At 71.0% G+C, this 55473-nt stretch carries 55 protein-coding genes (1 of these 55 only partly in view); 33 read left to right on the top strand and 22 right to left on the bottom strand.

The annotated features are described in order from the left end of the window. From hslO to GHC57_RS08810, 4 genes are all read right to left on the bottom strand, one after another. Positions 1-832 carry the 5' portion of an Hsp33 family molecular chaperone HslO gene (gene hslO, locus GHC57_RS08825; protein WP_246152219.1) on the bottom strand. It extends 137 nt beyond the left edge of the window, so only the first 832 of its 969 coding nucleotides appear in the window; the start codon lies at positions 830-832; its stop codon lies beyond the left edge, outside the window. 63 nt (positions 833-895) lie between these two features. Next, positions 896-1864 carry an ornithine carbamoyltransferase gene (argF, locus tag GHC57_RS08820; protein ID WP_153343279.1) on the bottom strand — a complete coding sequence of 323 codons (969 nt, stop codon included), beginning with the start codon at positions 1862-1864 and terminating at the stop codon, positions 896-898. Position 1865: 1 nt separating this feature from the next. Continuing rightward, a complete protein-coding gene (locus tag GHC57_RS08815; protein ID WP_153343277.1) occupies positions 1866-3041 on the bottom strand; it encodes an aspartate aminotransferase family protein in 1176 nt (391 codons plus the stop codon). A 369-nt stretch (positions 3042-3410) separates the two neighbouring features. After that, on the bottom strand, positions 3411-4424 hold the full coding sequence (locus GHC57_RS08810) for a complex I NDUFA9 subunit family protein (RefSeq protein ID WP_153343275.1): 1014 nt from the start codon (positions 4422-4424) through the stop codon (positions 3411-3413). Positions 4425-4619: 195 nt separating this feature from the next. Between GHC57_RS08810 and queG the strand changes: the two genes are divergently transcribed. From queG to GHC57_RS08785, 5 genes are all read left to right on the top strand, one after another. After that, complete coding sequence (queG, locus tag GHC57_RS08805) at positions 4620-5780, top strand: tRNA epoxyqueuosine(34) reductase QueG (RefSeq protein WP_170294773.1); 1161 nt, start codon at positions 4620-4622, stop codon at positions 5778-5780. A 181-nt stretch (positions 5781-5961) separates the two neighbouring features. Then, complete coding sequence (locus GHC57_RS08800) at positions 5962-8178, top strand: PAS domain S-box protein (protein WP_153343273.1); 2217 nt, start codon at positions 5962-5964, stop codon at positions 8176-8178. Positions 8179-8293: 115 nt separating this feature from the next. After that, the gene (gene uvrA / locus GHC57_RS08795) at positions 8294-11164 is read left to right on the top strand and encodes an excinuclease ABC subunit UvrA (protein WP_153343271.1); all 2871 of its coding nucleotides are present in this window, start codon (positions 8294-8296) and stop codon (positions 11162-11164) included. A 17-nt stretch (positions 11165-11181) separates the two neighbouring features. Further along, positions 11182-11520 (top strand): nucleotidyltransferase family protein, encoded by a 339-nt coding sequence (locus GHC57_RS08790; protein ID WP_153343269.1) that lies wholly within the window; start codon positions 11182-11184, stop codon positions 11518-11520. Beyond that, on the top strand, positions 11508-11909 hold the full coding sequence (locus GHC57_RS08785; RefSeq protein ID WP_153343267.1) for a nucleotidyltransferase substrate binding protein: 402 nt from the start codon (positions 11508-11510) through the stop codon (positions 11907-11909). The genes GHC57_RS08790 and GHC57_RS08785 overlap by 13 nt, the downstream gene beginning before the upstream one ends. A gap of 15 nt (positions 11910-11924) precedes the next feature. Here GHC57_RS08785 and GHC57_RS08780 read toward each other — a convergent pair whose 3' ends face one another. Together GHC57_RS08780 and GHC57_RS08775 are read right to left on the bottom strand one after the other, a co-directional pair. Then, positions 11925-12521: an HNH endonuclease family protein gene (locus GHC57_RS08780; RefSeq protein WP_246152218.1), complete on the bottom strand. Its 597-nt coding sequence runs from the start codon at positions 12519-12521 to the stop codon at positions 11925-11927. 70 nt (positions 12522-12591) lie between these two features. After that, on the bottom strand, positions 12592-13710 hold the full coding sequence (locus GHC57_RS08775; RefSeq protein ID WP_153343263.1) for a BMP family ABC transporter substrate-binding protein: 1119 nt from the start codon (positions 13708-13710) through the stop codon (positions 12592-12594). 85 nt (positions 13711-13795) lie between these two features. On the opposite strand from GHC57_RS08775, the gene GHC57_RS08770 reads away from it, so the two are divergent. Then, on the top strand, positions 13796-14353 hold the full coding sequence (locus GHC57_RS08770) for a hypothetical protein (protein ID WP_153343261.1): 558 nt from the start codon (positions 13796-13798) through the stop codon (positions 14351-14353). On the opposite strand, the gene GHC57_RS08765 is transcribed toward GHC57_RS08770, so the two are convergent. After that, on the bottom strand, positions 14340-14975 hold the full coding sequence (locus GHC57_RS08765) for a GNAT family N-acetyltransferase (protein ID WP_153343259.1): 636 nt from the start codon (positions 14973-14975) through the stop codon (positions 14340-14342). The two genes, GHC57_RS08770 and GHC57_RS08765, sit on opposite strands and share 14 nt — an antisense overlap. 188 nt (positions 14976-15163) lie before the next feature. Between GHC57_RS08765 and GHC57_RS20440 the strand changes: the two genes are divergently transcribed. Then, positions 15164-15886 carry a phosphatase PAP2 family protein gene (locus GHC57_RS20440; protein ID WP_153343256.1) on the top strand — a complete coding sequence of 241 codons (723 nt, stop codon included), beginning with the start codon at positions 15164-15166 and terminating at the stop codon, positions 15884-15886. 13 nt (positions 15887-15899) lie between these two features. On the opposite strand, the gene GHC57_RS08755 is transcribed toward GHC57_RS20440, so the two are convergent. After that, a complete protein-coding gene (locus GHC57_RS08755; RefSeq protein ID WP_153343254.1) occupies positions 15900-16499 on the bottom strand; it encodes a TlpA family protein disulfide reductase in 600 nt (199 codons plus the stop codon). A gap of 27 nt (positions 16500-16526) precedes the next feature. On the opposite strand from GHC57_RS08755, the gene argH reads away from it, so the two are divergent. From argH to GHC57_RS08725, 6 genes are all read left to right on the top strand, one after another. After that, the gene (gene argH / locus GHC57_RS08750; RefSeq protein ID WP_153343252.1) at positions 16527-17957 is read left to right on the top strand and encodes an argininosuccinate lyase; all 1431 of its coding nucleotides are present in this window, start codon (positions 16527-16529) and stop codon (positions 17955-17957) included. Further along, the gene (locus GHC57_RS08745) at positions 17954-18178 is read left to right on the top strand and encodes a hypothetical protein (RefSeq protein WP_153343250.1); all 225 of its coding nucleotides are present in this window, start codon (positions 17954-17956) and stop codon (positions 18176-18178) included. The genes argH and GHC57_RS08745 overlap by 4 nt, the downstream gene beginning before the upstream one ends. 39 nt (positions 18179-18217) lie before the next feature. After that, entirely contained in the window at positions 18218-19489 is a 1272-nt protein-coding gene (lysA, locus tag GHC57_RS08740) for a diaminopimelate decarboxylase (protein ID WP_153343248.1), read from the top strand. A 127-nt stretch (positions 19490-19616) separates the two neighbouring features. Next, positions 19617-20204, top strand: coding sequence for a hypothetical protein (locus GHC57_RS08735; RefSeq protein WP_153343245.1), 588 nt, complete (start codon positions 19617-19619; stop codon positions 20202-20204). Between the two features lie 286 nt (positions 20205-20490). Further along, positions 20491-20628: a hypothetical protein gene (locus GHC57_RS08730; protein WP_153343242.1), complete on the top strand. Its 138-nt coding sequence runs from the start codon at positions 20491-20493 to the stop codon at positions 20626-20628. 516 nt (positions 20629-21144) lie between these two features. Continuing rightward, entirely contained in the window at positions 21145-21423 is a 279-nt protein-coding gene (locus tag GHC57_RS08725) for a peptidase M50B family protein (protein WP_153343240.1), read from the top strand. A 40-nt stretch (positions 21424-21463) separates the two neighbouring features. On the opposite strand, the gene GHC57_RS08720 is transcribed toward GHC57_RS08725, so the two are convergent. Both GHC57_RS08720 and GHC57_RS08715 read right to left on the bottom strand, forming a co-directional pair. Beyond that, positions 21464-22573, bottom strand: a complete 1110-nt coding sequence (locus GHC57_RS08720; RefSeq protein ID WP_153343238.1) for an S-(hydroxymethyl)glutathione dehydrogenase/class III alcohol dehydrogenase — start codon at positions 22571-22573, stop codon at positions 21464-21466. 128 nt (positions 22574-22701) lie between these two features. Beyond that, complete coding sequence (locus GHC57_RS08715) at positions 22702-24858, bottom strand: transglycosylase domain-containing protein (protein WP_153343236.1); 2157 nt, start codon at positions 24856-24858, stop codon at positions 22702-22704. Between the two features lie 158 nt (positions 24859-25016). Here GHC57_RS08715 and GHC57_RS08710 point away from each other — a divergent pair, with 158 nt between their 5' ends. From GHC57_RS08710 to mlaD (GHC57_RS08695), 4 genes are all read left to right on the top strand, one after another. Further along, on the top strand, positions 25017-25229 hold the full coding sequence (locus tag GHC57_RS08710; RefSeq protein WP_153343234.1) for a ribbon-helix-helix domain-containing protein: 213 nt from the start codon (positions 25017-25019) through the stop codon (positions 25227-25229). A gap of 158 nt (positions 25230-25387) precedes the next feature. Further along, complete coding sequence (locus GHC57_RS08705; protein WP_153343232.1) at positions 25388-25738, top strand: NADH:ubiquinone oxidoreductase subunit NDUFA12; 351 nt, start codon at positions 25388-25390, stop codon at positions 25736-25738. Between the two features lie 25 nt (positions 25739-25763). Beyond that, entirely contained in the window at positions 25764-26261 is a 498-nt protein-coding gene (gene mlaD, locus GHC57_RS08700) for an outer membrane lipid asymmetry maintenance protein MlaD (RefSeq protein ID WP_170294772.1), read from the top strand. A gap of 14 nt (positions 26262-26275) precedes the next feature. Then, complete coding sequence (gene mlaD, locus GHC57_RS08695; protein ID WP_153343227.1) at positions 26276-26743, top strand: outer membrane lipid asymmetry maintenance protein MlaD; 468 nt, start codon at positions 26276-26278, stop codon at positions 26741-26743. Between the two features lie 30 nt (positions 26744-26773). On the opposite strand, the gene GHC57_RS08690 is transcribed toward mlaD (GHC57_RS08695), so the two are convergent. After that, on the bottom strand, positions 26774-29323 hold the full coding sequence (locus GHC57_RS08690) for an ABC transporter permease (RefSeq protein ID WP_153343225.1): 2550 nt from the start codon (positions 29321-29323) through the stop codon (positions 26774-26776). Further along, positions 29320-30030, bottom strand: a complete 711-nt coding sequence (locus GHC57_RS08685; protein ID WP_153343223.1) for an ABC transporter ATP-binding protein — start codon at positions 30028-30030, stop codon at positions 29320-29322. Before GHC57_RS08685 ends, GHC57_RS08690 begins: the two co-directional genes overlap by 4 nt. Before the next feature lie 109 nt (positions 30031-30139). Between GHC57_RS08685 and GHC57_RS08680 the strand changes: the two genes are divergently transcribed. The 5 genes from GHC57_RS08680 (at position 30140) to dut (ending at position 35377) form a co-directional block, all read left to right on the top strand. Further along, positions 30140-30781: an arylesterase gene (locus GHC57_RS08680; protein WP_343031146.1), complete on the top strand. Its 642-nt coding sequence runs from the start codon at positions 30140-30142 to the stop codon at positions 30779-30781. Then, positions 30760-31290 (top strand): RNA 2',3'-cyclic phosphodiesterase, encoded by a 531-nt coding sequence (gene thpR, locus GHC57_RS08675; RefSeq protein ID WP_153343221.1) that lies wholly within the window; start codon positions 30760-30762, stop codon positions 31288-31290. Before GHC57_RS08680 ends, thpR begins: the two co-directional genes overlap by 22 nt. A 303-nt stretch (positions 31291-31593) precedes the next feature. After that, positions 31594-33534, top strand: coding sequence for a polysaccharide biosynthesis protein (locus GHC57_RS08670; protein ID WP_153343219.1), 1941 nt, complete (start codon positions 31594-31596; stop codon positions 33532-33534). A 149-nt stretch (positions 33535-33683) separates the two neighbouring features. Next, positions 33684-34901: a bifunctional phosphopantothenoylcysteine decarboxylase/phosphopantothenate--cysteine ligase CoaBC gene (coaBC, locus tag GHC57_RS08665; RefSeq protein WP_153343217.1), complete on the top strand. Its 1218-nt coding sequence runs from the start codon at positions 33684-33686 to the stop codon at positions 34899-34901. Further along, entirely contained in the window at positions 34898-35377 is a 480-nt protein-coding gene (dut, locus tag GHC57_RS08660) for a dUTP diphosphatase (protein WP_153343215.1), read from the top strand. The genes coaBC and dut overlap by 4 nt, the downstream gene beginning before the upstream one ends. On the opposite strand, the gene GHC57_RS08655 is transcribed toward dut, so the two are convergent. Then, complete coding sequence (locus tag GHC57_RS08655; protein WP_153343213.1) at positions 35374-36540, bottom strand: GSCFA domain-containing protein; 1167 nt, start codon at positions 36538-36540, stop codon at positions 35374-35376. The two genes, dut and GHC57_RS08655, sit on opposite strands and share 4 nt — an antisense overlap. A 123-nt stretch (positions 36541-36663) precedes the next feature. Then, positions 36664-37179 (bottom strand): RecX family transcriptional regulator, encoded by a 516-nt coding sequence (locus GHC57_RS08650; RefSeq protein ID WP_343031145.1) that lies wholly within the window; start codon positions 37177-37179, stop codon positions 36664-36666. Positions 37180-37426: 247 nt separating this feature from the next. Between GHC57_RS08650 and GHC57_RS08645 the strand changes: the two genes are divergently transcribed. From GHC57_RS08645 to GHC57_RS08620, 6 genes are all read left to right on the top strand, one after another. Next, positions 37427-38251, top strand: a complete 825-nt coding sequence (locus GHC57_RS08645; protein ID WP_343031144.1) for an ABC transporter permease — start codon at positions 37427-37429, stop codon at positions 38249-38251. Between the two features lie 45 nt (positions 38252-38296). Next, positions 38297-39088, top strand: a complete 792-nt coding sequence (gene lgt, locus GHC57_RS08640) for a prolipoprotein diacylglyceryl transferase (RefSeq protein ID WP_153343287.1) — start codon at positions 38297-38299, stop codon at positions 39086-39088. Further along, on the top strand, positions 39085-40176 hold the full coding sequence (locus GHC57_RS08635; protein ID WP_153343207.1) for a class I SAM-dependent methyltransferase: 1092 nt from the start codon (positions 39085-39087) through the stop codon (positions 40174-40176). Before lgt ends, GHC57_RS08635 begins: the two co-directional genes overlap by 4 nt. 3 nt (positions 40177-40179) lie before the next feature. Continuing rightward, entirely contained in the window at positions 40180-40947 is a 768-nt protein-coding gene (pgeF, locus tag GHC57_RS08630; protein ID WP_153343205.1) for a peptidoglycan editing factor PgeF, read from the top strand. An 11-nt stretch (positions 40948-40958) separates the two neighbouring features. Then, on the top strand, positions 40959-42050 hold the full coding sequence (locus GHC57_RS08625) for a hypothetical protein (protein ID WP_153343203.1): 1092 nt from the start codon (positions 40959-40961) through the stop codon (positions 42048-42050). 253 nt (positions 42051-42303) lie between these two features. Further along, the gene (locus GHC57_RS08620; RefSeq protein ID WP_153343201.1) at positions 42304-43236 is read left to right on the top strand and encodes a ribose-phosphate pyrophosphokinase; all 933 of its coding nucleotides are present in this window, start codon (positions 42304-42306) and stop codon (positions 43234-43236) included. Between the two features lie 188 nt (positions 43237-43424). Here GHC57_RS08620 and GHC57_RS08615 read toward each other — a convergent pair whose 3' ends face one another. Together GHC57_RS08615 and GHC57_RS08610 are read right to left on the bottom strand one after the other, a co-directional pair. Beyond that, positions 43425-44168: an SDR family oxidoreductase gene (locus GHC57_RS08615; protein WP_153343199.1), complete on the bottom strand. Its 744-nt coding sequence runs from the start codon at positions 44166-44168 to the stop codon at positions 43425-43427. Beyond that, entirely contained in the window at positions 44165-45220 is a 1056-nt protein-coding gene (locus GHC57_RS08610; RefSeq protein ID WP_153343197.1) for an alpha/beta fold hydrolase, read from the bottom strand. Before GHC57_RS08610 ends, GHC57_RS08615 begins: the two co-directional genes overlap by 4 nt. A gap of 207 nt (positions 45221-45427) precedes the next feature. On the opposite strand from GHC57_RS08610, the gene GHC57_RS08605 reads away from it, so the two are divergent. The 4 genes from GHC57_RS08605 (at position 45428) to GHC57_RS08590 (ending at position 47709) form a co-directional block, all read left to right on the top strand. Continuing rightward, a complete protein-coding gene (locus tag GHC57_RS08605; protein ID WP_153343195.1) occupies positions 45428-45697 on the top strand; it encodes a DUF2312 domain-containing protein in 270 nt (89 codons plus the stop codon). A 10-nt stretch (positions 45698-45707) separates the two neighbouring features. Then, entirely contained in the window at positions 45708-46580 is an 873-nt protein-coding gene (locus GHC57_RS08600) for an ion transporter (RefSeq protein ID WP_153343194.1), read from the top strand. A 166-nt stretch (positions 46581-46746) separates the two neighbouring features. Beyond that, complete coding sequence (locus tag GHC57_RS08595) at positions 46747-47439, top strand: Crp/Fnr family transcriptional regulator (RefSeq protein ID WP_153343192.1); 693 nt, start codon at positions 46747-46749, stop codon at positions 47437-47439. A gap of 69 nt (positions 47440-47508) precedes the next feature. Beyond that, on the top strand, positions 47509-47709 hold the full coding sequence (locus GHC57_RS08590; RefSeq protein WP_153343190.1) for a YgaP family membrane protein: 201 nt from the start codon (positions 47509-47511) through the stop codon (positions 47707-47709). An 85-nt stretch (positions 47710-47794) separates the two neighbouring features. Here GHC57_RS08590 and pip read toward each other — a convergent pair whose 3' ends face one another. Genes pip through GHC57_RS08575 form a run of 3 tightly spaced genes read right to left on the bottom strand, consistent with a single transcriptional unit; the run spans position 47795 to position 50362 of the window. Continuing rightward, entirely contained in the window at positions 47795-48754 is a 960-nt protein-coding gene (gene pip, locus GHC57_RS08585; RefSeq protein ID WP_170294771.1) for a prolyl aminopeptidase, read from the bottom strand. Positions 48755-48809: 55 nt separating this feature from the next. Continuing rightward, a complete protein-coding gene (locus GHC57_RS08580) occupies positions 48810-49472 on the bottom strand; it encodes a nucleotidyltransferase family protein (protein WP_153343188.1) in 663 nt (220 codons plus the stop codon). Beyond that, a complete protein-coding gene (locus GHC57_RS08575; protein ID WP_153343186.1) occupies positions 49469-50362 on the bottom strand; it encodes an SDR family oxidoreductase in 894 nt (297 codons plus the stop codon). The genes GHC57_RS08580 and GHC57_RS08575 overlap by 4 nt, the downstream gene beginning before the upstream one ends. 146 nt (positions 50363-50508) lie before the next feature. On the opposite strand from GHC57_RS08575, the gene GHC57_RS08570 reads away from it, so the two are divergent. Next, positions 50509-51306 carry a tetratricopeptide repeat protein gene (locus tag GHC57_RS08570; protein ID WP_153343184.1) on the top strand — a complete coding sequence of 266 codons (798 nt, stop codon included), beginning with the start codon at positions 50509-50511 and terminating at the stop codon, positions 51304-51306. A gap of 13 nt (positions 51307-51319) precedes the next feature. Here the strand turns inward: GHC57_RS08570 and GHC57_RS08565 are convergent, their stop codons facing one another. The 3 genes from GHC57_RS08565 to GHC57_RS08555 are packed head-to-tail and all read right to left on the bottom strand — an operon-like array spanning position 51320 to position 55206. Then, positions 51320-51733 (bottom strand): VOC family protein, encoded by a 414-nt coding sequence (locus tag GHC57_RS08565; protein ID WP_153343182.1) that lies wholly within the window; start codon positions 51731-51733, stop codon positions 51320-51322. A 39-nt stretch (positions 51734-51772) separates the two neighbouring features. After that, on the bottom strand, positions 51773-52843 hold the full coding sequence (locus GHC57_RS08560; RefSeq protein ID WP_153343180.1) for a phosphotransferase family protein: 1071 nt from the start codon (positions 52841-52843) through the stop codon (positions 51773-51775). After that, positions 52840-55206, bottom strand: coding sequence for a tetratricopeptide repeat protein (locus GHC57_RS08555; protein ID WP_153343178.1), 2367 nt, complete (start codon positions 55204-55206; stop codon positions 52840-52842). Before GHC57_RS08555 ends, GHC57_RS08560 begins: the two co-directional genes overlap by 4 nt. Positions 55207-55473 lie beyond the last annotated feature (267 nt).

The raw sequence follows: 55473 nt of genomic DNA, 5'->3' as shown, positions 1-55473 counted from the left end.
GTTCGGCGCGCGGAAACCGGCGCAGCGCGGACTCGATCTTCTCGCGCGAACACCGGCACCCGAACCGCAGGGGCCGGGTCTCGCCCGGGACCAGATCCTCGCCGTGGAACAGGCGGTGGACGATCCGATCCGGTGACAGCGCCGGGCTCAGCAGTTCGTCGGGTCCCAGCGTGCGCAGCAGGACATCCGCCGTCTCCCACGAATCCGCTGCGTCCGAGCCGTCGCGACCGCCGGCCTCGGGCGGCATCCGCTGGACCAGAAGGCAGCCCGCCTGCCAGCCGGCGCCGGGCGCGGCCGCCGGGTCCCGGCGCGCGGCCGACAGCACCAGAGTCGGCAACTGCTCGGACTGGCGGAAGTAATGCTCCACCGCCTGCGCCAGCGTGGTCCCTGTCAGGTCGGTGATGCCCTGGTAGCGCTCGGTGCGCGGCCCCTGGTCTACGGTGAAGGCCATGTGCCCGCGTCCCAGCAGCGCGGTCATCGGGGCGTCCCCGTCCGGCGCGTCCTTCAGCAGGTTGTCCAGGCGCTCCTGATCGACGCGGGCGACCGCGCGCACGTCGCCGGTGCTGGTGACGTCGGCCATGAGGGTCGGAACGGCCCCGTCCGAACTGGTCTGCAGCGTGAACACGCCCTCGTATTTCAGGCCGCCGGCCAAAGCGGCGGCCAGCACCGTGGTTTCGGCCAGCAGGGCCTGGACCGCCGGGGGATGGTCGTGCCGCCCCAGCAGGTCGTCCAGGGCCCCTCCCAGCCGCACCAGGCGGCCGCGCATCAGGCCCCGCGCCAGGTGGAAGCCGTACAGGCTGTCGTCCCAGGGGGTCGGGTCGCTCGCGTTCAAGACATGCTCCCGCGTCGGCTCTTCAGGTCGTCAGGGGGGCGTCGGGCGATCGGGTCGGCCGGGTCAGCCCAGCAGGCTCCAGGCCAGGACACCCTTCTGCGCGTGCAGGCGGTTCTCGGCCTCGTCCCAGACCACGGAGCGGGGTCCGTCGATGACCCCGTCCGTCACCTCCTCGCCCCGGTGCGCCGGCAGGCAGTGCATGAACACCGCATCCGGTTTGGCCCGCGACATCAGGTCCTCGTTCACCTGATAGGGGCGCAGCAGGTTGTGACGGTTGGCCGCGTCCTTGTCACCCATGGACACCCAGGTGTCCGTCACCACGCAGTCCGCCCCGCTCGCCAGTTGCTCGGGGTCCGCCCCCTCGACGATGCGGCCGCCGTTGGCCAGCGCCCAGTCCACCACGGTCCGGTCGGCGCGCAGCACGTCGGGCGAGGCCACGCGCATCTCGAATCCGAACCGCGCCGCCGCCTTGATCCAGGACTGCGCGACGTTGTTGCCGTCGCCGCTCCAGGTCACGACGCGGTTGCGCAGGTCGGCGCCCTTGTGTTCGCGCAGGGTCATCACATCCGCCATGAGCTGGCAGGGATGGGCCGCGTCGGTCAGGCCGTTGATGACCGGCACGGTGGCGTGCTTCGCCATCTCCGCCAGTTTCTCCGGCGCGCTGGTGCGGATCATGATGGCGTCGGCGTAGCGCGACAGCACGCGGGCGGTGTCGGCGATGGTCTCGCCCCGGCCGAGTTGGCTCTTGTCGCCCTCCAGCACGATCACGTCGCCGCCGAGCTGGCGCATGGCCACTTCGAACGACACCCGCGTGCGGGTCGAGTTCTTTTCGAAGATCAGCACCAGGGTGCGGCCGGCGAGCGGACGGTCCGTGCCCAGCGCGGCCGCGTTGCCGTCGCGCTTGATGGCGTCCGACAGGTCCAGGATGCGGTGCAGGGTCGCGGCGTCGATCTGGTCCAGATCCAGGAAATGACGGGGGGTCCCGCTGGCCCGGCTGGCGCCGGACGTGGGGGGCGGGCTCTGCTTGTTCATGTCAGTTCGCCAGGGTTGCGCAGGCGGCCCGCAGTTTCTCGATCGCGGCATCCACCTCGGTGGTGTCGATGATGAGCGGCGGCAGCAGCCGCGCCACGTTGTCGGACGCCGGAACCAGCAACAGGCCCTGGTCGCGGCAGGCGGCGATCAGATCGCCGTTGGGGACCGCACAGATCAGCCCCCGCATCAGCCCCAGGCCACGGGTCCCGGCCAGGACCGAGGGATAGTCCGCCACCAGCCTGTCGAGCGCGGTCCCCAGCGTCTCGCCCACGCGGGAGACCCGCTCCAGGAATCCGGGCGACAGCACCTCGTCCAGCACGGCCTGGGCCACGGCCATGGCCAGGGGGTTGCCGCCGAAGGTGGTGCCGTGACTGCCGGGTGTGAAGGCGCGCGCGCACCGCTCCGTGGCCAGCACGGCGCCGACCGGGAAGCCGCCGCCCAGTCCCTTGGCGGCGGTCAGGATGTCCGGCGTGATGCCGGCGTGTTCATAGGCGAACAGGGTGCCGGTGCGCCCGATGCCGGTCTGGACCTCGTCCAGGATCAGCAGCAGGCCGTACTCGTCGCACATGTCCCGCAGGCCGCGCAGGTAGCCCTCGGGCGCCGGGCGAATGCCGCCCTCGCCCTGGACGGGTTCGACGAACACGGCGCAGGTCTGCGCGCCGATCGCGTTGCGGGCCTCGTTCATGTTGCCGAAGGCGACCCGGTCAAAGGCGTCCATGGGCGTGCCGAAGCCGTCCAGGTGCTTCGGGTTGCCGCCGGCGGCGATGGAGGCGAAGGAGCGGCCGTGGAAGGCGCCGCCCGCGACCACGAAGCGGTCGCGTTCCGGCTGCCCGGCGTCGTGGAACACCTTGCGGGCCATCTTCAGGGCGGCCTCGTTGGCCTCCAGCCCGGTCGAGCAGAAGTACACGGAGTCCGCGAAGCTGTGCGCCACCAGGGTTTCGGCGACCTGCTCCTGACCCGGCACGCGGTACAGGTTCGAGGTATGCCACAGCTTGCCGGCCTGCGCCTGCAGCGCGGCCACCAGGCGCGGATGGGCATGGCCCAGCGCGTTCACGGCGATGCCGGCGCCGAAGTCCAGGTAGCGGCGGCCGTCGCGCGCGGTCAGCCACGCGCCCTGGCCGTGCTCAAAGGCGATGTCCGCCCGCGCGTAGTTCTCCATCAAGGCCGGCATGGTCATGGTGGCCCGTCCCGACTGCGGCGCCTCGGCCGGCAAGGGCCGGGGCTCCAAAATCAACGGGCCGCGCGCTTCGCGGCGCACGGCCCAGGAAAAGCGGGAGTGTGCCGCTCCGGCTCCGGCTTGTCAACGCGCCTGCGCAGGACAATTCGCAGGCGGAACAACGGGGTGCGGGGCGGTTCTGAGACCGGCCGACGGAAAGGTTCATCCTTTCCGTCGGCCGCCCGGCCCGACTGGGCCGGCGCCGCGAAGCGGCGGAGCCGCGCGCCCCAAAGGGGCGCTGCGGCGACAAAAACAAAGACTCATCGTGACAGGTCGTCGCAGCGACCATGTGTCGGAGGAGTCATCCTCATCGTCGGCTGGTATGTGACCCTATTGCGGCGCCCGCAGGATCACGTTGCGGTGGTGCGGCCGGAAGCGGGTCATGTAGGTGGGCAACACGGCCTCCGCCGCCGTGGGCTCGATGCCCAGCGCTTCGAAGCCGGGCAGGGCGCCCGACACGATGTTGTCGGTCTCCAGCAACTTGACCTGATCCGGGGTGATGAGCGGCTTCGGCATGAACTGCAGGACCGACGCCTGCACCTTCGCCACCCAGAACGGCACCGGCACGACGCGGGTGTGCCGCTCGGCCTGCTCGACGACCAGTTCCATGATCTCGCGCATGGTGTAGGCGCGGGGGCCGCCCAGCTCGAAGGTCTGGCCCTGCAGGTCCTCGCGAGTCATGCAGGCCATCGCGGCCTCGGCCACGTCGCCCACATAGACCGGCTGGAAGCGCGGCCCGCCGGAGCCGCCCAGGTCGATGGCCCGGTTGCCCTCGGCGTCGCGGGTCATGCGGAAGCCGTCCTTCACATAATAGGGCAGCACCGGCGACAGCCGCGTCATGGCCCCGAACATGTTGAAGAACGCATCATGCTGGCCGAACACCACCGACGGCCGCAGCACGCTGGCGCTCGGAATATGCCGGCGCACGGCGGCCTCGCCCTGCGCCTTGGTGCGGGCGTACTTGGCGGCGCTGGTCTCGTCCGCCCCAAGGGCCGACATCTGCACGAAGCGGGTCACGCCCGCCGCCGCCGACAGCCGCGCGATGCGCTCCGGCGCGTCCACGTGCATGGCCTGGAAGGTGCGCCGGCCGCTCTCGTACAGAATGCCGATCAGGTTGACGACGGCGTCCGCGCCCTCGACCGCCCGGGCCACGGCGGCCTCGTCGTTGACGTTCACCTTCATGGGGGCGATCTGGCCCAGGTCACCCAGCGGCTTCAGAAAGGCGGCCTTGATCGGGTCGCGCACGGCCACGCGCACCCGCACGCCCTCGCTGGCCAGCCGCTGCACGATCTGCCGGCCGATGAATCCGCTGCCGCCGAAAACCGTCACCAGTCGCAGTGCCATCACGGCCTCCCTTGTCCTGTGCCTGCGCGTCGGGCGCGCTTCTGTTATATAGGATGCCCCTCTGTACGCCGCTGCCCCCGTCGTGGATCGCGCAGCCGACGCCGGGGGGACTTTAGCGAGCGGCGGCGAGAGGGAAAACCGTTCAGTGCGCCCCGCCGCCCTGTGACCCGATCGACACCCCCAGGAAGCCCGACCGTGCCCGAAACAGAGCCCAGGCCCGATGATGCCGGACCGGCCCGCAAGGCCGCGATCCTGGAGAAGGCCGCCGCGTTGGGCCTGGATGCGGCCGCCGTCACCCGCGCGTGGCTGCCGGAGGACACGCGTCGGAACCTGGATCTGTTCCTGGACGAGGGTCGCCACGGGTCCATGGCCTGGATGGAGACGACGCGGGAGCGCCGCCGCGACCCGCGCGGGCTGTGGCCGGAGGCGGTGTCCATCCTCACGCTGGGGCTGAACTACGGGCCGGGTCCGGTCGATCCGCTGGCGCTTCTGGATCATCCGGACCGGGGCGCCGTCACGGTCTACGCCCGAAACCGGGACTATCACGATGTCCTGAAGTCGCGGGCCAAGGCCCTGGCGCGCCATATTCACGGGACCTTCGGCGCGGATGTGAAGGTGTTCGTGGACACCGCCCCGGTGATGGAAAAGCCGTTGGCGGGCCGCGCCGGCCTGGGCTGGACCGGCAAGCACACCAACCTTGTCTCGCGCCGGTTCGGGTCCTGGCTGTTCCTGGCCGAGGTGTTCACCACCCTGGACGTGCCGCCCGACGATCCGCACCCCGACCTGTGCGGCTCGTGTCACCGTTGCCTGTCCGCCTGTCCAACGGGGGCCATCCGGCCGGATGCACCCTACCGCATCGACGCCCGGCTGTGCGTCAGCTATCTGACCATCGAGCACAAGGGACCGATCCCCCGCGCGCTGCGGCCCATGATGGGCAACCGGATCTACGGCTGCGACGACTGCCTGGCCGTCTGCCCCTGGAATCGCTTCGCCACCCGCACGCCGCATGACGGGCTCATGGCGCGGGCGGAACTGACCGCGCCCCGGCTGGCCGATCTGGCGGCGCTGGACGACGCGGGCTTCCGGGCCGTGTTCTCGGGCTCGCCGATCAAGCGGATCGGCCGCGACCGCTTCGTGCGCAATGTGCTGATCGCCATCGGCAACAGCGGACGGGCGGACCTTCTGCCGACCGCCGGGGGGCTGCTGGACGATCCGTCGCCGCTGGTGCGCGGCGCGGCGGTCTGGGCCGTGCGCCGTCTGGCGCCGGACGCGGCGACGGCCGAGGCCCTGCTGGCGCCGCTGCGGGACGACGAGGCCGATCCAGACGTGCGCAGCGAGTTGGACGGACCGCCATAGTCGGTGTAATCCGGACGGATTCGGTATCCTTTCGGGGGGCGTCCGGTCCGCCGGCATTCATTCCAACGCCCGTTTGGCGGGCACGGCCCGGGCGTCGTATCATCCCCGGCTTGGCTGGGCGCTTGGCTCGCCGACCGGGTCGGGCGAGGGCCGGCCCTGGCGGAACGGAAGGGTGTGGACGGTGACACGGACGGTGGAAGAGCTGCATGCCGAGATCGCGGACCTGCGCGCGCGCCTGGAGGACCGGGAGCAGGCGTTGGCGTCCTACCGCGACCAGCGCTATGCCCTGGAATCCGCCCTGGAGGACCTGGCCACCCACCAGGAGGAGTTGCGGGCTCAGAACGAGGAGCTGCGCGCGGCCCGGCAGTTCAACGAAGCCATGGTCGCCCGCTATGCCGCGCTGTTCGAGGGCGCGCCGGTGGGCTACTGCATCATCTCCGATCGGCGCGCCATCGTCACCGCGAACCGCGGCGCCGCCCGCCTGTTCGAAGCGGCGGTCTCCGACGTGGAACAGAAACCCGTTCACCTCTTCATCCATCCGGACTCCCACGCCACGCTGACCCGCCATCTGGACAAGGTGCTGGCGGGCCAGCCGGCCACCGACGAAATCCGCGTCATGGGGCGCGAAGGGCGTGAGGTGGACTGCCTGATCCAGAGCCGTCCCAACGCCGGCCTGGAGCAACCCGACGGCGGGGGCGATGCCGGGGGGGCCTGGGAGTCGGAAGCGGTCGTGCGGCGCGCGGGCGATCCGGAAGTGGTCCGTTCGTGCCTGACCACCTTCAACGACATCTCCCAGCGCAAGCAGGCGGAACGCGCGCTGGCCGACAGCGAAGTGAAGTTCCGCAACATCTTCACCCTGGCGCCCTTTGGCATGATGACGCTGTCCCAGGACGGCCGCGTTATGGAAACCAACGAGGCCGTGCAGCGCATGCTCGGGCTGTCCGCGCTGGAACTGCGGGGCATGACCTATCGCGACCTGCTGGCGCCCGACACCACCGCCACCGAGGCCTATCGCCTGTCCGAGGGCCAGCCGCGCCCCGGCTGGGTGGAGGTGTTCGAGCGCGAGTTGCGCGGCCGGGGCGACCGCCGCCTGATGACCCGGGTCACGTTCGCCATCATGCCCTCCGACGACGGCTTCGGCGTGCAAGGGCTGGTCATCATCGAGGACATGACCGAGCGCCGCGAACTGGAGACCCGCTTCCAGCACGCCGCCAAGCTGACGCTGCTGGGGGAGATGTCGGCCAGCCTCGCCCACGAGATCAGCCAGCCGCTCAACATCATCCGCCTGAAGGCCGAGGGCGCCCTGGAGCGGATCAAACGCCAGGGCTTCGACCCCGAGCGGGCGGAGCGCGGGTTCGCCGCCATCGACGAGCAGGTGGTGCGGCTGTTCGAGGTGATCTCGTACATGCAGGGCCTCAGCCGCCGCGACACCGGCGCCATCAAGCCGTTCCGGATCTCCCGCGCCATCCACGCGGCCCGCACCCTCGTGGACAAGCAGTTCCGCGACGACAACATCGTGCTGGAGGTGGACGACCGCCTGGAGGGGATCGAGGCCCTTGGCCGTCAGCATCAGCTTGAACAGGTCCTGGTCAACATCCTGCGCAATGCCCGCGACGCGCTGTTGTCCGCCGAGGGGCAACGGCTGCTGAACGGCGAGACGCCCCGCGTCCGTGTCACGGCGATGCCGCTGGAGGACGGCGACCGGCTGAGCATCGTGCTCCTGAACAATGGCCCGTGCGTGTCCGAAGAGGTGCGCAGCCGCATGTTCGATCCGTTCTTCACGACCAAGTCGGGGGACCAGGGCACCGGGCTCGGCCTGTCGATCAGCCTCGCCTTCATCAACGAGATGGGCGGAACCCTCGGAGTCGCCAACACGGACGAGGGTCTTGCCTTCCAGTTGGTGCTGCCGCGCGTCCGCCAGACGCTGCGCGTGGCCCAGGGGCATATCGCCGCCCAGGTTCAGGCGGCCGACGGGCCGGGGGATGCCCAGGCTCCCCCGGAAGGTCAGCGGCCCCATGTGCTAGTGGTGGACGACGAGGAAGAGGCGGCCCGCGAGATCGCCGCCTTCCTGGAGGCCGTCGGGTATCGCGTGACGGTGGCGCTGAACGGGCAACAGGCGCTGGAAATCCACGTCACCGACCCCGCCCGGGCGGTCATCACCGACCTGCGCATGCCGGAACGCGACGGGCACTGGCTGATCGACCGCCTGCGGGCGGGCGGCCAGACGGTGTTCATCGTCATCATCACCGGCCAGGCGGCCCGCTCCACCAAGGAACTGGAGCGGCTGCGCCAGCGGGCGGACGCCCTGCTGCGCAAGCCGGCGTCCCTGCGCGAGATCATGAAGCACCTGCAGGCCGGCGTTCCGGAAGCCGAGGCCGCCCGGCGCTCGGCGGAATAGGCCGTCCCCGCTCCCCAGAACCGGCTCACTCTTATCGGCCCCGCTTGTCCGGGCGGGGGTGGGCTTCTATGTACGGGGCATCCCCCGAACCCTTCCGATCCGAACGGACCTGCGCATGACCGCCCCGACCACCCAGGACATCCGCGTCACCGGCGCCCGCGAGCACAATCTTCAGGGCATCGACGTCACGTTGCCGCGCGACAAGCTGGTGGTGGTCACCGGGCTGTCCGGCTCCGGCAAGTCCTCGCTGGCGTTCGATACGATCTATGCCGAGGGTCAGCGGCGTTACGTGGAATCCCTGTCGGCCTATGCCCGCCAGTTCCTGGAACTGATGCAGAAGCCGGACGTGGAGTCCATCGAGGGGCTGTCGCCGGCCATCTCCATCGAGCAGAAGACCACCAGCCGCAACCCGCGCTCGACGGTCGGCACGGTCACCGAGATTCACGATTACATGCGCCTGTTGTGGGCGCGGGTGGGCATTCCCCATTCCCCGGCCACCGGCCTGCCGATCGAGAGTCAGACCGTCAGCCAGATGGTGGACGCGATCGTCGCGATGGGCGAGGGGACGCGCCTGTATCTGCTGGCCCCTGTGGTGCGCGGCCGCAAGGGCGAGTACCGCAAGGAGATGGCCGAGTTCCAGAAGCGCGGCTTCCAGCGCGTCAAGGTGGACGGCACGGTCTACGATCTGGGCGAGGTGCCGGCGCTGAACAAGAAGGTGAAGCACGACATCTCCGTGGTCGTGGACCGGGTGATCGTCAAGCCGGGCCTGGAAAGCCGGCTCGCCGACTCGGTCGAGACCGCGCTCGGCCTGTCCGACGGCCTGTTGATCGCCGAGGATGCCTCTTCGGGTGAGGAAACCGTGTTCTCGGCCAAGTTCGCCTGCCCGGTGTCCGGCTTCACCATCGAGGAAATCGAGCCGCGCCTGTTCTCGTTCAACAACCCGTTCGGGGCCTGCCCGGCCTGCGACGGTCTGGGGGTCAAGCTGCACTTCGACCCCGATCTGGTGGTGCCCAACCCGGACAAGACCCTGCGCGGCGGCGCCATCCTGCCCTGGTCGTCGATGGGCGCGCCGTCGCCCTACTATGCCCAGGCGCTGGAGAGTGTGGCGGCCCACTTCGGGGCCGACATGGACACGCCCTGGTCCGACCTGCCCGACGCGGCGCGCCACGCCATTCTGCACGGGTCGGGGGACGAGGTGGTCTCGCTGCGCTTCGACGACGGCAGCCGCACCTACCGGACCGAAAAGCCGTTCGAGGGCGTGATTCCCAACATCGCCCGGCGCTGGCGCGAAACCGACTCCCAGAACATCCGTGACGACCTGTCGCGCTTCCAGGCGTCGCACCCGTGCGAGGCCTGCGGCGGGGCGCGCCTGAAGCCGGAGGCGCTGGCCGTCAAGGTGGACGGGCGGCATATCGCCGAGGTCTCGGACCTGTCCATCGCCGGCGCTCTCGCGTGGTTCGAGGGGCTTGAGGACCGTCTGCGGCCCAAGGACCAGGAGATCGCCCGGCGCATTCTGCGCGAGATCAACGAGCGCCTGGGGTTCCTCACCAGTGTGGGTCTGACCTATCTGACGCTCTCGCGCACCTCGGGCACGCTGTCGGGCGGCGAAAGCCAGCGCATCCGGCTGGCCAGCCAGATCGGCTCGGGCCTGACGGGCGTGCTGTACGTGCTGGACGAGCCCTCCATCGGCCTGCACCAGCGCGACAACGACCGCCTGTTGGCCACGCTGCGGCGGCTACGCGACCTGGGCAACACCGTCATCGTGGTCGAGCACGACGAGGACGCCATCCGCGCCGCCGACCATCTGGTGGACATGGGGCCTGGGGCGGGTGTGCACGGCGGCAAGGTGGTGGCCGAAGGCACGCCGGACGAGGTGATGGCCAACCCCGCCAGCCTGACCGGGCAGTACCTGACCGGGCGCCGCGCGGTGCCGGTGCCGGCCGCGCGCCGCAAGGGCAACGGCAAGGCGCTGCGCGTCGAGGGCGCGCGCGGCAACAACCTTCAGGATCTGTCGGTGGACATCCCGCTGGGCACGTTCACCTGTGTCACGGGGGTGTCCGGCGGCGGCAAGTCCACCCTGGTGATCGAGACGCTCTACAAGGCCCTGGCGCGCCAACTGCACGGCGCGCGCGATCTGGCCGGGCCTCATGACGCCATCCGGGGCGTGGAGCACATCGACAAGATCGTGGACATCGACCAGTCGCCCATCGGCCGCACGCCCCGGTCGAACCCCGCCACCTACACCGGGGCCTTCACGCCCATCCGGGACTGGTTCGCCAACCTGCCGGACGCCAAGGCGCGCGGCTACAAGCCCGGGCGGTTCTCGTTCAACGTCAAGGGTGGGCGCTGCGAGGCCTGTCAGGGCGACGGCGTCCTGAAGATCGAGATGCACTTCCTGCCGGACGTCTACGTGACCTGCGACGTCTGCAAGGGCAAGCGCTACAACCGCGAGACGCTGGAGGTGCTGTTCCGGGGCAAGTCCATCGCCGATGTGCTGGACATGACGGTCGAGGAGGCGGCCGAGGCGTTCAAGGCCGTGCCGGTGATCCGCGACAAGATGGAGCTGCTGCAGAAGGTCGGGCTGGGCTATATCCATCTGGGCCAGCAGGCCACGACCCTGTCGGGCGGCGAAGCCCAGCGCGTCAAGCTGGCCAAGGAGCTGTCGCGCCGCGCCACCGGGCGGACGCTGTATATCCTGGATGAGCCGACCACCGGCCTGCATTTCGAGGACGTGCGCAAGCTGCTGGAGGTGCTGCACCACATCGTCGATCAGGGCAACACGGTGCTGGTGATCGAACACAACCTGGAGGTCATCAAGACTGCCGACCATATCATCGACCTGGGGCCGGAGGGCGGCTCGGGCGGCGGCCGTCTGATCGCGGAAGGCACGCCGGAAGAGGTCGCCGCCACCCACGAGAGCTTCACGGGGCAGTACCTCAAGGGTCACCTGTTCGAAGCGGCGGCGCGGCAAAGAAAACCGGCGTAAAGACGGACGGTCGCCTCATGGATACGCCCGCCCCCGAAACCGACACCGAAACCGACACCGAACGCCACGCCCGCTATCTGGCCACCCTGCGGGCGGTGGTCCGAAAGACGCTGGCGGGAACGGGGGCGCGGGCGGTGCTGTTCGGCTCGCATGCCACCGGGACAGCCCATCGGGGCAGCGACGTGGATATCGCCATCGACGCGCCGCCGGACCTGCCACGCCGGGTGATCGGCGATGTGCGGGAGGCTCTGGAGAAGACCACCGTGCCCTGGACCTGTGACGTGCAGGATCTCCGCGATGCCTCTCCTGCCTTCCGCGATCGCGTGCTGGGGGAGGGGATCCTTTGGACAGACTGACGGAACGGCTGGAGGTGGCCGGCAAGGCGCAGGCGACTCTGTTCGCGGCCCTTGAAAACGGTACCCTGCCACCGACGGAACGTCGGGACGTGTGCATCCTGCGTTTCGTCTATTCGTTCGAGGCCACCTGGAAGGCGGCGCAGGCCGTCCTGCGCGAACGCCACGGCCTCTTTGCCAACAGTCCTCGCGCTGCCATCCGATCCTGCGTCGATGTCAGGATCCTGGACGAAGCGACCGCCGAGGCGGCACTGTCCATGGTCGAGGACCGCAATTTGGCGGCGCACACGTACAATGAGGAGTTGGCGGACAAACTCTTCGGCCGCATGACCGGCCATGCCGGCGCGTTGAAGGCCTGGCTGGCAGGATTGCGCACCGAGGCCGGCGCCTGACGCCCTTGCCCCGCCTTACCGCCCCACCGGCCTCACCCGGTCGCAGGTCCACAGCACGGCGTCGGTCCACCAGGCCTCAAGGCGGTCCTGGCTCAGGCCCCAGCGGGCCTTCACGGCCACGAAGGCGGCGGTATAGGCGCACCAGCGGTCGGGCGGCCAGGGCAGCCAGGACAGCGGGTCGCCGTCGGCCTTGGAGCGGTTGGCGCTGGCCCCGGTGGCGACCAGGGTCAGGGGCGAGGACAGATCGTTCGCATAGGCGCGGCGGCGGCCCTCCGTCCAGGTATCGGCCCCCGAGCGGTGGGCCTCGGCCAGCGGCACCAGATGGTCGATGTCCAAGCGGGATGGATCGGTGAAGACCGCGCCGCTGTAGGGGTCGATCCAGCGCCCGGCGATCACCCGGCACCCCCGGTCGTTCAGGCGGACGGGACTCAGGCTGTCGCGAATCAGGACCTCCTGGCGAGTGTCCCGGCAGTCGCCGTCGGCATCGATCCAGTGATCGTACAGCGCCCGGTCGTAGGGCTGCGCCACCGGATAGAACACCTCGGCCTGGCGCAGACCCCACAGGCCGCCCCCCAGAGCGGCCAGCACGAGCAGCAGACGGACCCCGCGCATCCACCGCAAGGGGCGGAGGCGCGGGGCCGCTCGGGATCGGGTTCGGGTCCGTGTGCGGCTCAAGAGGCCGTCACTTCGGCACCTGGCCCAGCACGCCCTGCACGAACCAGTCCATGGACAGCAGGGCCGCGTCGTCGGGCACCTCGCCCTCGGCGACGACCACCTGGCCCACCTGATCCATCAGCGGACCGGCCAGCGGGTGCAGCTCGCCGGCCTCGATGGCCTTGCGGGCGTCCTCGGCGGCGTCCACCACCTCCGGCGGCAGGATCGGGTTGTAGTCGGAGATCGCGACCATGCCGCTGTCCAGGCCGCCCCAGGTGTCGGTGCTCTCCCAGGTGCCGTCCATCACGGCGCGGGTGCGGTCGATGTAATAGCCGTGCCAGTCATCCACGATGGCCGTCAGGTGCGCATTGGGCCCGAACTGGCTCATGTCGCTGGCCTGCCCGAAGGCATAGATGCCCTTTTCCTCGGCCACCTGCACCGGGGCCGGGCTGTCGGTGTGCTGGGTCAGCACGTCGGCGCCCTGCGCGAACAGGGTCTCGGCGGCCTCGCGCTCCTTGCCCGGGTCGTACCAGGAGTTGACCCAGATGACCTTCACGTTGGCCTCGGGGTTGACCGAGCGCAGGCCCTGGGTGAAGGCGTTGATGCCCCGGACCACCTCCGGAATCGGCACGGAGGCGATGTAGCCGATGGTGTTGGTCTCGGTCATCATGCCGGCGATGATGCCGATCACGTAGCGCCCCTCGTAGAACCGCGCGGCGTAGGTGGCGACGTTGTCGGCGCGCTTGTAGCCGGTGGCGTGCTCGAACATCACGTCCGGGAACTTGCGGGCGGTCTTGATCGTCGAGTTCATGAACCCGAACGAGGTGGCGAAGATCAGGTCGTGGCCCCCGGCGGCGAGCTGGTTCAGCACGCGCTCGGCGTCGGCGCCCTCGGGCACGCTCTCGACATAGGTGGTCTCGACCGCGTCGCCGAATTCGGCCTCGATGGCCTGTCGGCCCTGGTCGTGCTGGTAGGACCAGCCGAAGTCGCCCACGGGGCCCACATAGATGAACCCGACCTTGAGCGGATCATCGGCCGCGCGGGCGGGCGAGACGAGCGCGGAGGAGGCGAGGGTCGCGAGGCCGACACCGGCGGCGACGGTGGCCGTCAGCGCGCGGCGGGTCAGGATTCCGGCGGGGTTCCGCATGGGGCTCTCCGTGAATGGTGGCGGATTTCGGCGCGACCCGTTTATACTCCGCCCGTCACCCTTCCGACAACGCGGGAGCACCCGAATGTCCATTTTCCTGGGGCGCGTTTTCGCCCACGGATCCCGCCGGGGCGCTCTGGCGGCGCTGGTGCTTGGGCTTGTGCTCGGGGTCGGTCTGATGGCGGCCGGTCCGGCGCTGGCAGCCGGCGGGGGCGGCGGCCACGGCAAGTCCGCCGCCGAGGCCGGCGACCGTCCGGACAAGGAAACCGTGCTGCCGCGGTCCGAGGCGGACCAGGTGGGCGGGTCCTACATGCAGTTGGATGCCCTGTGGCTGCCCGTGACGCAGGGGCAGCGGTTCCGCTATCAGGCCGTCACCGCGCGGTTGGTGCCGCTGCCGGACAAGCGCGTGCCGGCCTGCATGAAGGCGCCGTGGGCGCGCGAGGCCATTCTGTTCGAACTGAACGAAACGCCGCTGACCCTGGACGATGTCAACCACCTGGACGCCCGCAAGCAGGTCGTGGCGCGCCTGCTGAAGCGGGTGCACGCCCATCTTGGCGTGGTCGTCTACGAGGAGGTCCAGTTGGTGTCCGGCTTGCACGAGCCGGGATTGGCCGAGCGGACCCTTGCCTTCATGTGTCGCTGACCCGCGGGGTGTCGGCACCGCCCCGGTCGTCCGTGATTCGCAGGGCGAGCGGGTAGAACCGGATGCCGTGGTCGTCCTGGACCGTGTCCGTCAGGGGCTCGAAGCCGGCGCGCAGGTAGAAGCGCCGGGCGTAGGGGGTGGCGCGGACGCGGACCTGCCGGGTCTCCGGTTCCAGCGCCAGCAGGCGGGCGAGGCCGCAGCGCAGCAGTCGCCGCCCCAGACCGCGCCCCTGGTGGTCGCCGCGCACGTAAAGCAGGGTCAGGTAGCCGTCCCGATGCAGTTCACACAGGCCCAGGATCGCGCCGTCCCGCTCGGCCAGGTGCGTGACGTTGCCCGCGTCCAGCCGCCGGCGCAGGGCGTCGGGCGCGACGAAGTCGCGGAAGGTGGCGTGGCCCTCGTCGGTGTTGTCCACGGCGTTGAACGCCTCGTACTGGGCCACCAGGAAGTCGCGGGCGGGCACGGCCTCGGCCGGTGTCATGGGCCGCAGCAGCACGCCGGTGCGGGTCACGGTCCAGAACGCGGCCCGTCCGGCCGCGCCGGTCCCTGGATGCGAGCGCGGGGCCTCCGGCGGCGGGCGGCCGGGCGTGCGCGGGACCGGGACTGTGGGCGGAGCGAGCGACATGGGGCCGTCACGAACCGGCGGGGCAGGGCAGGGCGGCGGTCGAGGGCGGAGCGCGTCAGCCGTCTCGGACACAATACTGAACGGCCCACTTTAAGAAAACCTTTCAATCGCTTGTGGAAGAGCGGCCGACGACAGGTCAATCGGTGTGTCGGCCGGTCCCAGACTCCTCCCGACAGAAGGTCCCGTCCGTGACTCGTGCGTCCGTTTCCCTGTCCGCCCTGACGGGCCGCCTCATCCGCGCCCACACCGCCCAGGCCCGCCGGCGTCCGTTATTGGTGGCGTTCGGCTGGGTCGGCCTCGCCTGCCTGATCGCCGCGATCTGGATCGACCGGCCGCTGGCCCTGATGCTGAAGGCGCAGGTGCAGGGCGACTGGAAGGGGTTCTGGTCCATCGCCACCGATGTGGGCGAGGGCCTGATCTGGTACCTGCTGGCGGTGGTCATGCTGGTGCGCTGCCAGATGGGCATGACGGCCACGGTGATGGACGACGTCTGGACCCGCTGGCGCGACGAGGCCCGCGTCTGGCTGGTCTATCTGGCCGCGCTGGCGGGCACCGGGCTGCTGGTGACCCTCATCAAGCACGGCGTGGGGCGGCTGCGCCCGGTCTGGCTGTTCCGAGAGGACCTGTACGGCGTGGCGCCGCTGTCGTTCCAGTCCGCCGCCAACAGCTTTCCGTCCGGGCACTCCCAGACCATCTGGGTGGTCATGGCCCTGCTGGCGATGATCTACCCGCGCCACTGGCCCACGTTCGTCGCGGTCGGCGTGATGGTGGCCGCGAGCCGCCTGTTCGTGACGGTGCACTACCTGTCGGACGTGCTGATGGGCAGCTTCATCGGCATCGCCGGGGCCGTGCTGGCGGCCCGCTGGGCGGCGCGGCGCGGCTGGTCGCTGAGGCTGGGGGCGCCCCGGTGATGGGGGATGGGCCTCACCGGATCTCGCTGATCCGCCGCTTGAACCAGTCCACGAACCGGCGGTGGTCCCAGTCCATGTAGCCCATGTGGCGGGCCAGTTCGCGGCCCTCGTGGTCCAGAATCACGGTCGTCGGCAGCCCGGAGACCTTCAGCGCCCCGGCCAGCGCGCTGCCGGGGTCGTGATAGAGCGCCAGGGTCTCCACCCCGGTCTGGCGATAGAATCCGCGCAGCGTGTCCATGGAGGCTTGGTCCACCGACACGGCCACCACCTCGAATCGGGGTCCGCCCAGGGTGGCCTGCAGACGGTCCAGCGCCGGCATCTCGCGGACGCAGGGGCCGCACCAGGTGGCCCAGAAATTCAGCACAACCACCTTGCCGCGGAAGGCGTCCAGCGTCACAGTGTCGCCGCGCTGGTTCCGGAAGGGCGCGCCCTGCACGGGCGCGGCCGCGGCCGACAGGGTCAGGGGCGATCCGCCCCCGCCGCCCTCCGACGAACCGGGCATGGGCATCCCGAGCAGCCGGGGCGCGACCGCGGTGCCGCCGATGGCGGCTAGGCCGATGACGAAAACGGCGAGGGCGACCAGCGGCCCACTGCGCGTGCTGTTGCGGCTCATGGCTTTCCAGGTGGACAGGCTTCAGGAATGGACGAGACCACGGCGACCTCCGACGAACACCAGACGGCCCGCAGCAGCATGTGGGGCGGCCGCTTTTCGGGCGGCCCGGCGGCGATCATGGAGCAGATCAACGCCTCCATCGATTTCGACCGCCGCCTGTACCGGCAGGACATCGCGGGCTCGAAGGCCCATTGCCGGATGCTGATCGAGACGGGCATCATCGACCGCGCCGACGGCGAGGCCATTCTGAACGGTCTGGATCAGGTGCTGCAAGAGATCGTCGAGGGGCGCTTCGTCTTCAAGACCGCGCTGGAGGATATCCACATGAACGTGGAGTCCCGCCTGCGCGAGATCATCGGCCCGGCCGCCGGGCGGCTGCACACCGCGCGGTCGCGCAACGATCAGGTGGCGACCGACTTCCGGCTGTGGACCCGGGATGCCATCGACGATCTGGATCGGGCGGCCGCCGCGCTGCAACAGGCGCTGATCGCGCAGGCGGAGGCGCACGCCGACGCCGTCATGCCCGGCTTCACGCATCTGCAGAGCGCCCAGCCGGTGACCTTCGGGCATCACATGCTGGCCTATGTGGAGATGCTGGGCCGCGACCGGGGCCGCCTGCGCGACGCCCGCGCGCGTCTGAACGAATGTCCGCTGGGCTCGGCGGCGCTGGCCGGCACCGGATTTCCCATCGACCGGGCCATGACCGCCGCCGCCCTGGGCTTCGACCGGCCCACCGCCAACAGCCTGGATGCGGTCTCGGACCGGGATTTCGCCATCGAGCTTCTCGCCGCCGCCAGCCTGTGCGTCATGCACCTCTCGCGGCTGGCCGAGGAAATGGTGATCTGGACCAGCGCCCAGTTCGGGTTCGTGCGGCTGTCCGACGGGTTCTCCACCGGCAGTTCGATCATGCCGCAGAAGCGCAATCCGGACGCCGCCGAGTTGATCCGCGCCAAGACGGGCCGGGTCTATGGCAATCTGACGGGCCTGCTGACCGTGATGAAGGGCCTGCCGCTGGCGTATTCCAAGGACATGCAGGAGGACAAGGAGCCGGTGTTCGAGACCGTGGACACCCTGATGCTCTGCCTCGCCGCCATGACGGGGATGGTGTCCGAGATGACCGTGAACCGCGACCGGCTGGCGGCGGCGGCGGGGGCCGGGTTCTCCACCGCCACGGATATCGCCGACTGGCTGGTGCGCGCGCTGGGGATGCCGTTCCGCGACGCGCACCATGTGACCGGGGCCATCGTCAGGCTGGCGGAGGATCGGGGCGTGGGCCTGGAGGATCTCTCCCTGGCCGACCTGCAGTCCGTCGAGCCGCGCATCACGGCCGGTCTGCGTCTGGATCCGACGGGGTCCGCCGCCAGCCGCGCCAGCCAGGGCGGCACGGCGCCGGACCGGGTGCGCGCGGCCTGTTCCGACGCCCGCGCCCGGTTCCTGACGCCGGAGGCGGGGCCGTGAGGGGCGCGGGGCGTCTGGCGTTCGGGCTCGCCCTCGGGCTGTCGCTGGCCCTCGTGACCGGCTGCGGCCGCAAGGCGCCGAACCTGCCGCCGGAGGGCAGCACCTACCCGCGCGTCTATCCGACCCCCCGGGTCCTGGACGAGCCTCGCCCGGAGGAAGGACGCCCCCGCTCGTCCATCATTGACCCGCGCAGCGTGGACCGCACGCAACCCGTTTATTAGCGCCACAGACCGGGTTGCCCGCCCGAGGCCTGGAGTCCCATGCACCATTTCTCGTACATTGATGGCCGCCTGCACGCCGAGTCCGTGCCCCTCGACCGCATCGCCGCCGAGGTCGGCACGCCGTGCTACGTCTATTCCACGGCCACCCTGACCCGTCACTACCGCGCGTTCGCCGATGCCTTCGCGGGGCTGGGGGCCTCCATCTGCTACGCCATGAAGGCGAACGGCAACCGCGCCGTGCTGCGCCTGCTGACCGGCATGGGGTCGGGCGTGGATGTGGTCTCGGGCGGCGAAATGGCGCTGGCGCTGGCCGCCGGGGCGCCGGCGGGGCGCATCGTGTTCTCGGGCGTCGGCAAGACCGAGGATGAGATTGCCGCGGCCCTGCAGGCCGGGGTTCATCAGCTCAACGTGGAGAGCGAACCGGAGCTGGACGCCATCGACACCGTCGCCCGCCGCATGGGTGTGAAGGCTCCGGTGGCGATCCGGGTCAATCCGGATGTGGATGCCGCCACCCACGCCAAGATCACCACGGGCAAGGCGGAGAACAAGTTCGGCATCGAGTGGACCAGCGCCCGACAGGTGTTCCGGCGCGCGATGACCCTGGAAGGCATCGCGGTCAAGGGGGCGGCGATCCACATCGGCTCGCAGATTCTGGACCTGGGGCCGTTCGAGGCCGCCTTCCTGAAGGTGCGCGACCTGGTGGCGATGCTGCGCGCCGACGGCGTGACGGTGGAGCGGCTGGACCTGGGCGGGGGGCTGGGCGTGCCCTACCACCAGGGCGACGAAAGTCCGCCGCCGCCGGCCGCCTATGCCGAGGTGGTGCGGCGCACCCTGGGCGACCTTGGCTGTGCCTTGACCATCGAGCCCGGGCGCGCCATCGCCGGCAATGCGGGCGTGCTGGTCTCGCGCGTGATCTACCGCAAGGACGGCATCACGCGCACCTTCGCAGTGGTGGATGCGGCGATGAACGACCTGATGCGCCCGGCCCTGTACGACGCCTGGCATGACATCTGGCCGGTGGTGGAACCGCCCGCGCACGCCGAGCGCCCGCTCGTGGATGTGGTCGGCCCGGTGTGCGAGACCACGGACACCTTCGCCCGCGACCGCGCGCTTCCTCCCGTGGCGCCGGGGGACCTGATCGCCTTCATGACCGCCGGTGCGTACGGGGCGGTGATGGCGAACCAGTACAACGGCCGCCCCCTGGTGCCCGAGGTGCTGGTGGACGGCGACCGCTTCCACGTGGTGCGCCGCCGCCCCCGCCTGGAGGATCTGGCCGCGCTGGAGGACCTGCCGCCCTGGCTGGCGGACTGATCGGGCCGAGCCCGCGCGTTTTGCCCGCCGGTTGGCGGCGCCCTCCCGGTTGGGCATACTGGGAACCCGGGACCGGGCCGGTCGCACGGCCACCGCGGGTGCGGTGCGCCTTGGGGGAGGGCGAGGCGTGGCTGACGTCAAGGTGGGCAACATCGTCGAGTTCGGCGGCAACGTGACGACCCTTCTTTCCATCAAGCCCGGCGCCGAACGGGACATGGAAAAGGCGCTGGGCTACGCCGAAGGCCGCCTGTCCAAAGGGTACTTCGTCCTGTTGCTGCGCCAGTTGCCCGCGCACGACGACTTCAAGCTGGCCGGCTATTCCTATTTCTCCGGCGGGCGCATCGGCAAGCCGCGCATGGTCGCCGAGAAGGACACCCTGCGCGAGCACCTGCAGGAAAAGGTGCTGCGCGAACACGGCCTGGACGGGGTTCTGCACCGCAAGCGGATCGCGCGCGAAGGCATGTCGGTGACAGGGCGTCACCGCATCGCCAAGGTGCTGCCGGTGATCCGGCACGATTCCTCCAAGCCGCCGGCCCAGCAGTATCCGGTGGGCGGCGGGGTGCCCCAGTTCGAACTGACCCGGCCGCGCAAGTTTCTGGTCGCGCTGGAGGTCACGGCCGACGGAACCGCCATCGCCCGGGACTTCGAGGTCAACGTCAAGACCGGCGGCTACGAGGCCCGGCGACGGCTGCGCGTCTACATGGAAAACGCGTGATCCCGTCGGCACGTGAGACCTCGGTTGACGGCCCGTGCCGGCAGGGCTGGTGTCGAAAGGCGGATGGGGGAAACCGCCTCCGCCCTTGGGATACCTCCAGGTGCATCAGGGGCGGATCCGGCTTGCATTCCGGCCGGTTTGGGCGTTTTCTGAACCCGGAATGGCCCTGGTCCGCGCCGGGGCCGTGGGGGGCGGCCCGGGCAGGCCGGCGCCCCGGGTGTCACTCGGCGGATGCGGTCTCCGCCGCCGCCGAGGGTTCAACGCCGAGCAAGGGACTGATGCCGCCATGACCTTCGTTCTTCTCCTTCTCTTCGCCGCATGCTGGCTGTTCGTCCTGTGGCGGTTCTATCAGGCTGCCGAGTACTTCTCGGAGCGCAGCCTGCAGCGCGCCCTGGAGGCCCGCCAGCAGCAGGACCCGTCGTAACCGGGCCTCGCTGCATTCCCGGATCAACAGGGGTGGTGCCGTCCCGATGTGTCCTTGAGGACATGCCGGGATAAGACTTCGTGTGTCCGCACGAGCCTCATCCGCAGTGACACCCCTTCAGGGCGCCGCGTTCCACCGTGAACCGGCGCCCTTTCTGTATGGGCTGGTGCCGCGCGGCGGGAGAGCCACACTCACCCGCCGCCGCGATTGATGAGCCCCTGGCCATCTCTTCAGGATATGGGAAACAGCGGCTCCGATTCGGGCGATTAAGAATCGCTCTTGTCTTCGCGAGTCGCCCTGTGCTTTACTTGTCTTCGGTGAAGACCAGCCCGGAGCACGGAAAAGGTTCCGTGCATAGCGCGGCGCCGGGACTGTGGGCCACGGTCGGTGACGCCCCTTCGTGGGGTGCCGCCGGCTATTCACACTTCGAGGGGCAGGTCAACCCGGTTGAAGGGGGACCGGCCAGTCGATCGGAGAGGCGCGGGCGCGGCCCGACGTAGGCTCAAGGAGCAGGTCATGAGCTTTCTGCGACGCGTGTTGGGGGGTGTGGGCAGCAGTCTGGCGGCACGCGCCGGCGTGCAGGTGGGCGACCGATACCTGAAGACGGACGGACAGTTCCAGTCCATGTGGACCGTCCGCCAGATCGTGCACTTCAAGGGCATCCCGCCCCATGCCCGGCTGGTGCCGGACCAGGAAGCGCAGTCCGGCTACCGCACCATCTCGGTCACGGCCCTGGAAGACCCGGAGTTCTATCGCCGCCTCGCGGGCTCCCGGTCGGCCGCCGCCGCCGAGTAGGGCGGGTCCGGCCGGCCGGCGCGAACCCGGAGGCCCGGCATCAGAACGTAATCACGCTGCGGATCGACTTGCCCTCGTGCATCAGGTCGAAGGCGTCGTTGATGCGCTCCAGCGGCATGACGTGGGTAATCAGGGGATCGATCTCGATCCGGCCCTTCATGTACCAGTCCACGATTTTTGGCACGTCGGTGCGGCCCCTGGCGCCACCGAACGCCGTGCCCTGCCATTTGCGGCCGGTGACAAGCTGGAAGGGGCGCGTCGAGATCTCCTGGCCCGCCCCGGCGACCCCGATGATGGTGGAGACCCCCCAGCCCTTGTGGCAGCACTCCAGGGCGGCGCGCATGACGTTCACGTTGCCGATGCACTCGAAGCTGTAGTCCGCGCCGCCGCCGGTCAGCTCGACCAGATGCGCGACCAGATCGCCGTCGATCTCGTTCGGGTTGACGAAGTGCGTCATGCCGAAGCGCGCGGCCATCTCGCGGCGGGCCGGGTTGATGTCCACGCCCACGATCATGTCCGCGCCCACCATGCGGGCGCCCTGGATCACGTTCAGGCCGATGCCGCCGAGGCCGAACACGACCACGTTCGCCCCGGGCTCCACATGCGCGGTGTAGAGCACGGCCCCCACGCCGGTGGTGACCCCGCAGCCGACGTAACAGACCTTGTCGAAGGGCGCGTCCGGGTCGATCTTCGCCAGCGAGATTTCCGGCAGCACCGTGTGATTGGCGAAGGTCGAGCAGCCCATGTAGTGGTGCAGCATGCGGCCGTTCAGCGAGAACCGGCTGGTGCCGTCGGGCATCAGGCCCTTGCCCTGGGTGGCGCGGATGGCCTGGCACAGGTTGGTCTTGCCGCTCAGGCAGTACTCGCACTGACGGCATTCGGGGGTGTACAGCGGGATCACATGGTCCCCGGGCTGGACCGAGGTCACCCCGGCCCCCACCTCCAGCACCACGCCCGCGCCCTCGTGGCCCAGGATGGTGGGGAACAGGCCCTCCGGATCGGCCCCGGACAGGGTGAAGGCGTCGGTGTGGCACACCCCGGTGGCCTTGATCTCCACCAGCACCTCGCCGGCTTTGGGGCCGTCCAGGTCCACCTCCTCGATGACCAGCGGCTTGCCGGCCTCCATCGCGACCGCGGCGCGCGTCTTCATGGCGTCGATCCTCCCCTGGGCTGCCGGCTGTTTCTTTCCCGAGTTCGATGGTCGGGCATGGCCCGATCATGCGATCCATGGCGCCGGGACGCAATGGAGGCGGGCCCCGCCGTGGCCGATTTTCGCGCTCACGGCCGCCAGCGCTCGAACAGCGCCCGGAAGACGTCGGCCGCCGGCCCGCCGCCGCCGAGATCGTCCATGGGACGCCCCCGGTCGTCGCCGATCCATACGCCGGCCACGGCGGTCCGCCCGGCCCTGTCCTCGACGAAGCCCACGAACCAGGCGTCCCGGTTGTCCTGGGTGGTGCCGGTCTTGCCGTAGGCGGTCAGGCCGCGCCCCGGGTCGGGCTGGGCGGCGCGCCCGGTGCCCCCGGTGACCACGCGGCGGAGCATGCTCCGCATGGCGCGCACATGGGCGGGGGCGACCACGGTGGGCGGATCGCCCTCGCGCAGGCGGGCGTAGACCACGCCGCCGTCGCGCGCCGTCACCCGGGCGACACCGTGGGGAAAGGCGGGATGACCGCCGTTGACGAAGGGCGCATAGGCCGCCGTCATGTCCAGCGGCGAGACCTCCACCGTGCCCAACGCCATGGAGGGATCGGCGCGATCCACCCCGGTCAGGCCGAGCCGGCGCGCCAGCCCGGCCACGCGGTCGCGCCCGGCCTGCTCGGCGATCCGCACGGCCACGGTGTTGATGGAGTGCGCCAGCGCCTCGGTCAGGGTCACCGGCCCCCGGTAGCGGCCGTCGTAGTTGCGCGGGGACCAGCCCCGGATCGTCACCGGCGCGTCGTCGATGCGGCTGTCCGGGGTCAGGCCCGCTTCCAGGCCGGCCAGCCAGACGATGGGCTTGAAGGCGGACCCGGGCTGGCGGCGGGCCTGGGCGGCGCGGTTGAACTGGCTGTCCCGGTAGCGCCGCCCGCCGACCATGGCCAGCACCGCGCCGTCCCGGTCCAGGACCACTACGGCGCCCTGGGTCGCGCCGCGCCCGCGCACGGCGGGATCGTCCAGCACGCCGGCGAGCGCGGCCTCGGCGGCGGCCTGGGCGGCGGGGTCCAGGGTGGTCTCCACCACCACGTCGCGGTCGAACACGCCCACATAGCCATCCAGCCGGCTCAGGACCCAGTCCGCGAAGTAGCGGCTGTCCGGCCCCGTGCCCTGCGCCAGCGCCAGGGATGGCCGGCCCTCGGCGGCGATCCGCTGGGCCTCGGCCCGGGTGAACACGCCGGTCTGGACCAGATTGCCCAGCACCTCCAGGGCGCGGTCGTGGGCGCGGTCCGGGCTGGCGGCGGGATTGTAGCGCGACGGCGCCTTCATCAGGCCGGCCAGGACGGCGGCCTGATAGGCCGTCACGCGTCGCACGGGCCGCTGGAAGTAGCGCCGGGCGGCCGCGTCCATGCCGTAGATGCCCGCGCCCAGATAGACCCGGTTCAGGTACAGGCCGAGGATCTGGTCCTTGGTAAAGGTGCTCTCCAGCCACAACGCCAGCAGGGCTTCCTGGACCTTGCGGCGCAGGGTCCTGTCCGGGGTCAGGAACAGGGTCTTGGCCACCTGCTGGGTGATGGTGCTGCCGCCCTGGACCACCTGACCCTCGCGCAGGTTCGCCACCAGGGCGCGGGCCACGCCGACGGGATCGACGCCCCAGTGATGACGGAAGCGGCGGTCCTCGGTGGCGAGCACGGCCTGCACCAGGATCGGCGGCACGGTGTCCACGCTGACGGGGTCGCCGTAGACCTCGCCCGAGACGGCCAGCGGGGTGCCGTCCACGGCCTGGATGGTGATGCCGGCGGGGCGGGTGCGGGCGGTGGCGGCCTGGATGTCCGGCAGGTCGTAGGCATAGAACGCCACCACGGCGGCCAGGGCGACGGTGGACCAGATGGCGACGACCAGGGACCACTTGAGCGCCACCCAGGCCAGGGCGAGGCGGGGCCGCGCGGGGCCCCGGCCCCGGCCTCGGCGGCCGGGCGCCGCGGCGCGCCGCCGTCCCGCCGGCTTGGCTCGGGGAGCCTTGCGGGGGGCGGCGGTCGCTTTCGGGGAGGAGGCGGGCTTCGCGCGGGACGGTCTCGCGGGCGCGCCCTTGCCGCTGGATTGGGCGCCGGGTTTGGCGGCGGCCTTCTTGGGAGCCGCCTTCGGGGGGCCGGTCTTGGCGGTCTTGGTGGTCTTGGCGGTCCGGGTGGAGCGGGTGGGGCTGGAACCGGAGGATCCGCCGCGACGGCTGGCCGCGCCCGTGCCGGTCGAACGTGGTCTGGATCCGCCGCCGCCCTTGCGGCCGCCCGTGGTCTTGCTCATCTGAACGACTCTATGCTGGTCATACGGCTTGGGGTGGGCCGACTCGCGACAATAGTCTGTGACAATGCCCAACCCCTTCGATACAGTCCGCTGGGGCAGCCGGTCTTGCGCCGCGGTCACGCGGCGACCGAACACCATTCTTAAAGGGGCCATTCGCGATGGGCGAACACGATTCCCTTGCCACCATTCTTCCGCCGGACCTGCTCGCGCGCGTCAAGGCTCTCGCGGAGCGGACGGACCGTCCGATCGAGGCGTGCGTGCGTCAGGCCGTTCAGGACTATTGCGAGACCTGGGAGGCATACCACGAGACCGTGGACGGGATCCTGTCGGATCGCGACAAGCCCCGCAGTCTGCGCATCGTGAACGAGTGACCCCCCGCGATCGGTCGGGGCCCCCGGGCCGGGTCGGGGCCTTGATCCTTCCAACAGGCTGCATTCCGCACTAGTGTAGGCGCACGTCCCTTCGGATCGGCGGCGCCAGCATCTGGCGCGCCCCGGTTTCCCGCACGCACGAGGCCCGTGTCCAATCCATGTCCATCGGAACCCGCATCTTCAGCCGTCTCAACGGTCGCCGCGTGGGCAGCGATCCTTTCGGCAATGTGTACTACGAGGAGCGCCGTCCCCCCAAGACGCGCCGGCCCAAGCGCTGGGTCATGTTCAAGGGGCTGCCCGAATCGTCGAAGGTCCCGCCCGAATGGCACGCGTGGCTTCACCACACCGTGGACGCGCCGCTGACGGCGTCGCAGCGGCCCTGGACGAAACCTCACGTTCCCAACCTGTCGGGCACGCCGGGGGCCTATGTGCCGACGGGCGACGAACGCCGGGGCGGCGCCCGCCAGCCGGCGAGTGGGGACTACCAGGCATGGACCCCGGGCGGGTGAGCCAGCGGGCGAGGAAAGGGCAGCCATGAGCATCGAGCCACGGCGCGAACTGATGGTCGGGTCGGCCGTTCTGGCGGCGGCCGTGCTCGTGTTCGCCTACAGTTCGTCGGGCATCGGGGATCAGGGGACCGGGCCGCTGTCGGCCGACGGCTCCTATGAGCTGAAGGCCCGCTTCGGGCAGGCCGACGGGATCCGGGCGGGCACCGCCGTGCGCATGGCGGGCATCGATGTGGGCGAGGTGGTGAGCATGAGCCTGGATTCCTACTACCGGGCGGTGGTCACCTTCCGAATCGCCGCGTCCGTCGAACTGCCCGAGGATTCCGCCGCCATGATCCAGACCGATGGTCTGATGGGCGGCAAATTCGTGGAACTGGAACCGGGCGGGGCGCTGGACGTGCTGGAGCCCGGCGGCTGGTTCGACTATACGCAGGATTCGGTCATCATTGAGGATCTGCTCGGCAAGATCGTCGCCCGCGCCAAGCAGGAACGCGGGCTCGATCCCAACGAGCCGGTCGGGTACTGAGGCGCGGAGGATCCATGAACCGCAATCCCCTGGAAACCATCCTGGGCGCTCTGGTGCTGTTGGTGGCCGCCGTGTTCCTGGTGTTCGCCTACACCACCGCCGATCTGCGTCAGGTCCAGGGCTATCCCGTCCGCGCCAGCTTCACCAAGGTGGGCGGCCTGACCGTGGGCGGCGAGGTCCGTCTGGCCGGCATCCAGGTGGGATCGGTCACCGGCCAGCGCCTGGACCCCCAGACCTTCGAGGCCGTCGTGGACATGACCGTGCTGGAGAGCGTGCAGCTTCCCGTGGATACCCGCGCGGTCATCACCAGCGATGGTCTGTTGGGCGGCAGCTACATCAAGCTGATCCCGGGCAACGAGGCGGACACGCTGCAGCCCGGCGACTCGCTGCAATACACCCAGGACTACCAGTCCCTTGAGGACCTGGTGGGCGAGATCATCTTCCTCGCCACCCAGCCCGCCGGCGGCGGCGGAGGCGGCTGATCCTCCACCACGCCGCGCCGGCCCGCGCGGTCACTCGTTCCGCAGGTAGGGCGCCGCCTGTCCACCCAACGCCCGCCATGTGCCCAGGTAGCCCGCCGCCAGCGTGACCAGCACGCAGGCGACCAGCGTGGTGAGCACCACGCCCGGCAGGAAGGTCCAGCCGCCGTCCATCACGAACACGATGACGCCCCAGGCCGCCAGTGTGCCGACGCCGGCGGCGATCAGGCCTGTGGCCAGCCCAAGCAGGCCGTATTCCAGCAGGTAGCCCCGCAGCAGGTCGCCGCGCGTCGCGCCCACCACCTTCAACACCACGGCCTCGTAGACCCGGCGGCCGTGCCCGGCGGCGAATGCGCCCGCCAGCACCAGCGCGCCAGCCACCAGGGTAACGGCGGCCGTCGCCGTGATCGCCCGCGCGGCGGTGTCCAGAATGCCGCGCACGGTCTCCAGCGCGCCCTTGACCCGGATCGCCGAGACGTTGGGGAAGGCGTCGGTCACCGCGCGTTCCAGCGCGGTTTCCTGGGACTCGTCCACCCGCACGGTCGCGATCCAGGTGCGCGGCGCGCCCTCCAGCGCACCCGGCGAGACCATGAAGGTGAAGTTGATGCGCAGGGATCCCCAGTCCACGCGGCGCGTGTTCGCGAGCGTGCCCGTGATCTCCCGGCCCAGGATGTTGACGGTCATGCTGTCGCCGATGTCCAGGCCGAAGCCGGTCGCCAGTTCCTCGGTCAGCGAGAACAGCGGCGGCCCGTCGTAGTCGGCGGCCCACCACTCTCCGCGCACGATCTCGGCGTTGTCGGGCGGCGCGTCGCCGGTGGTAAAGCCCCGGTCGCCTCGCAGCGCCCAGCGGGTGTCGGGATGCACCTCGGCCTCGGCGGTGGGCACGCCGTCCAGCGCGGTGATCCGGCCCCGGACCATATCGGCATAGGCGGTGCGGCCCACGCCTTCGGCGTCGGCCAGGATGCCCCGGAACTGCTCCACCTGATAGGGCTGGATGTCGATGAAGAAGAACGAGGGGGCTTCGGCCGGCAACCGCTCGTCGATCTGGCGGTTCAGGTTGCCCTGGATCAGGGCGACGATGACCAGCACCGACAGCCCCAGGCCCAGCGACAGCACCACCGAACTCGTGGCGGTGCCCGGCCGGTGCAGGTTGGCCAGGGCCAGGCGCAGGCCGGGGCGGCCGCGTGCCAGCGGTCCCGACCGCCGCGCCAGCGCCTGCACGCCGCCGGCGGCGAGCGCGAACAGGCCCATGGCGACGGCGGCCCCGGTGACGAACACCAGCGCGAACTGCCGGTCCACCGCGCTGAGCACCGTCACGGCCACCAGCGCCGCCAGCGCGGTCCCGATCAGCAGCAGATAGTGCCGCCGGGGCCAGCCGCCCGGGTCCGCCAGGGCGCCCTTGAAGATGGCCAGCGCCGGGATGTCCCGCGCCCGGGCCAGCGGCCAGACGGCGAACACCAGCGCGACCAGCGCGCCGCTCGCCAGCGCCAGCAGCGCCGGTTCGGCATACAGGGCGACACGCGCCCGAACCGGCAGCCAGTCGCCGGCCACCGCCTGGGCCAGGAAGGGCGCGGACACGCCGGCGATGACGCCGATGGCCACGCCCAGCAGCGCCAGCAACCCGATCTGGATGAAGTAGACGCGGAAGATGGTCCCGGCGGGGGCCCCCAGGCACTTCAGCGTGGCAATGGTGGTCATCCGGCCCTGGAGGTAGGCCCGCGTGGCGTTGGCCACGCCGATGCCGCCCACCAGAAGGGAGGTCAGCCCCACCAATGTGAGATAGAGCGTCAGGTTCTCCAGGAAGCCGGTCAGCCCGGGCGCGGCCTGATCGGTGCCCCGAATGCGCCACCCCGCGTCCGGGAAGGTCGTTTGCAGGACGGCGCGGATGGCCGCCGGCGTGGTGCCCTGGTCCGCGCGCAGCCGGGTCTCGTACTCGACCAGGCTGCCCGGCTGGATCAGCTCGGTGGCCGGCAGGGCATCGGCGTGGATCATCAGCCGGGGGCCGAGCGAAAATAGGCTGGCGACCCGATCCGGCTCGCGGGCGATGGCGGCGCGAACCTCCAGGGTGGCCTCGCCCAGCCGGATGCGGTCGCCCACGGCCAGCCCCAGCCGCGACAACAGATTGGGATCGGCGACGGCCCCCCAGGTGCCGTCCCGGCGCGCCAGCGCGACCGCCAGGGCGCCGCCGTCCTCAAGGTCCATCTGGCCGTAGAGCGGATAGGCGTCGTCCACCGCCTTCAACTCCACCAGCGCCCGGTCGCCGTCGCCCGTGGGCGCGATGGCCATGGCGCGCATGTCCACGGTGTTCGAGACCGAGGCCATCTCCCGCATCATGTTCAACTGGTCGGCGTCGGGCGGGCGGTAGCGCCGCTCCACCTCCAGGTCCCCGCCCAGAAGGGCCTGGGCGTCGGCCTCCAGGCCCTCCTGGATGGCGCGGTTCATGGAGCCGGCGGCGGCGATGGCGAACACGCCCAGGGCCAGACAGGCCACCAGCACGCGGAAGCCGGACAGGCCGCCGCGCATTTCGCGCAGGGCCAGCCGCAGCGAGAGGGGCAGCGAATGGGACAGGGCGCGGGCGGTCATGCGGCCTCCCGGGTGGCGCGATCCTCGGTGATGGCGCCGTCCTGGATGCGGATGACCCGGTCGCAGCGCCCGGCCAGCGCCAGATCGTGGGTGATGAGCATCAGGGTCGTCTTCTGCTCGTCGTGCAGGCGGAACAGCAGGTCCATGACCAGGGCGCCGGTCTCGCCGTCCAGGTTGCCGGTGGGCTCGTCCGCCAGCAAAAGGCGGGGGCCGGGCGCGAAGGCGCGGGCGAGCGCAACACGCTGCTGCTCGCCGCCGGACAGTTGGCCCGGATAGTGCCCCAGGCGATGGCCCAGCCCGACCGCTTCCAACTGCGCCCGGGCCACGTCGAACGCGTCCTTGCGGCCGGCGAACTCCAGCGGCACGGCCACGTTTTCCTCGGCGGTCATGGTCGGGATCAGGTGGAAGCCCTGGAACACCACCCCCACATGATCGCGCCGGAAGCGGGCCAGGGCGTCCTCGTCCAGGGTGCCCAGGTCCTGACCCGCCACCGTGACCGACCCCGCCGTGGGCCGCTGCAGGCCGGCGGTGACCATCAGCAGGCTGGACTTGCCCGCGCCGGACGGCCCGACAAGCCCGACGGCGGCGCCCTGGGGCACCTCCAGATCCACGCCGCGCAGGATGTTGACCGCGTCCGCCGGACCCGTCAGGGTCAGGTCGAGGTCGCGCAGGCGAATGGTCGGCGGGGCCGTCTGGGAGTCTGTCATGGTTTTTGCTAACCCTTGGAAAACGCGAAATCGGCGGCGGTGGGCGGCGGTCGCGCCCGCCCGGCCTCAGCGCACACATGGGCATCCGGGCCGCCGGTTGAAAGCCGTCATGGCCGTCATGGCCGTCGTGCTGACCGTGGGTGTTGGGGCGGCCGCCCCGGCGGCCGGGGCGGAGGCGCTGCGGCTCCTGGTCCTGGGCGACAGCCTGACCGCCGGCTACAACCTGCCGCAGGACAAGGCGTTCCCCGTCCAACTGGAAGAGGCGCTGGGGGATGCGGGCCACGAGGTGACCGTTCTCAACGCCGGGGTCTCGGGCGACACCACGGCGGGCGGTCGGGCGCGCCTGGACTGGGTGCTGGCGGAGGAGCCGGACGCGGCCATCGTGGCCCTGGGCGGCAACGACGGCCTGCGCGGGCTCGACCCGGCGCAGACGCGCGAGCACCTGACCGCCATCGTGCGGCGCCTGAAGTCCGAAGAGGTCCAGGTCATGATCGCCGGCATGCTGGCCCCGCCGAACCTGGGCCGCGACTACGGCGAGGCCTTCAATACCGTCTTCCCCGAGGTCGCTGAGCGCACCGGCGTGCTGTTCTACCCCTTCTTCCTGGAAGGCGTGGCGGCCGATCCGGCCCTCAACCAGTCGGACGGCATCCACCCCACCGCCGAGGGGGTGTCCGTGATGGTGGAGAACATCCTCCCCAAGGTCGAACGGCTGCTGGAAAAGGCGGACCCATGCGGCTGTTCCTCGGACTAGCGCCGCCGCCGGACCTGCGCGCCGAACTCGCGGCCCTGGCCATCGGGCTGCCGGGCGCCCGCTGGGTGGAGGCCGACAACCTGCACCTGACTCTGCGCTTCCTGGGCGAGGTGGACCCGGCCCGGGGGGAGGACCTGGACGGGGCGTTGCGCACCCTGAAGGCGGCCCCCGCACCCGTGCGCTTGCAAGGCATCGGCACCTTCGGGCAGGGCCGCAAGGTCCACACGCTGTGGGTCGGGGCCGCGCGCGATCCGGCCCTGATGCACCTGCACGGCCGCGTCGAGGCCGCCGCTCAGCGCGCCGGTTTTCCGGCGGAAGGCCGCAAGTTCACCCCCCACGTCACCCTGGCCCGCCTTCGCCATCCCGACTCGGCCCGCCTGGAAGGGTTCATCGCCGCCCACAACGACCGAGCCTTTCCGCCCTTCACGGCCGACGCGGTCGTGCTGTACCGCAGCCACCTGACCCGCGATGGTGCGCACTATGAAATGCTGGAGGCCTACGGGCTCTAGCCATGCCCGACTCGCAACCCCGACTCCAGGGGGAAGGGCGCAGCGTTCGGGATCAGGGGCGTTTGCCGCGGACGAGGCGGTCTGGTCGAGTCCGACCACGTGAATGGGTGGTCTACTCTTTTTGGTTTTATATCGCGGATGGATTTTGATATTCGTGTCTTCAAGCCGGGCCTGGCATGATCTTGCCCCCTACCGGAACGAACCACCCGTTAAGGCTGGTCGGGTGCCGCTCAAGGGGATAAAAGGCTTGGCAGGGGACGCCGTGATGCCCCCGGAACTGGTCTCGCGGAAGAGAAGCCATACGTGCGCCTGCCCCGTGCCCATATCGCCTACGCGCATGACATCGTCATGTCCGCCGTCGCCTTCGTGGTCTCGTTGTGGCTGCGCCTGGGCGATGGGCTGCTGAACCACGACGACCCGCAACAGCTTCTGGTCATCGGCGTGGTGTTCGTGGCGGTGGCGGCCATCGCGCTCCGGACGCAGGGCCTGTACCGGGGCGTCTGGCGCTATGCCTCGGTCAACGATCTGATCGCGATCATCCGGGCGGTCAGCCTGACCGTGCTGATGTTCATGGTCATCGTGTTCCTGATGTACCGGCTGGAGCCCCTGCCGCGCTCGTTCTTCGTCATCATCTGGTTCGTCATGCCGGCCCTGCTGGGCGGGCCGCGGTTCGTCTACCGCACCATGAAGGACCGGCGCTTCGAGCGGATTCTGGAGCAGGAGCGACCCGACCGGACGCGAGTTCTGCTGGCCGGCGCCGGGGACGAGGCGGAACTGTTCATCCGCGCCCTGCAGAACCGCTCGCACGCGAGCTACGAGGTCGTCGGCCTGTTGTCGGACAAGACCAAGCGCGTGGGCCTCAGCATCCACGGCAAGATCGTATTGGGCCGGCTGCAGGACCTGGAGAAGGTGTGTGCCGAACTGGGGGCGCGCAAACCCGAACATCTGGTGCTGACCCGAGACTTCGACCGAGACACCGCCCTGGCCCTGATGAAGGGCGTCGAGGCCTGCGGCATCACCATGGTGCGGATTCCGCGTCTGGTGGACTTCCGGGATGGTCACGCCGAGGACGTGCTGAACGTGCGCGCCGTCGCCATTGAGGACCTGCTGGGCCGCGAGCAGCGCACCCTGGACCGCGACAGCATGCGCCGGCTGGTCGGCGGGCGCCGCGTTCTGGTCACCGGGGCGGGGGGCAGCATCGGCTCGGAACTGACGCGGCAGATCGCGGCCCTGGGGCCTGCCCATCTGGTGCTGGCCGATGTCAGCGAATACGCCCTCTATTCCATCGACCAGGAGATGCAGGATCGCGCGCCCGATCTGTCGCGCTTGTCCCTGATCGTGGATGTCCGCGACCGGGGGCGGATCGATCAGGTGTTCGCGGCCGAACGGCCCGATCTGGTCTTCCACGCCGCCGCGCTCAAGCATGTGCCGATCGTGGAAGAGCAGCCGCTGGAAGGCGTCAAGACCAACATCCTGGGCACCCGCAACGTGGCCGACGCCTGCCGCCGCCACGGCGTGGCGGCCATGGTGATGATCTCGACCGACAAGGCCGTGAATCCGACCAACGTCATGGGCGCCACGAAGCGAGTGGCCGAGCAGTACTGTCAGGCGCTGGACCTGCTCGGCACGGGCGGGGCGCAGGGACCGCGCTTCATGTCGGTCCGCTTTGGCAACGTGCTGGGCTCGACCGGGTCCGTCGTGCCGCTGTTCCAGCGCCAGTTGGAGAAGGGCGGTCCCCTGACCGTGACCCATCCCGAGGTCAGCCGCTATTTCATGACCATCGCCGAGGCGGTGGAACTGGTGCTCCAGGCCGCCGCCCTGGGCGAGGATCAGGCGTCCTATCGGGGCCATGTCTTCGTGCTGGACATGGGCAAGCCGATCCGTATCGCCGATCTGGCGCGCAACATGATCCGGCTGTCGGGGCGGCGCGTGGACGAGGACGTGAGCATCGTCTACACCGGGTTGCGGCCGGGCGAGAAGCTGTACGAAGAGGTCTTCCATGGCGGCGAACCGCTGGTGGATACCGGCCGCGACGGCATTCTGGTGGCCAGCCCCCGGCGCGTGGATGATGCCCGCCTGAAGGCGTCGCTGGAAAAGCTGGCCCTGCTGTCCGCCCAGGGCGACGAGCCCGACGCCCTTGGGGTTCTGCGGGAGCTGGTGGAGGACTACCAGCCGCGCCGTGACGACTGCCCGGCGATGATGGCGGGCGCTCACGGCAGCGAGGATACGGTCAGCGTGGGATAGGCCCGGGGCGGCCGTGGCCCGGCGGCGGGTGGTGCGGCGGCTGTCGGGGCCTCGAACGCTCCATCGGCGGCGCCCTTGTCTCCGCTCTCGCTTCTGCCTACCTTTCGTCGCCGGACCGCGACCGCGCGTCCCCGACCGGAGCCTTCGCCATGTCCTCCCTGAACGGCCGCCGCATTCTGCTGATCGTCTCGGGCGGGATCGCCGCCTACAAGGCGCTGGAGCTTGTCCGCCGCCTGCGTGAGCGCGGCGCCGCCGTGCGCGCCGTCATGACCGGGTCCGCGCACCAGTTCGTCACCCCCCTGTCCCTGTCGGCGCTGACCGAGGACAAGGTCTACACCGACCTGTTCTCGCTGACCGACGAGGCGGAGATGGGGCACATCCAGCTCTCGCGGGACGCCGACCTGCTGGTGGTGGCGCCGGCGACCGCCAACATCCTGGCCCGCATGGCCCACGGGCTGGCGGACGATCTGGCCTCGACGGTGCTGCTGGCGACCGACACGCCGGTGCTGGTCGCGCCCGCCATGAATGTTCGCATGTGGGAGCATCCCGCGACCCGCGCGAACATGGACCTGCTGCGGACGCGCGGGATCGCGGTGGTCGGCCCGGACTCGGGCGATATGGCCTGCGGCGAATACGGGCCGGGCCGCATGGCGGAGCCGGCCGCCATCCTGGAGGCCATCGAACGCGCCCTGACGGGACCGGACCAGCCGCTGAAGGGCCGCCGCGCCCTGGTCACCAGCGGACCGACGCACGAGCCCATCGACCCGGTGCGCTACATCGCCAACCGCAGCTCCGGCAAGCAGGGCCACGCCATCGCGGCGGCCCTGGCCGCGTTGGGGGCCGAGGTCACGCTGGTGACGGGGCCGGTCACGCTGCCCGATCCGCCGGGGGTGCGGGCGATGCATGTGGAGAGCGCCCGGGACATGCTGGCCGCCTGCCGCGAGACCCTGCCCGTGGATGTGGTGGTCTGCGCCGCCGCCGTGGCGGACTGGCGGGTCGCGGACGCGGCCGACCAGAAGCTCAAGAAGGGGTCGGGAGGGGACGCGCTGGCCCTGTCCCTCACCGAGAACCCGGATATTCTCGCCACGCTGTCCCAGGCGGGCGAGGGCCGGCCGGGGCTCGTGGTGGGTTTCGCCGCCGAGACGGAACAGGTGGTCGAGCACGCCCGCGCCAAGCGCGACCGCAAGGGCTGCGACTGGATCCTGGCCAACGACGTGAGTGCCGCCACGGGCACCTTCGGGGGCGATGCCAACACCGTGCACCTCATCACGGCGGACGGCGTGGAGTCCTGGCCGGCGCAGTCCAAGGCGGAGGTGGGTCGGGGCCTTGCCGCCCGCATCGCCGACGCCCTGGGGCCGGCGGCATGACCGGCTCCCTGAGCGTTCCCATCCGCCGTCTGCCGGGCGCCGAGGATCTGGACCTGCCGGCCTATGCCACGGCGGGTGCGGCGGGCCTGGATCTGCTGGCTGCGGTCGCGGAGGATGTGGTTCTGACCCCCGGGGCCTTCGCCACCATCCCCACCGGCATCGCCCTTGCCCTGCCGGCCACGCACGAAGCCCAGGTTCGGCCGCGCTCCGGACTGGCGGCGCGGCACGGGGTCACGGTGCTGAACGCGCCCGGCACCATCGACGCGGACTATCGCGGCGAGGTGGGCGTGATCCTGGTCAACCACGGTCCGGAGGCCGTGACGGTGAGCCGGGGCATGCGCGTCGCCCAACTTGTCGTCGCGCCGGTCACGCGGGTGGCCTGGGAGCCGGTGGAGATCCTGCCCGACAGCCCGCGCGGGTCCGGCGGCTTCGGCTCCACGGGCACGGGCCGGACGCCGAGGTCGGATCCGCTTTAGGCCGCCCAGGGGCAATAGGTCTCCAGGAACAGGCCGCAGATGAACGCCACCAGCGCCTTGTCCACGTGGCGCGGGTGGCCGTCGTCGCCGCCGAAGCCGCTGAGGCCCAGGGCGGGCGCGATCTGGGTGACGATCTCGTAGCTGGGGAAGTAGGTGAACCCGGGCTCCTCCTCGCCGGCCAGGGCGACGGCGTAGCGCACGATGGATTTGGACACGGCGTTCGCTTCGAACACGCTGAACGCGGAGGCCGTGCCCTCCAGCGGCACGGGCGACACCGTGATGAAGATGCGCACGGCCGGATTGAGCGCCCTCAGCGCCCGAACCCCCTGCACGATCCGGTCCGCCACATGCTCCGGCGTGCTGAAGCGCGACAGGCGGCCGGACCGGCGTTGCTCGCCGTCGATGGGGCGGGTCTCGGCGAACCCCAGGGTGAGAATGACGCAGGGGGTGCCTGTCCGGATCAGTCGGGCCGTATCCTGACGGGCGGCGAGCGCCGCGAACTGGGCCTCGGCCGGGTTTTCCTCCGCCAGCGCGACATGGTGGCTGGCGATGCCCCGGTCCTGAAAGGCCGTGTGGATGTTGCGCGCGAAACAGGTGCCGAGCACCACGAAAGTCGCGTCTTCGGGGATCGGGTCGGGCGCTTGCCCGTGACCGTCTGCGTCCAGGCCGAGCGCCGCCGTCAGATAGGTTCGGGAGTTGGTCTGCTGGCGGGCGCGGGGATACAGCGTGCTGCGCGCCCGCCGGACTTTTTTCGCGTAGTGGCGGACCTGCTCCAGCGTGTCCGACCCCAGGCCCGCGCCCTCCAGCGTCTGGCGCGTGGGGGTGTCCGCGTCCTCCAGACACCAGGCCCAGTGTTCGGCCAGCCGTTCCAGAAGGTCATGCCGGGGATCGTGGACCTGCGCGAGAAAGATGAACAGTTGGGCCAGCGCCCAATGATACGTCCCGTCGTTCTCTCGGCTGCCCATGATGAGGGACAGCAGCGCCATCAGGTCCGTGTTGTAGAACGCGCGCGACCCTTCTGTGGCCCCCTTGGCGATGGCCGGTCCGGCCGTGGCCAGATCGAGCGTCTCCCGGGAGCGCGCCTCGGTTTCGCCGTCCAGGACAGGGGGGAAGCAGAGATCGGCGATCTGCTGTTTCAGGGTGGCCTTGGTGATGGGGGGCATGACGGCCGCTTGTGCTGGGATCGGTGCGCGCAGGTGTTTCCCTAAGGCGCAGGCTCACGCCTGCCGGCAAACTATCGTCCTGAGCCTGTCTGCGCAACGATCGGTAGGGGAGGCGCCCCCCGATCACGCCTGATCCTCTGCGAGTTGCGCTTCCAGCGCCGCCACGTCCTCGGCGTCCAGCACGGCCAGGGCCACCGAGGGCGCGAATCCCTTGCGGGCCAGCGCCGCCATGTCGCGCTGGCGGTGCTCGGCGCGGGCGGCGGCGCACGACCGATAGGGACCCAGCCGCTTGCGTCGGGCGAGGGTCGCGGCGGCCGCAAGGTCCGGATCGGGGGCGTGCTCCTCCAGGGCCTCCAGCGCGGTGTCCACCGTGTCGCGGTCCACGCCGTCGGCGCGCAGACGCGCGGCGATGGCCCGGCGCGAGTCGCCCCGGCGGAACAGGGCGCCGGCCTTGGTCTCGGCGTGTTTCGCGTCGTCCAGCAGGCCGAGGCGCTCGAACTTCTCCACGATGGCGTCGATCCACGCGGCCGCCGCCGCCCGGTCCACGTCCGGGTGGATGCGGGCCGAGCGCTCCACCCGCCGCCACAGGACCCGACGCAGGCGCTCCGAACTGGCCGAGAACCGTTGCAGGTAGAACACGGCCGCGTTCTCAAGCGATGGGGCCGAGACCTTCCGCGGCGCGCGCGGGCGCCGGTTCGGGTCCTCCGCCGGGCGCTCCGGATCGGAGGGGCGCCGTTTCTTCTCTTGCCGTGACCGCATGACGGCCCAGATAGCACGCAGGGCCCGGGCCGGACCATGACCAACCGTCATCGTCGCATCCCTTGCGCCGACGGCCCGCCGGGCCTAAACAGCCGACATGCCCCAAAATGTTTACAGGAGCCTCTCCGTGCGCGATGGCGCCAAGATCGACCGTGACACCCTTCCGCCGCCGCGCCACATCGGCGCGGTCAACTGGCGCGGCACCTGGGAGCTGTACCTCAAGGAGGTGCGCCGCTTCCTGAAGGTCTACATGCAGACCATCATGGCGCCCATCGTCACCACCCTCATCTTCCTGGCGATCTTCGTTCTGGCCCTGGGGCGGGACGTGGCCCAGCACGTGCCGGGCATCTCGTTCATGGAGTTCCTGGCGCCGGGCCTCATCATGATGGCGATGGTCCAGAACGCCTTCGCCAACACCTCGTCGTCGGTCATCATCTCCAAGGTCCAGGGCAACATCGTGGACGTGCTGATGCCGCCGCTGTCAGGTGGGGAGATCCTGGCCGCCTATGCCCTTGGCGGGATCAGCCGTGGCCTGGTGGTCGGCGTGGCCGTGCTGGTCGCCATGGCGTTCTTCGTGACCATCCACGTGCACAACGTGGGTTTCATCCTGTTCCACGCCATCGGGGCGTCCATGATGCTGTCGCTGCTGGGCATCATCGCGGGCATCTGGGCGGACAAGTTCGACCACATGGCGGCCGTGACCAACTTCATCGTCACCCCGCTGTCGTTCCTGTCGGGCACGTTCTATTCGATCGACCGGCTGCCCGAGAACATGCAGATCGTGGCTCACATCAACCCGTTCTTCTATATGATCGACGGCTTCCGCTACGGCTTCATCGGGCATGACGACGCGTTGCCCATGGTCGGGCTGGTGGTGGTTGGGCTGACCAACGCCCTGCTGCTGGCCGTGGGCTATGGGATGCTGCGGTCGGGCTACAAGCTCAAGGCCTGACGTCGAGAGAAGGCCGAGGGGGGCCGCGCCGTGCTGCCGTTTCCGATGATCGATCCCATCGCGTTCGAGCTGGGACCGCTGGCGATCCGCTGGTATGCCCTGGCCTATATCGCCGGCCTGCTGCTGGGCTGGTGGTACGTCCGCCGGCTGGGCCAGGCGCCGCCGGCCGTGCTGCCCGGCGAGCGCGCCGACGACTTCCTGGTCTGGGCCACCCTGGGCGTGGTGCTGGGCGGGCGGCTTGGCTACGTGCTGTTCTACAATCCCGGCTATTACCTGTCGCACCCGCTGGAAGTCGCCATGGTCTGGCAGGGCGGCATGTCCTTCCACGGCGGATTTCTGGGGGTGATCGCGGCCGTCATCCTGTTCGGCCGCCGCCATCGCATTCCGATTCTCTCCATGGGCGACATCATCGCCTGCGCGGCGCCCGTGGGCCTGTTCTTCGGGCGGCTGGCGAACTTCGTGAACGCCGAGCTGTACGGCCGCCCGGCCCCGGACCTGCCGTGGTCCATGGTGTTCCCGACCGATCCCCTGGGTCTGCCGCGCCACCCCAGCCAGCTCTACGAGGCCGCGCTGGAGGGGCTGCTGCTGTTCGTCATCCTGGCGGTGCTGTGGCGGGTGCCGGCGGTCCGCTTCCGGCCGGGCAGCCTGATCGGCGTGTTCATGATCGGCTACGGGGTTTCCCGTGTTCTGGTCGAGTTCGCGCGCGAGCCCGATCCCCAGCTCGGCCATCTGTTCGGCCTCGCGACCATGGGACAGATCCTGTCGGTGCCGATGATCCTGGCCGGCATCGGGTTCCTGGCCCATGCGTGGCGGCAGCCGCGCCGGGACCCCGCATGACCGACGGCACGCTGGACGCGCGCCTGCGGGCGCGGATCGCGGCCGAGGGGCCGCTGCCGGTCGAGACCGTCATGGCCGAGGCCAACGCCGCCTATTACGCGCGCGGCCCGGCCATCGGCGCGGCCGGGGATTTCGTCACGGCGCCCGAAATCAGTCAGGTGTTCGGCGAGATCATCGGCCTGTGGCTGGCCGTGGTCTGGCAGATGATGGGCAGGCCGCCCCGCGTGATCCTGGTCGAGTGCGGCCCGGGGCGCGGCACCCTGATGGCGGATGCCCTGCGCGCGCTGGCGCCCGTGCCGGCGTTCCGCGCCGCCCTGGAGGTCCACGTCGTCGAGACCAGTCCCACCCTGCGCGAGACCCAGCGGGCGACCCTGGGCGACGCGGTTGCCGCCTGGCACGACACCCTGGCGACGGTGCCGGACGACGCCCCCCTGTTCCTGGTCGGCAACGAGTTCCTGGACGCCCTGCCGGTGCGCCAGTACGTGCGGGCGGCTGGGCGCTGGCACCTGCGGCGCGTCGGGCTGGACGGGGCCGGGGCGCTCGCCTTCGTGACCGGAGAGCCCGCCCCGGCCGACGACCTCCATCCCCGGTTGCGGGACGGCGCGCCCGATGGCGCCCCCGATGGCGCGATCGCCGAGGTCTGCCCGACGGCGCGCGAGTTCGTGTCGGATCTCGGTCGGCGCATCGTCCATCAGGGCGGGGTCGGGCTGCTCATCGACTACGGTCATCCGCGATCCGGCTGCGGGGAGACCCTGCAGGCCGTGCGCGGGCACCGATATCATCCCGTTCTGCGGGATCTTGGCACGGCGGATCTGACAACCCATGTGGATTTTGAGGCATTGAGTCGATCAGTCGCGGCGTTCGGCGCGGCCGCCCACGGACCAGTTGAACAAGGGGTGTGGCTGCGCGCGCTGGGCGCGGAGGCTCGGGCGGCCATGCTGCGCCAGGGGGGCTCGCCCGAACAGGATGCGGAGATTCAACGTGCGGTTCGCCGCTTGATCGATCCGGAAGAAATGGGCAGGTTGTTTAGGGCCTTTGCCGTAACGGGGACGGAATCGGACGTCCTGCCAGGGTTCGAGGGGATGTGAAGCATGATCACCGTATCCGCGTTGAATGCCCTGAGCCGGGTCCGTCATGCCTATTTCACCCGGGGCGGTGGGCAGTCGCAGGGGGTGTACGCGACCAACAACTGCGGCTTTTCGTCCCAGGACGATCCGGCGATCGTTCAGCGCAACCGGCTGCGCTCCGTTGAGCGAATGGAGATGCCGCCCGAAACCCTGGTGACGGTCGCCCAGCAGCACACGACAGAGGTCCTGGTCGCCGATGGGCCGTGGCCCCAGGACAAGCTGCCGGTGGCGGACGGGATCGTGACCACCAAGCCCCGGCTGGTGCTGGGCGTGCTGACGGCCGATTGCGCGCCCGTGCTGATGGCCGATGGCAAGGCCGGCGTGGTGGCCGCCATTCATGCCGGCTGGCGCGGCGCGCTGAACGGCATCCTGGCGAATGGTGTGGCGCGCATGGTGGACCTGGGCGCGCGTCCGGATCGCATCGTGGCCGGGATCGGCCCGTGCATCGGCCAGCGGTCCTATGAGGTGGGGCCGGAGTTCCCCGGCATGTTCATGGAGCAGGACGAGGACAACGGCGTCTTTTTCGCGGCCGCCCGCCGCGAGGGGCACTTCATGTTCGACCTGCCCGGGTTCGTCGCCAAGCAGCTCGCCCGCGCCGGGGTGCGGGAGATCATGCCCACCCCCTGCGACACCTGCCGCGAGGAGGCCCGTTTCTTCTCCAACCGCCGGGCCACCCTGCGCGGCGAGCCCGATTACGGCCGTCAGTTGTCGGCCATCGCGCTGGAGCGCTGAGGGGGCGACGCATGCGGCGGGTCTCGCCGGGACCGGGTCCCCTGCTGCCCTGGGCGGCCGGGGCGTTGGCCCTGGTTCTTGTTCTGGCGGGCTGCGGGTTGCCGCAGCCGTTCCGCCACACGGCCTATGCGCCGGATTCCAACCCGCTCGTCAGCCTGAGGGCCGGCGCCGGCGTGACGGTGCTGCCGGTGGCCGGCGCGCCGCCGCCCCTGGACCGTCTGATTGCCGAGGATCTGGCGGCGCGCCTGCGGGCGCGCGAGATCCCCGCCGTGGAGCGGGACGCGCCGACGGCCGACACGGCCGGGCTGCGTCTCGCCGGCTGGCTGCAGGAGGTGCTGCCGGAGCCGGGGGCGGATGGTGCCGGCTCGCTCATGCGGGTGACGGTGCTGTGGAACCTGACGGCCTCGGACGGCACGGTGCTCGACCAGACGCGGCAGACCCTGCGGATTCCGTCCCGGGACTGGGCCGCGATGGATGCGCCCGTGGCCGCGCGGGTGGCGGCCGACGCCAGTGCGTCCGTGGCCGCCCTGGTGCTGGGCGAGGCCGCGGGGCCGTCCCGTCCGGCTGGTCCGACCGGCGTGGCCTCCCGGGCCCCGGCGCCGCCGTCCCCTTCCGCCGAACCGGCGCCGCCGCCGCAGGCGCCCGCCGGGACCGAAGCCGCGCCGACGCCCCCGCCGCAGCGCCCCCCGCAGAGGGAGGAGCCGCCGGCCGCCCCGTCCGTCTCCGCGCTGGTGATGGCCCCGCCGGAGGTCACCCGCGCCCCCGGCGACGGCAAGCAGGCGCTGGAGGCCGCGCTCACCCGGCTGTTCCGGTTCAACGGCGTGACCATCGCGGAAGGGCCGGCGGACGACCGTCTCCGCGTCCGGGGCGCGGTGGAGGTGCTGCCCTCGACCCTGGCCGGGCAGGAGCGGGTTTCCATCGTGTGGGACCTGCTGGATGTGGACGGCGAGAGCCTGGGGCGCATCAACCAGGAGAACCTGATTCCCAAGGGCGCGCTGGATGGGGCCTGGGGCGAGACGGCGGCCCTGATCGCCGAGGGCGCGGCCATGGGGGTGGGCGAGATTCTGGTGCGCAAGGGGCTGGTGACGCCGCCGCAACGGTGATGGGCGTGACTCCGCAATGAGGGCGTCGGGACCCATTCAACAGGTTTCCGGTTCCCCGGGGCTCATCCCGGTGTGACATAACCGTGAATGCCGTGTTGTCGGTGCAGGACCCGGTTGTTATAGTCCGCCCGCCTGGCGGCGGGGGGCGCCCCGGCCGTCACGGCCCGCGACGGGAACCGCCGGGTCCGGATCCTGGTTGCGGACATCGCTGCGCCCGCTGTCGCCCGCCCATCGCCTCCAGGGACACCGCCCCATGAAACTTGTGGCCTGCAACGGCAACCGCCCGCTTGCCGAAGCCATCGCCGCCTATCTCAACCTTGAATTGACAGATGCCTCCGTGCGCCGCTTTTCGGACATGGAAGTCTTCGTGGAAATCCACGAGAACGTCCGCGGCGAGGACGTGTTCGTCATTCAGCCCACCTCCTATCCCGCGAACGACAACCTGATGGAACTGCTGGTGACGCTGGACGCGCTGCGCCGCAGTTCCGCGCGCCGCATCACCGCCGTGATTCCCTATTTCGGGTACGCCCGACAGGATCGCAAGACCTCGCCGCGCACGCCGATCACCGCCAAGCTGGTGGCCAACGTGATCGCCGTCGCCGGGGCCAGCCGGGTGGTGACGCTGGACCTGCACTCCGGACAGATCCAGGGCTTCTTCGATATCCCGCTGGACAACCTGTTCTGCGTGCCGGTGTTCGCCAAGGACATCCAGGACCGCTATCCGGACGAACGCCCCATCGTGGTCTCGCCGGACGTGGGCGGCGTGGTCCGCGCCCGGGGTCTGGCCAGCCGGATCGAGGCCGATCTGGCCATCATCGACAAGCGTCGCGAACGTGCGGGCGTGTCCGAGGTGATGAACATCATCGGTGACGTGCGCGGCCGCCTGTGCATCCTGATGGACGACATCGTGGACTCGGCCGGCACCCTGTGCAATGCGGCGGTGGCCCTGAAGCAGGCCGGCGCGACCGGCGTCAGCGCCTATGTCAGCCACGGCGTGCTGTCGGGCGGCGCGGTTGCGCGCGTCACCTCGTCGCCGCTGGACAGTCTGGTCATCACCGACAGCATTCAGGCGACCGAGGCCATGCGCCTGGCCAAGAACGTCCGCCAGATCACCATCGCGCCCCTGATGGCCGAGGCGATCCAGCGCATCAGCGACGAGCGGTCCGTCTCCAGCCTGTTCGATTGATCGCCGGGCGCGTCGCGCCCGAAGGGTCTCGGGCCGGGGTGAGCAACTGCCGGCCCGGAATCACGTGGCTTCATCACGTGCCCTCATCACGTGGCCTCATCACGTGGCCTCGCGAGATCCTCACCGCGTGTTGCGGCGCAGGATGACGCGAAAGACGCGGCGAGAGTCGGACCCTCTCACCGCCGGTCTCAGCCGCGCCCCATGAAGGGCATGGTCGTGGCCATGATGGTCATGAACGGGATGTTCGCATCCAGCGGCAGGTCGGCCATCTGCACCACCGCGCGGGCCACATGCGCCACATCCATGACCGGCTCCGGCTTCAGGCTGCCGTCCGCCTGCGGCACGCCCTTGGTCATGGCCGCGGTCATGTCGGTGGCGGCGTTGCCGATGTCGATCTGACCGCAGGCGATGCCGTAGGGGCGGCCGTCCAAGGCGATGCTGCGCGTCAGCCCGGTGATGGCGTGCTTCGAGGCCGTGTAGGGCGCCGAGCCCGGGCGCGGCGCATGGGCGGAGATGGACCCGTTGTTGATGATGCGCCCGCCGCGCGGGTCCTGGCGCTTCATCAGCCGGAACGCCCCATGCGCACACAGAAACGCCCCGGTCAGGTTCACGTCGATGGCGTGACGCCAGTGTTCGACGGTCAGGTCTCCGAACTCGGTGGACGAGACGAACGTCCCGGCGTTGTTGAACAGCACGTCCAGCCGCCCGAACGTCGCCTCGATGGTCTCGAACAGTCTGGCGACCGCCGCGGCGTCGGTGACGTCGCAGGGGACCACAGGCAGGTCCGCGCCGTGGGACCGCGCGCGCGTCTCCTCGAGTGTTTCGGGGGTGCGGCCGCACAGGGCCACGCGGTAGCCGGCCTCGCCGAGGGCGAGGGCGACCGCGCGTCCGATTCCCGAGCCCGCGCCGGTCACCAGTGCCGTTCTTGTCATGGGGAGACGTCTCCTTCCAGGGTCCGATCGCGCCCGGTGTCGGGGTGATCCAAAGGTTCGGTCAGAAAGCCGTGGACGATGTGCACCAGCTCCATGCGGCGCCGGTCGAGCATGGACCAGTGCCCGGCCCGGCCCAGCACGACCAGCCGCCGGACGGGCGTGCCCGACAGCACCGCGAACAGGCCCCGGGCCTGGTCCGGCGGAGTCTCCCGGTCCCACTCGCCCACCACCAGAAGGCAGGGCGCGCGAATGGCGCCGGGGTCGTAGGGCACGTCGCCGATGCACCAGGTATCCAGCGAATCCTGGATGGTGCCGTTGGGCGCGCGGATCGCGGGCGGGGTCCGGGTCCGGGCCACCGGGTCGCTGTCCAGCACGGCCTGTTCCCAGCGCTCCAGCCAGTCCGGCGACACCAGCGCGGCGCGTTCGGCCTCCGGTGTCCCGTTCAGCCGTCGCCGACGCATGTCCGCCACCGGAACCCAGCGGTAGGCGCCGATGCTCGTGGCCCCCGGGGCGATGATCGGCGGATGCTCGTGGAACCACTGCGGCCCCACCAGCACCAGCCGCGAGACCAGGGCCGGGGCCTGCGTCGCCAGGGCGGCGCAGACGGCGGCGCCCCAGGACCAGCCCAGCAGGGTCACGCGCTCGTGGCCGGTCTCGGCGCGGATGGCCGCGACGGCGGCGGCGACGGCGGCCACGGCCTCGGGCGTGCGGGTCACGGGGGGGAAGGCGCTGGGCGGGCGGTCCATCTCCGGCGGCCGGTCGGAGCGTCCGTAGCCCGGCAGATCGACCGCATAGGCGGGCGTGCCGCGCCGGGCCAGGGCCTGCAGCCAGGACAGGCCGTCCAGCGACAGGTCGAAGGTGGCGTGCCCGGGGAACGTCGAGCCGTGCACGCACAGCAGCGGCGGCCGTCCCGTGCCTGCTGGCGCGTCGGCGGGGCGCTCGCCACACAGGTAGACGGTCCGCCCGCCGTACCCCGCGACGGGCACATGACGGTCCGTCCGCACCAGCGCGGGGCCGGCGGCGGTCGTGTCGTCTCGCTCCCCCTGCGTCATGGCGTCAGGGCCGGGGCGGCGCGGCGCCCTGTCCGCGCCGAGTCGGGCCGCGGCTGGGGCATAGTCGGGTCCTCCCTCATGGCGGAGCCGTTCTCGGGCGCGGTCACCTATCAGGGCAACCGGAAAGCCGTTCCATCAGGTGCAGGTTTGCACTAGATTGCCGGGCCCCCGGGCGCGATTCCGGCCCATCAGGACGCGGAGGACACCATGAGTGACGAGGCCCAACGGACCGGCGAGACCGACGTGGGCGGCATTGCCGCCGAACAGCTTCGCTCGTTTATTGAACGCATCGAAAACCTTGAGGAGGAAAAAAGCAACCTCCAGAACGACATCAAGGATGTGTACGCCGAGGCCAAATCTACCGGGTTCGATACCAAGATCATGCGCCAGATCGTGCGCCTGCGCAAAATGGACCGGGACGATCTGGCCGAGCAGGACGAGCTGCTCGACCTGTACCGCCGGGCCGTGAACGTCTGAGGGCCGCCCCATGACCGGCGATCGGCAGGCCCCGGGGCCTGGAGGGTGGATCGAGCGTCTGGGCCGTCTGGTGGAGGGCCCGCGATTCCAGCGTGTCATCATCACGCTGATCGTGCTGAACGGCATCTCGCTGGGGCTGGAGACGAGCAAGGCGGTGATGGCGGCCGTCGGGCCGGCGCTGCTGGCCTTCGACAAGGCCGTCCTGGCCGTGTTCGTGGTCGAGATCGGCGGCAAGCTGCTGTATCGGCGCGGGTCGTTCTTCCGCAACGGCTGGAACGTGTTCGATTTCGTGATCGTCGGAATCGCGCTGATTCCGGCGTCCGGGCCGCTGGCCGTGCTGCGTGCCCTGCGCATCCTGCGCGTGCTGCGGCTGCTGTCCGTGGTGCCGCAGATGCGCCGCGTGGTGGGGGCGCTGCTGGCGGCGATTCCCGGCCTGATGTCGGTCGGGGCGATCATCCTGCTGGTGTTCTACGTGGGCGCCGTGCTGTCCACCAAGCTGTTCGGCGACACCTTCCCGGACTGGTTCGGCACCATCGGCGCGTCCATGTACACGCTGTTCCAGGTCATGACCCTGGAAAGCTGGTCCATGGGCATCGTCCGGCCGGTGATGGACGCCTATCCGTATTCCTGGCTGTTCTTCGTGCCGTTCATCGTCGCCACCAGCTTCGCGATTCTGAACCTGTTCATCGGCATCATCGTGGATGCCATGCAGGTCGTGCACCAGCGCGAGCAGGACGAGGCCGATGCGGCCGCCGAGCTGGCCGGCACCTATGCGCCGGACAAGCAGACGGAACTGATCCTGGCAGAGGTCCGGGAGTTGCGGGCGGAGGTCTCGGCGCTGCGCGCGGCGGTCTCCGATCCGCGGGCCGCGGGCGAGGGGTAATCCCGGCCGAGGAAAAGGATGAACCTGTCCGTCGGCCGGTCTCAGACACCAACAAGCCCAGGGCGGTTCAGGGTTCAGGGGGAAACCGCGAGGACTCCCCCTCCTCGACTGGATCGGACCCGGGCGCCTCTTGGCAAGCGGCCGGGCGAGGGGCACACTCCGCGCCATGTCCAAACCTCACCCTTCGCGCGATGCGTTCCTGGACCGCCTGCTGGCCGGATTCGGTCCGCTCGGATCGCTGGAACCCGAGGCGCGCCGCCTGCTTGAGGGCGGTGTGCGCCCGGCCCACATCCCGGCAGGTGCGGTCGTGTTCCGCGACGGCGACCGCTGCGAGTCCTTCAGTCTGGTCCTGGCCGGGCGCGTGCGGGTGCAGAAGGTGTCGGAAGGCGGCCGCCAGATCGTGCTCTACCGCGTGGAGCCGGGCCAGACCTGCGTGCTCACGACCAACGCGCTGCTGGCCGCGCTGCCCTATGGGGCCGAGGGCATCGCCGAGACCGATGTGAGCGCCGGCGTGCTGCCCGCCGGGGTGTTCCAGGGCCTGGTGGCCACCTCGGCCGTGTTCCGCCGGTTCGTGTTCTCCGCCTACGCCACGCGGATCGGGGACCTGTTGCTGCTGATCGACGAGGTCGCTTTCGGCCGCATCGACGCGCGACTTGCACAGGTGCTCTTGACCCGCGCCGACGCTTCCGGGATCGTTGTGGCGACCCATCAGGATCTGGCGATCGAGCTGGGCACCGCCCGCGAGGTCATCAGCCGCCAGATCAAGGACTTCGAGCGCCGCGGATGGGTCTCCGCCGCGCGCGGTCAGGTGATGGTGACGGACCGCGCGGCGCTGGACGGTGTGCGCGGGCGGGCGTGAGCAGAACACTCCGGACCACGGTGCGCGCGGGGGGGTACCCGCGGACGGGTCCGATCAGGGAGAGCGATCATGTTCGATTTCGAGAAGAATGTCGGCTTTTACGACAGCATGGCGCGGATCTTTTTCGGCGTGTTCCTGATTTCCTTTGCCATCTTCGGGGGGCCCCATATGGCTGTGGGCTGGCTCGGCATCATTCCGCTGGTCTCCGGTCTGATGGGCAAGTGCCCCATGTACCGGCTGCTGGGCGTTGATACCCGCAAGTACGGGTGATTCGGCCGCGCGTTCGAGTCTTGATCGTCCAGGCTGCGACGAGGCCCCTTCGTCGCAGCCTGTTTTCTTGCGCGGTCGGGACCGATCACCCCGACAGCCGGGCGAGCGCGCGCACGATGGCGCGCCGGATGCCCGGCTCCATGGCCGCGTGGCCGGCGTCCGGCACCATGTCCAGGCGGCTGCCCGGCCAGGCCTGATGCAGCGCCTGGGCCGTGACCGGCGGGCAGACCATGTCGTAGCGGCCCTGGATCAGGGTTGCCGGCAGGTGGGCGATTCGCCCCACGTCCCGCAGAAGCTGCGCCTCGTCCATGAAGCCGTGGTGCATCATGTAGTGCGCTTCCATGCGGGCCAGCGGCAGACAGGCGGCGGCGGAGTTCTCGCCCAGACGCGGCACCAGCCGCGAGCAGGATTCCTCGTACCGGCTCCAGGCGACGGCCGCCGGCCCGTGCACGGACGGGTGGGGATCGCACAGGCGGCGGTAATAGCTCTCCAGCGGGCTGGCCCGTTCCTCTTCGGGCAAAAAGTCCAGGAACGCGGCCCGGGCCTCGGGGAAGAACACGCCCATGCCGTTCAGGAACCAGTCCACCTCCTGGGCGCGGAACAGGAAGATGCCGCGCAGCACAAAGCCCAGGCAGTGTTCCGGGTGGGCCTGTCCGTAGGCCAGGGCCAGGGTGCTGCCCCACGAGCCGCCGACCACGTGCCAGCGCGCGATGCCCAGATGCTCGCGCAGGCGTTCGATGTCGGCCACCAGATGCCATGTGGTGTTGGCGGTGATGTCCGCCCGGGGCGCGGACCGACCGCAGCCGCGCTGGTCGAACAGCACGGCCCGATGGCGGGTCGGGTTGAAGAATCGGCGATAGGACGGCGCGATTCCGGCGCCGGGGCCGCCGTGCAGGAACAGCACGGGGACGCCGTCAGGGGCGCCGCACTGCTCCCAGTACAGCGAGTGACCGTCCCCCACGTCCAGAACGCCGGACTCGAAGGGGTCGATGGGCGGATGCAGATCGGTCAGGTCCGCGTGGCTGGTGGCGGCGTGGGCACTCACGATCGTCCCCGTGCGGTCTGAAAGGTCAGGTTCATGATTACGACGGGCGCGTCCCTCAAGACCACTGTTTTCCGGCCGGATCAGTGGTGAAAAGGGCGCGCGCCGCCGCCAGGTCGGAGGGCTGGTCGATATCCCGGATCACCGCCGGGTCGTCCACCACCACCTGCCGCAGGCGGCCGGCGTGCTGCAGGATCAGGTCCCGGCCGCCCCGGTCGCCGGTCAGGGCGGCGAGCGCCGAACGGTAGTCCGCCCCCCACAGCACCGGGTGCCCCGCGTGTCCGTCATGCATGGGCCGCAGGATCGCCGACGCGGGGTCCAGGTCTGCGCTCAGGGCGGCGCGCATGGCGTGGACGGTGTCGGCCTGCAGTCCCGGCATGTCGCCCAGGGCGATCAGAATGCCGTCCACATCCGCCGGCAGGGCCGCCACCCCCGCGGCGATGGAGCGGCCCATCCCGTCGGAGAAGTCCGGGTTGTAGACGCCCGAGAACCCCAGACCGTCGAGCGCCGCCGTGACCTTGGCGGCATCCCGGCCCGTCACCACCACGCGCGGCGCGTCGGCCGGCAGGGCGGCCCGAAAGGGCAGGGCCGCGCGGCGGACCACCGGCATGCCCTCCAGGTCGCACAACAGCTTGTTCGGGCCGCCCATGCGCCGTCCGAGTCCGGCGGCCAGCAGCACCACGGCGAGGCGCCGTCCAGGGTCTTGCGGCGGCGTGCTCATGGGCCCGGGCCTGCGTGCGCCGCATCCAGGATGGCCCGCAGCCCCTCCCGATACCCCGGGTACCGCAGACGCACGCCCAGACGAGTCTTGAGGCGGTCGTTCCGCACACGCCGGGTGTCGGCATAGAAGCTGCGCGCCATGGGCGACAGGTCCGCGTCTTCGAGCGGCACTTCCGGCGGCGGCTCCACGCCGAGCAGGGCGCAGGCCTCGGCAATCACGTCCTGCGGGGGGGCCGGCTCGTCATCGGCACAGTTATAGATCGCGCCCGGATACGGCCGGGCCATGGCGGCTCGCAGCACCTCGGCGATGTCGTCCACGTGGATGCGGCACACCACATGCCCGGGTTTCACCACCCGGTGGGCGCGGCCGGCCCGCACGCTGTCCAGGGCGCTGCGGCCGGGGCCGTAGATGCCCGCCAGCCGGAATACCTCGACCGGGCGACCCTGATCGCGCCACAGGTTGAACCAGTGCTGTTCCGCCTCCAGCCGCCGGATGGAGCGCGCCTGGGTGGGGCGGGTCGGACTGTCCTCGTCCACCCAGGCGCCGTCCGCATCGCCGTAGACGCCGGTGGTGGACAGGTACCCGATCCAGCCCAGCCCGTCGGCGGCGGCGAGATCATCGCCCATCGCCCGCAACACGGGGTCGCCCCGATCGTCCGGCGGAATGGACACCAGAACGTGCGAGAACCGCCGCAGGGTGCTCGGGGGCAGGGGGCGCTCTCCGTCGAACACCAGCCCCTCAAACCCGTCGTCCTCCAGGGCGGCGGCGCCGGCTTCGGTGCGGGCCGTGCCGGCGACATGCCAACCCTCGGCGCGCAGGGCACGCGCCAGGCGATGGGCGGTATAGCCGAGGCCGAGACAGAGGAGGGCGGGGGCAGGGGGAGAGGACATGAGACGGGATCCGACGGGTTGCGGTGAAGAGTTCGCTGTTGCGTTACATAAGAGCCATGACCGCCCGTGACGAGGGGGGAGGCCCGGGCGTACCCTGCGCTGCGCCGCGCCATTCCCTGTCTCGCTGCCCGAAAGGGACCGCTATCATGAGTCCGCGCCTTGCTTCCGCCTGTCCTGCTCTGCTCGCCGCCGTGCTGCTCGCCGGACCCGTGGCCGCCGAGACGCTGCCGGTCGAGGACCCGCAGGCCGCTTATGCGCGCTGCATGGAGATGACCCGCGACCGGCCCCGCGATGCCTTCGGCGCGGCCGTGGCCTGGGAGGGTCTGGGCGGCGGCGAGGCGGCCCGGCACTGCGCGGCCGTGGCGCTGTTCGCGCTGGGTGAATACGCCGAGGCCGCCGCGCGCCTGGAGATCCTGGCCGAGGAAAGCCGCCAGCCGCTGCCGTTGCGGCTTGAGGTCCTGGCGCAGGCCGGGGCGGGCTGGCTGCGGGCCGGGCGGCCGGGCCGGGCCGAGGCCGCGCTGGGCACCGCCATCCGCCTCGCCGAGACGCCGGTGGAGGGCGTGCCCTCGGCGCTGCCGGACCTGCTCATCGACCGGGCCACGGCGCGCGCCGATCAGGGTCGGGATTCGGCGGCGGCCGACGATCTGGACCGGGCGCTGTCGTTGCGGCCGAACGATGCCGAGGCGCTGGCGCTGCGGGCCTCTACGTTGCGGCGCCTGGGCGCGCTGGCGGCGGCGCGCGCGGATGCCGAGGCCGCGCTGGCGCGCGACCCGACCCATCCGGGCGCGCTGCTGGAGCGGGGGAACATCCACCGGCTGGCGGGCGAGGCGTCGGCGGCGCGCGCGGCCTGGATGCGCCTTCTGGAGACCGCGCCGGACAGTCCGGAGGCCGCCGCCGCGCGCGAGAACCTCGCCCGCCTGGACGTGCAGGGGACGGATCAGTAGGGGGCGATGGAGATCACCCCTGCGGCTCCGCCGGGGCCTCGCGCACATGGACGATGCCGAGGGCGGCGCCGCTGGCGTCCTGCAGAATCGCGATCCGGTAGGGACCCACGTCGAATGGCGGGCGCAACACGGTGCCGCCGGCCGCCTGTACCGCGTCCATGGCCGCGTCCACATCGGGCACGGCGATGTGGGAGAACCAGTGCGGCGGAATGCCGTCGAAGGCTTCGCCCTCCATCCGGAACAGGCCGGCCACCGGCTCGTTGCCCAGGTGGGCCACCCAATAATCCGAACTGAAGGGCGAGGCGACGAAGGTCCAGCCGAAGAGCCGGCTGTAGAAGTCCTTGGCGGCCTCGACGTCGCGGGTCATCAATTCGGTCCAGCAGAACCGATGGACCGGCGTCGCCTCTGTCGGGGTCGGATCGGACATGATGGGGCCTCTGTGGGAGTCGCGTTGAGGGGGGGGCGGTCAGGACTCGGCCGGCGCTGCCCGGCGCCGCAGTCCCCGGGGTTGCAGTCGCCGGCGGGCCGACAGGCGGTCCATGGCGCCGGTCCAGGACTTGCTTTCCAGGATCATCAGGCAGCTTTCCAGCCGGCCCTTGAAGCGGCGCTGGTGGATGTCCGAGGCAGGATCGGCCAGCCCCGCCATCAGTGCGCCGTGCAGGTCCATCAGGCGCAGGTACGCCGCGATCAGCCGGAAGGCCACCGCCCGGTCCCGGGCCACGGTCTGGTCCGCGGTGCCGAAATAGGCGGTCAGGAAGGCCACGACCTCTTCGGCATTCAGGCCCGCGCGGGCCGCCAGCCCGGCCAGCTCGAACGCCGGATCGCCCATGCAGGACGACCGCCAGTCCACGAACACCACCCGGCTGCCGGTATCGACGCAGGCTTCCGTGGCCTGGGCATTGAGGCAGGGGACGGGCTCCACCGGGTCCGCCGCCAGGGCATCCCGGCACTGGCCGGTGATGTCGGTGACCATGCGCAGGGTGCCCAGCGGCATGCCCACGGCGGTGTCCCGCGTCCAGTCGGTGTCCAGGTCCAGCGCCGTGAAGGGGTCCCCGTCGCCCTCGAACACCACGCCGCTGCGGTGCAGGCGGCGCAGGCTGCGGGCGAACCGGGTGAGCACGCCCGGATCGGCGTGCAGCGCGTTGGCGTCCACCGTGGCGCCCGGCCAGGCGGGCCGGACCCACAGGCCGTCCGCCGGATCGAACTGGAGCGTGGGCGGCGCCAGCCCCAGAGGGGCGCCGCGGGCCAGGTTGGTCCCCTCGCGCGGCGGGCCGGCCGGATCGTCCGGGCCGCCCAGCGGGACCAGCCCGATGGGGCGCCGACGGGAGCGCCCGGCCGTCCACTCGGGCGGCAGACGGACAGCGAGCGGCTCCTCCGCCCCGGCCACCGAAACCGTGCAGTCCGGGCCGGTGGCGGCGCTCAGGTGGGGGGTGACCGTCAGCGCGGCGGGGTCCAGGCCACGCAGCGCCTCCACGCGCGCCAACAGCAGATCCGTCAGGGCGGCGGTGCGATCGTCGGGGGCGGCGGATCCGGTCATTCGGCGGCCCTCCCCGCCAGCGCGGCGGCCCGGTAGCGCCCCAGGGCGGCGGCCGTCCGGTGCATCGGCGTGGCCCAATCCCCGGGCACGGGCTGGCGCGCCAGGGTGACGGCCGGATACCAGACCGAGCGGGGACCTTCCAGGCCCCAGCGCCAGTCGGCGGCGTGGGCGAGGACAACGATGCTCGGCACGGCCATCGCGCCCGCCAGATGGGCCACCAGTCCGTCGATGGTCACCACGGCGTCCATGGCGGCGATGCGGGCGGCGAGGGCGTCCATGTCGTCGGGGTCGGAGGGCGACGTTTCGCCGGGGCCGTCCTCGTTCGGTGCGTCGTCGCGGAAGGCGTCGCCCTCGTCGGCGGCGGTCAGCACGTCGATTCCCGCAAGGGCGGTGAACCGCTCCATGTCCGCGCCCGAGCCGTCGGGCCGCAGGGGGACGAACCGCACGCCGGGCACCGAGGCCAGCGGCGCCCACGCCTCGACCGGGATCAGGCGGTCCGGCCGGGGCCGGGCGGACTGCGGCGCCCAGCACAGACCCACCAGGATGGTGCGGGCGTCGGCCTCGGCGAGATAGGAGGCGCGCAGGGCCATGGCCCACGCGTCATCTGCGGCCAGGGTGGGGGCCGCCGTCACACCGGCGCCCGGATCCGGCCCGATCAGGCGGGCCAGGCTGCCCACGGGCGCCTGGGCGCCGATGGCCGGATCGTGAAGGGCCGGGTCGGGCGGGTCGGCCGCCGCGACCACGGTGGCGTCCGGCTCGGCCCTTGCGACCAGCGGCATCAGTCGGGGGTCCACCTCGAGCACCGGGACGCCGCCCGCCCGTCGCACGGCGGCCGGGGCCAGACGCAGGCCCATCACTTCGTCGATCAGCCCGGTGCGCTCCGAGCGGATCAGCAGTCGGCGCGCCTCCAGCATGTCGCCTGTCCAGGCCGGGGCCGGCACGCCGATTTCGGGGCGCAGCGGGACCCCGGGCCTGGCCTCGTAGGCGGCCCAGCCCTCGGCCCAGTCGCCGCGCTTGAGCAGGCCGTGGGCCAGGGCCAGACGCGCGCGCCGGGTCTCGGGGCCGTCGGGATCGGCGGCTTCGGCCACGGCGACGGCCCGTCGGGCGTGGGCCATGGCGGGATCGAGCTGGTTGCGGCTCTCCAGGACCCGGGCGATCCGGTCGTGCGCCCAGGCGAGGGCGGGATCTCGGATGAGGGCGCCGTGGCACGCCGCCAGAGCCCGGTCCGTGTCGCCGGCATGGTCGGCGACACGGGCCAGGGTCTGCCAGGAGGACGGGGCGCCCGGTGCGGCGGCGATCGCCCGTTCGCTCAGGGCGGCCGCCTCGTCCAGGCGGTCCCGGTCTTCCAGCAACACGGCCCAGAGCGCCAGCAGCGGCCCATGGTCGGTGTCGGCGAGTCGGTCGCGGACCGCTTCGATGGCGGCCAGGGCCGCGCCGTCGTCGCCGGCCGCTCGCCGCGCGACCCCATGAGCGTGCAGGACGGGCGGATCGGCCGGGCGGTGCTCCAGAAGGGCGTCGAGCAGGGCGGTGGCCTGCATCGTCTCGCCCCGCGTGCGCAGGAATTCGGCGGCCTCCAGGGCGAGGGCCGTCCGGTCGTCGTCCGGCGGTCCGGGGGCGTGGACGGCCAGCCGGCCGGCGTCGCGCACCAGCGCCAGGGCGGTTTCGGGGCGACCGTGGGCGTCCGCGTCGCGGGCGCGGTCCATCAGGTCGTGCGGATCCTGCCCGCCCGTGATCTCCACCAGCGGTCCGGTGTCCGCAGGTCCCGGCGCCGGAGCGGCCGGAGCCGCCACCGCCTCGGCCGCCTCGCCGTCCGGGAACACCGCGCGCAGGCGGTGCCGCAGGGCGGCGGCGGCGGCCGGATCGCCGGCGGACTCCGCAACGCGCGCCTGATCCTCCAGCGGGGGCCGCGTGACGCTCGCCGGCAGCCCCAGCATCCAGCCGTCCGACTGCGCGGGTGTCAGCGCGACCAGCGCGGCCATGGCGCGACGCCACGCCGACAGCGCGCCCGGCGCATCGCCCCGCGTCTCCAGCGTGCGCGCCAGCCCGATGGCCGCGCCCACCGCCATGGGCGTCCGGCCGAGGGCGTCCCGGAACGCCGCCTCCGCCTGCTCCAGGGCGCCGGCCCCCAGGCAGGCGCCCCCCAGGGCGATGGTGGCCGCCGTATCGTCCGCGCCCAGCAGGTCGCAGGCCGGAGCCAGCCAGCGCCGCGCCTCGTCGGTGTCGTTCAGACGCAGGGCCGCGAGCCCGATCAGCCGCATCACCTGGCCCTTGTCCGGTCCGTCGGGCATGCGGTCCGCCACCACGCCCAGGGCGAGCACCGCTTCGTCCTGTCCGGCCCGGAACAGGGTTCGGGCGCGGGCCACGGACTCCGCGGATGGATCAGGAACCGGGTCGGATGTCGCCTCTTGCGTCCGGTGTGCGTCGGGCATGTCGCCGTGTCCTCACCCCTCTCTGCGCCCCAACAAAAACACGGGAACATTCCCGCGCCGGTGTCAAGAGTCCTTCACCCAACCAATGCAGGCATCGCGGCACACTTTCCGTTAGGCTCAAATAGCGTTCGCTATGCATTCCCGGATTTGGTATCATGAAGGATACCGAACGCGGGAGGCGGGCATGGATCGGGACACGTT

It is taken from the genome of Roseospira navarrensis (genome assembly GCF_009601025.1).
Classification (GTDB): domain Bacteria; phylum Pseudomonadota; class Alphaproteobacteria; order Rhodospirillales; family Rhodospirillaceae; genus Rhodospira; species Rhodospira navarrensis.
Note: the sequence above shows the minus strand (reverse complement) of the source record. Positions and strands in the feature narration are given on the sequence as shown.

What these genes read in the sequence shown, in the direction of transcription:
- argF (WP_153343279.1), bottom strand. Translation starts at nt 1,864, where the DNA reads ATGAACAAGCAGAGCCCGCCCCCCACGTCCGGCGCCAGCCGGGCCAGC.
- GHC57_RS08815 (WP_153343277.1), bottom strand. Translation starts at nt 3,041, where the DNA reads ATGACCATGCCGGCCTTGATGGAGAACTACGCGCGGGCGGACATCGCC.
- GHC57_RS08810 (WP_153343275.1), bottom strand. Translation starts at nt 4,424, where the DNA reads ATGGCACTGCGACTGGTGACGGTTTTCGGCGGCAGCGGATTCATCGGC.
- uvrA (WP_153343271.1), top strand. Translation starts at nt 8,294, where the DNA reads ATGACCGCCCCGACCACCCAGGACATCCGCGTCACCGGCGCCCGCGAG.
- GHC57_RS08790 (WP_153343269.1), top strand. Translation starts at nt 11,182, where the DNA reads ATGGATACGCCCGCCCCCGAAACCGACACCGAAACCGACACCGAACGC.
- GHC57_RS08780 (WP_246152218.1), bottom strand. Translation starts at nt 12,521, where the DNA reads ATGCGCGGGGTCCGTCTGCTGCTCGTGCTGGCCGCTCTGGGGGGCGGC.
- GHC57_RS08775 (WP_153343263.1), bottom strand. Translation starts at nt 13,710, where the DNA reads ATGCGGAACCCCGCCGGAATCCTGACCCGCCGCGCGCTGACGGCCACC.
- GHC57_RS08770 (WP_153343261.1), top strand. Translation starts at nt 13,796, where the DNA reads ATGTCCATTTTCCTGGGGCGCGTTTTCGCCCACGGATCCCGCCGGGGC.
- GHC57_RS08765 (WP_153343259.1), bottom strand. Translation starts at nt 14,975, where the DNA reads ATGTCGCTCGCTCCGCCCACAGTCCCGGTCCCGCGCACGCCCGGCCGC.
- GHC57_RS08755 (WP_153343254.1), bottom strand. Translation starts at nt 16,499, where the DNA reads ATGAGCCGCAACAGCACGCGCAGTGGGCCGCTGGTCGCCCTCGCCGTT.
- argH (WP_153343252.1), top strand. Translation starts at nt 16,527, where the DNA reads ATGGACGAGACCACGGCGACCTCCGACGAACACCAGACGGCCCGCAGC.
- lysA (WP_153343248.1), top strand. Translation starts at nt 18,218, where the DNA reads ATGCACCATTTCTCGTACATTGATGGCCGCCTGCACGCCGAGTCCGTG.
- GHC57_RS08730 (WP_153343242.1), top strand. Translation starts at nt 20,491, where the DNA reads ATGACCTTCGTTCTTCTCCTTCTCTTCGCCGCATGCTGGCTGTTCGTC.
- GHC57_RS08725 (WP_153343240.1), top strand. Translation starts at nt 21,145, where the DNA reads ATGAGCTTTCTGCGACGCGTGTTGGGGGGTGTGGGCAGCAGTCTGGCG.
- GHC57_RS08720 (WP_153343238.1), bottom strand. Translation starts at nt 22,573, where the DNA reads ATGAAGACGCGCGCCGCGGTCGCGATGGAGGCCGGCAAGCCGCTGGTC.
- GHC57_RS08715 (WP_153343236.1), bottom strand. Translation starts at nt 24,858, where the DNA reads ATGAGCAAGACCACGGGCGGCCGCAAGGGCGGCGGCGGATCCAGACCA.
- GHC57_RS08710 (WP_153343234.1), top strand. Translation starts at nt 25,017, where the DNA reads ATGGGCGAACACGATTCCCTTGCCACCATTCTTCCGCCGGACCTGCTC.
- GHC57_RS08705 (WP_153343232.1), top strand. Translation starts at nt 25,388, where the DNA reads ATGTCCATCGGAACCCGCATCTTCAGCCGTCTCAACGGTCGCCGCGTG.
- mlaD (WP_170294772.1), top strand. Translation starts at nt 25,764, where the DNA reads ATGAGCATCGAGCCACGGCGCGAACTGATGGTCGGGTCGGCCGTTCTG.
- mlaD (WP_153343227.1), top strand. Translation starts at nt 26,276, where the DNA reads ATGAACCGCAATCCCCTGGAAACCATCCTGGGCGCTCTGGTGCTGTTG.
- GHC57_RS08690 (WP_153343225.1), bottom strand. Translation starts at nt 29,323, where the DNA reads ATGACCGCCCGCGCCCTGTCCCATTCGCTGCCCCTCTCGCTGCGGCTG.
- GHC57_RS08685 (WP_153343223.1), bottom strand. Translation starts at nt 30,030, where the DNA reads ATGACAGACTCCCAGACGGCCCCGCCGACCATTCGCCTGCGCGACCTC.
- GHC57_RS08680 (WP_343031146.1), top strand. Translation starts at nt 30,140, where the DNA reads ATGGCCGTCATGGCCGTCGTGCTGACCGTGGGTGTTGGGGCGGCCGCC.
- thpR (WP_153343221.1), top strand. Translation starts at nt 30,760, where the DNA reads ATGCGGCTGTTCCTCGGACTAGCGCCGCCGCCGGACCTGCGCGCCGAA.
- coaBC (WP_153343217.1), top strand. Translation starts at nt 33,684, where the DNA reads ATGTCCTCCCTGAACGGCCGCCGCATTCTGCTGATCGTCTCGGGCGGG.
- dut (WP_153343215.1), top strand. Translation starts at nt 34,898, where the DNA reads ATGACCGGCTCCCTGAGCGTTCCCATCCGCCGTCTGCCGGGCGCCGAG.
- GHC57_RS08655 (WP_153343213.1), bottom strand. Translation starts at nt 36,540, where the DNA reads ATGCCCCCCATCACCAAGGCCACCCTGAAACAGCAGATCGCCGATCTC.
- lgt (WP_153343287.1), top strand. Translation starts at nt 38,297, where the DNA reads ATGATCGATCCCATCGCGTTCGAGCTGGGACCGCTGGCGATCCGCTGG.
- GHC57_RS08635 (WP_153343207.1), top strand. Translation starts at nt 39,085, where the DNA reads ATGACCGACGGCACGCTGGACGCGCGCCTGCGGGCGCGGATCGCGGCC.
- pgeF (WP_153343205.1), top strand. Translation starts at nt 40,180, where the DNA reads ATGATCACCGTATCCGCGTTGAATGCCCTGAGCCGGGTCCGTCATGCC.
- GHC57_RS08625 (WP_153343203.1), top strand. Translation starts at nt 40,959, where the DNA reads ATGCGGCGGGTCTCGCCGGGACCGGGTCCCCTGCTGCCCTGGGCGGCC.
- GHC57_RS08620 (WP_153343201.1), top strand. Translation starts at nt 42,304, where the DNA reads ATGAAACTTGTGGCCTGCAACGGCAACCGCCCGCTTGCCGAAGCCATC.
- GHC57_RS08615 (WP_153343199.1), bottom strand. Translation starts at nt 44,168, where the DNA reads ATGACAAGAACGGCACTGGTGACCGGCGCGGGCTCGGGAATCGGACGC.
- GHC57_RS08610 (WP_153343197.1), bottom strand. Translation starts at nt 45,220, where the DNA reads ATGACGCAGGGGGAGCGAGACGACACGACCGCCGCCGGCCCCGCGCTG.
- GHC57_RS08605 (WP_153343195.1), top strand. Translation starts at nt 45,428, where the DNA reads ATGAGTGACGAGGCCCAACGGACCGGCGAGACCGACGTGGGCGGCATT.
- GHC57_RS08600 (WP_153343194.1), top strand. Translation starts at nt 45,708, where the DNA reads ATGACCGGCGATCGGCAGGCCCCGGGGCCTGGAGGGTGGATCGAGCGT.
- GHC57_RS08595 (WP_153343192.1), top strand. Translation starts at nt 46,747, where the DNA reads ATGTCCAAACCTCACCCTTCGCGCGATGCGTTCCTGGACCGCCTGCTG.
- GHC57_RS08590 (WP_153343190.1), top strand. Translation starts at nt 47,509, where the DNA reads ATGTTCGATTTCGAGAAGAATGTCGGCTTTTACGACAGCATGGCGCGG.
- GHC57_RS08580 (WP_153343188.1), bottom strand. Translation starts at nt 49,472, where the DNA reads ATGAGCACGCCGCCGCAAGACCCTGGACGGCGCCTCGCCGTGGTGCTG.
- GHC57_RS08575 (WP_153343186.1), bottom strand. Translation starts at nt 50,362, where the DNA reads ATGTCCTCTCCCCCTGCCCCCGCCCTCCTCTGTCTCGGCCTCGGCTAT.
- GHC57_RS08570 (WP_153343184.1), top strand. Translation starts at nt 50,509, where the DNA reads ATGAGTCCGCGCCTTGCTTCCGCCTGTCCTGCTCTGCTCGCCGCCGTG.
- GHC57_RS08565 (WP_153343182.1), bottom strand. Translation starts at nt 51,733, where the DNA reads ATGTCCGATCCGACCCCGACAGAGGCGACGCCGGTCCATCGGTTCTGC.
- GHC57_RS08560 (WP_153343180.1), bottom strand. Translation starts at nt 52,843, where the DNA reads ATGACCGGATCCGCCGCCCCCGACGATCGCACCGCCGCCCTGACGGAT.